This is a genomic window from Stenotrophomonas sp. STEN147, assembly GCF_056757995.1.
Genome location: NZ_JBRRCG010000014.1, coordinates 1 through 56,034 on the forward strand (window position 1 = coordinate 1; position 56,034 = coordinate 56,034).

At 66.4% G+C, this 56,034-nt stretch carries 51 protein-coding genes and 1 other RNA gene (1 of these 52 only partly in view); 33 read left to right on the forward strand and 19 right to left on the reverse strand.

Going from position 1 to position 56,034, the window contains the following annotated elements:
- Nucleotides 1-201: 201 nt before the first annotated feature.
- From rsmD to ACVOKU_RS13725, 6 genes are all read left to right on the forward strand, one after another.
- On the forward strand, nucleotides 202-780 hold the full coding sequence (rsmD, locus tag ACVOKU_RS13700) for a 16S rRNA (guanine(966)-N(2))-methyltransferase RsmD (RefSeq protein ID WP_053517311.1): 579 nt from the start codon (nucleotides 202-204) through the stop codon (nucleotides 778-780).
- Nucleotides 781-806: 26 nt separating this feature from the next.
- Nucleotides 807-1,316: a pantetheine-phosphate adenylyltransferase gene (coaD, locus tag ACVOKU_RS13705; RefSeq protein ID WP_053517312.1), complete on the forward strand. Its 510-nt coding sequence runs from the start codon at nucleotides 807-809 to the stop codon at nucleotides 1,314-1,316.
- A gap of 58 nt (nucleotides 1,317-1,374) precedes the next feature.
- The gene (locus ACVOKU_RS13710; RefSeq protein WP_053517314.1) at nucleotides 1,375-1,866 is read left to right on the forward strand and encodes a hypothetical protein; all 492 of its coding nucleotides are present in this window, start codon (nucleotides 1,375-1,377) and stop codon (nucleotides 1,864-1,866) included.
- A 132-nt stretch (nucleotides 1,867-1,998) separates the two neighbouring features.
- Nucleotides 1,999-2,280, forward strand: coding sequence for a YfhL family 4Fe-4S dicluster ferredoxin (locus ACVOKU_RS13715; protein ID WP_053517316.1), 282 nt, complete (start codon nucleotides 1,999-2,001; stop codon nucleotides 2,278-2,280).
- Complete coding sequence (ggt, locus tag ACVOKU_RS13720) at nucleotides 2,277-4,007, forward strand: gamma-glutamyltransferase (protein ID WP_481560195.1); 1,731 nt, start codon at nucleotides 2,277-2,279, stop codon at nucleotides 4,005-4,007. Before ACVOKU_RS13715 ends, ggt begins: the two co-directional genes overlap by 4 nt.
- 120 nt (nucleotides 4,008-4,127) lie before the next feature.
- On the forward strand, nucleotides 4,128-5,015 hold the full coding sequence (locus tag ACVOKU_RS13725) for an MBL fold metallo-hydrolase (RefSeq protein ID WP_074901296.1): 888 nt from the start codon (nucleotides 4,128-4,130) through the stop codon (nucleotides 5,013-5,015).
- 52 nt (nucleotides 5,016-5,067) lie between these two features.
- Here ACVOKU_RS13725 and upp read toward each other — a convergent pair whose 3' ends face one another.
- The gene (gene upp / locus ACVOKU_RS13730; RefSeq protein WP_053517320.1) at nucleotides 5,068-5,700 is read right to left on the reverse strand and encodes a uracil phosphoribosyltransferase; all 633 of its coding nucleotides are present in this window, start codon (nucleotides 5,698-5,700) and stop codon (nucleotides 5,068-5,070) included.
- Between the two features lie 211 nt (nucleotides 5,701-5,911).
- Here upp and ACVOKU_RS13735 point away from each other — a divergent pair, with 211 nt between their 5' ends.
- From ACVOKU_RS13735 to ACVOKU_RS13760, 6 genes are all read left to right on the forward strand, one after another.
- On the forward strand, nucleotides 5,912-8,425 hold the full coding sequence (locus tag ACVOKU_RS13735) for a TonB-dependent receptor (RefSeq protein WP_481560228.1): 2,514 nt from the start codon (nucleotides 5,912-5,914) through the stop codon (nucleotides 8,423-8,425).
- On the forward strand, nucleotides 8,425-9,537 hold the full coding sequence (locus ACVOKU_RS13740) for a phytase (protein ID WP_481560196.1): 1,113 nt from the start codon (nucleotides 8,425-8,427) through the stop codon (nucleotides 9,535-9,537). Before ACVOKU_RS13735 ends, ACVOKU_RS13740 begins: the two co-directional genes overlap by 1 nt.
- The gene (locus ACVOKU_RS13745; protein WP_481560197.1) at nucleotides 9,534-10,898 is read left to right on the forward strand and encodes a purple acid phosphatase family protein; all 1,365 of its coding nucleotides are present in this window, start codon (nucleotides 9,534-9,536) and stop codon (nucleotides 10,896-10,898) included. Before ACVOKU_RS13740 ends, ACVOKU_RS13745 begins: the two co-directional genes overlap by 4 nt.
- Before the next feature lie 10 nt (nucleotides 10,899-10,908).
- Nucleotides 10,909-11,529: an inorganic diphosphatase gene (locus ACVOKU_RS13750; RefSeq protein WP_481560198.1), complete on the forward strand. Its 621-nt coding sequence runs from the start codon at nucleotides 10,909-10,911 to the stop codon at nucleotides 11,527-11,529.
- 85 nt (nucleotides 11,530-11,614) lie between these two features.
- The gene (locus ACVOKU_RS13755; RefSeq protein ID WP_481560199.1) at nucleotides 11,615-13,030 is read left to right on the forward strand and encodes a cryptochrome/photolyase family protein; all 1,416 of its coding nucleotides are present in this window, start codon (nucleotides 11,615-11,617) and stop codon (nucleotides 13,028-13,030) included.
- A gap of 141 nt (nucleotides 13,031-13,171) precedes the next feature.
- Nucleotides 13,172-13,867 carry a YiaD family glycine zipper/OmpA-like lipoprotein gene (locus tag ACVOKU_RS13760; RefSeq protein WP_053517326.1) on the forward strand — a complete coding sequence of 232 codons (696 nt, stop codon included), beginning with the start codon at nucleotides 13,172-13,174 and terminating at the stop codon, nucleotides 13,865-13,867.
- A 102-nt stretch (nucleotides 13,868-13,969) separates the two neighbouring features.
- Here ACVOKU_RS13760 and ACVOKU_RS13765 read toward each other — a convergent pair whose 3' ends face one another.
- Entirely contained in the window at nucleotides 13,970-14,695 is a 726-nt protein-coding gene (locus tag ACVOKU_RS13765; protein WP_481560200.1) for an SDR family oxidoreductase, read from the reverse strand.
- 122 nt (nucleotides 14,696-14,817) lie between these two features.
- Between ACVOKU_RS13765 and ACVOKU_RS13770 the strand changes: the two genes are divergently transcribed.
- The gene (locus tag ACVOKU_RS13770; RefSeq protein ID WP_481560201.1) at nucleotides 14,818-15,714 is read left to right on the forward strand and encodes a LysR family transcriptional regulator; all 897 of its coding nucleotides are present in this window, start codon (nucleotides 14,818-14,820) and stop codon (nucleotides 15,712-15,714) included.
- Nucleotides 15,715-15,730: 16 nt separating this feature from the next.
- Here the strand turns inward: ACVOKU_RS13770 and ACVOKU_RS13775 are convergent, their stop codons facing one another.
- On the reverse strand, nucleotides 15,731-16,762 hold the full coding sequence (locus tag ACVOKU_RS13775; RefSeq protein ID WP_065174970.1) for a LysR family transcriptional regulator: 1,032 nt from the start codon (nucleotides 16,760-16,762) through the stop codon (nucleotides 15,731-15,733).
- A 147-nt stretch (nucleotides 16,763-16,909) separates the two neighbouring features.
- Here ACVOKU_RS13775 and ACVOKU_RS13780 point away from each other — a divergent pair, with 147 nt between their 5' ends.
- From ACVOKU_RS13780 to ACVOKU_RS13810, 7 genes are all read left to right on the forward strand, one after another.
- The gene (locus tag ACVOKU_RS13780; RefSeq protein WP_053517540.1) at nucleotides 16,910-17,137 is read left to right on the forward strand and encodes a hypothetical protein; all 228 of its coding nucleotides are present in this window, start codon (nucleotides 16,910-16,912) and stop codon (nucleotides 17,135-17,137) included.
- Entirely contained in the window at nucleotides 17,134-17,904 is a 771-nt protein-coding gene (locus ACVOKU_RS13785; protein WP_481560202.1) for an SDR family NAD(P)-dependent oxidoreductase, read from the forward strand. Before ACVOKU_RS13780 ends, ACVOKU_RS13785 begins: the two co-directional genes overlap by 4 nt.
- 89 nt (nucleotides 17,905-17,993) lie before the next feature.
- A complete protein-coding gene (locus ACVOKU_RS13790) occupies nucleotides 17,994-19,217 on the forward strand; it encodes an efflux RND transporter periplasmic adaptor subunit (protein ID WP_065181297.1) in 1,224 nt (407 codons plus the stop codon).
- Nucleotides 19,218-19,344: 127 nt separating this feature from the next.
- A complete protein-coding gene (locus ACVOKU_RS13795; RefSeq protein WP_053517457.1) occupies nucleotides 19,345-22,515 on the forward strand; it encodes an efflux RND transporter permease subunit in 3,171 nt (1,056 codons plus the stop codon).
- A 64-nt stretch (nucleotides 22,516-22,579) separates the two neighbouring features.
- Nucleotides 22,580-23,317, forward strand: a complete 738-nt coding sequence (locus ACVOKU_RS13800; RefSeq protein ID WP_053517458.1) for an SDR family oxidoreductase — start codon at nucleotides 22,580-22,582, stop codon at nucleotides 23,315-23,317.
- Complete coding sequence (locus ACVOKU_RS13805) at nucleotides 23,311-24,732, forward strand: efflux transporter outer membrane subunit (protein ID WP_481560203.1); 1,422 nt, start codon at nucleotides 23,311-23,313, stop codon at nucleotides 24,730-24,732. The genes ACVOKU_RS13800 and ACVOKU_RS13805 overlap by 7 nt, the downstream gene beginning before the upstream one ends.
- Nucleotides 24,733-24,952: 220 nt before the next feature.
- Complete coding sequence (locus tag ACVOKU_RS13810; RefSeq protein WP_053517461.1) at nucleotides 24,953-25,216, forward strand: hypothetical protein; 264 nt, start codon at nucleotides 24,953-24,955, stop codon at nucleotides 25,214-25,216.
- A gap of 18 nt (nucleotides 25,217-25,234) precedes the next feature.
- Here the strand turns inward: ACVOKU_RS13810 and ACVOKU_RS13815 are convergent, their stop codons facing one another.
- The 5 genes from ACVOKU_RS13815 to ACVOKU_RS13835 all read right to left on the reverse strand — a co-directional run bounded on the left by ACVOKU_RS13815 (nucleotide 25,235) and on the right by ACVOKU_RS13835 (nucleotide 31,702).
- Nucleotides 25,235-26,089: an endonuclease/exonuclease/phosphatase family protein gene (locus ACVOKU_RS13815; RefSeq protein ID WP_481560229.1), complete on the reverse strand. Its 855-nt coding sequence runs from the start codon at nucleotides 26,087-26,089 to the stop codon at nucleotides 25,235-25,237.
- A gap of 110 nt (nucleotides 26,090-26,199) precedes the next feature.
- The gene (locus ACVOKU_RS13820) at nucleotides 26,200-26,904 is read right to left on the reverse strand and encodes a PA1136 family autoinducer-binding transcriptional regulator (protein WP_481560204.1); all 705 of its coding nucleotides are present in this window, start codon (nucleotides 26,902-26,904) and stop codon (nucleotides 26,200-26,202) included.
- A 5-nt stretch (nucleotides 26,905-26,909) separates the two neighbouring features.
- On the reverse strand, nucleotides 26,910-27,782 hold the full coding sequence (gene hchA, locus ACVOKU_RS13825) for a glyoxalase III HchA (protein WP_065175070.1): 873 nt from the start codon (nucleotides 27,780-27,782) through the stop codon (nucleotides 26,910-26,912).
- 125 nt (nucleotides 27,783-27,907) lie between these two features.
- Nucleotides 27,908-29,917, reverse strand: a complete 2,010-nt coding sequence (locus tag ACVOKU_RS13830) for an esterase/lipase family protein (RefSeq protein WP_481560205.1) — start codon at nucleotides 29,915-29,917, stop codon at nucleotides 27,908-27,910.
- A gap of 285 nt (nucleotides 29,918-30,202) precedes the next feature.
- Nucleotides 30,203-31,702, reverse strand: a complete 1,500-nt coding sequence (locus ACVOKU_RS13835; RefSeq protein WP_481560206.1) for a S8 family serine peptidase — start codon at nucleotides 31,700-31,702, stop codon at nucleotides 30,203-30,205.
- A gap of 1,051 nt (nucleotides 31,703-32,753) precedes the next feature.
- Between ACVOKU_RS13835 and ACVOKU_RS13840 the strand changes: the two genes are divergently transcribed.
- Nucleotides 32,754-33,461: a hypothetical protein gene (locus ACVOKU_RS13840; RefSeq protein ID WP_481560207.1), complete on the forward strand. Its 708-nt coding sequence runs from the start codon at nucleotides 32,754-32,756 to the stop codon at nucleotides 33,459-33,461.
- Nucleotides 33,462-34,134: 673 nt separating this feature from the next.
- Here ACVOKU_RS13840 and ACVOKU_RS13845 read toward each other — a convergent pair.
- Together ACVOKU_RS13845 and ssrA are read right to left on the reverse strand one after the other, a co-directional pair.
- Nucleotides 34,135-34,974: a hypothetical protein gene (locus ACVOKU_RS13845; RefSeq protein ID WP_481560208.1), complete on the reverse strand. Its 840-nt coding sequence runs from the start codon at nucleotides 34,972-34,974 to the stop codon at nucleotides 34,135-34,137.
- A 691-nt stretch (nucleotides 34,975-35,665) separates the two neighbouring features.
- Nucleotides 35,666-36,019: a transfer-messenger RNA gene (gene ssrA / locus ACVOKU_RS13850) on the reverse strand.
- A gap of 229 nt (nucleotides 36,020-36,248) precedes the next feature.
- On the opposite strand from ssrA, the gene ACVOKU_RS13855 reads away from it, so the two are divergent.
- A complete protein-coding gene (locus ACVOKU_RS13855; RefSeq protein WP_481560209.1) occupies nucleotides 36,249-36,821 on the forward strand; it encodes a hypothetical protein in 573 nt (190 codons plus the stop codon).
- 51 nt (nucleotides 36,822-36,872) lie between these two features.
- On the opposite strand, the gene smpB is transcribed toward ACVOKU_RS13855, so the two are convergent.
- Entirely contained in the window at nucleotides 36,873-37,376 is a 504-nt protein-coding gene (gene smpB, locus ACVOKU_RS13860) for an SsrA-binding protein SmpB (RefSeq protein WP_019661238.1), read from the reverse strand.
- A 57-nt stretch (nucleotides 37,377-37,433) separates the two neighbouring features.
- On the opposite strand from smpB, the gene ACVOKU_RS13865 reads away from it, so the two are divergent.
- Nucleotides 37,434-37,859 carry a type II toxin-antitoxin system RatA family toxin gene (locus ACVOKU_RS13865; RefSeq protein ID WP_053519703.1) on the forward strand — a complete coding sequence of 142 codons (426 nt, stop codon included), beginning with the start codon at nucleotides 37,434-37,436 and terminating at the stop codon, nucleotides 37,857-37,859.
- Nucleotides 37,860-37,862: 3 nt separating this feature from the next.
- The gene (locus ACVOKU_RS13870) at nucleotides 37,863-38,120 is read left to right on the forward strand and encodes an RnfH family protein (RefSeq protein ID WP_053519704.1); all 258 of its coding nucleotides are present in this window, start codon (nucleotides 37,863-37,865) and stop codon (nucleotides 38,118-38,120) included.
- A 36-nt stretch (nucleotides 38,121-38,156) separates the two neighbouring features.
- Here ACVOKU_RS13870 and ACVOKU_RS13875 read toward each other — a convergent pair whose 3' ends face one another.
- Entirely contained in the window at nucleotides 38,157-38,549 is a 393-nt protein-coding gene (locus ACVOKU_RS13875) for an outer membrane protein assembly factor BamE (protein WP_053519705.1), read from the reverse strand.
- Nucleotides 38,550-38,652: 103 nt separating this feature from the next.
- On the opposite strand from ACVOKU_RS13875, the gene fur reads away from it, so the two are divergent.
- Entirely contained in the window at nucleotides 38,653-39,060 is a 408-nt protein-coding gene (gene fur / locus ACVOKU_RS13880; RefSeq protein ID WP_053519706.1) for a ferric iron uptake transcriptional regulator, read from the forward strand.
- Nucleotides 39,061-39,116: 56 nt separating this feature from the next.
- Here the strand turns inward: fur and ACVOKU_RS13885 are convergent, their stop codons facing one another.
- Nucleotides 39,117-40,370, reverse strand: coding sequence for an SGNH/GDSL hydrolase family protein (locus tag ACVOKU_RS13885; RefSeq protein WP_481560210.1), 1,254 nt, complete (start codon nucleotides 40,368-40,370; stop codon nucleotides 39,117-39,119).
- A 97-nt stretch (nucleotides 40,371-40,467) separates the two neighbouring features.
- Between ACVOKU_RS13885 and ACVOKU_RS13890 the strand changes: the two genes are divergently transcribed.
- Nucleotides 40,468-41,385 carry a LysR family transcriptional regulator gene (locus ACVOKU_RS13890; RefSeq protein WP_481560211.1) on the forward strand — a complete coding sequence of 306 codons (918 nt, stop codon included), beginning with the start codon at nucleotides 40,468-40,470 and terminating at the stop codon, nucleotides 41,383-41,385.
- Nucleotides 41,386-41,428: 43 nt separating this feature from the next.
- On the opposite strand, the gene recN is transcribed toward ACVOKU_RS13890, so the two are convergent.
- Nucleotides 41,429-43,090: a DNA repair protein RecN gene (gene recN, locus ACVOKU_RS13895; protein ID WP_053519709.1), complete on the reverse strand. Its 1,662-nt coding sequence runs from the start codon at nucleotides 43,088-43,090 to the stop codon at nucleotides 41,429-41,431.
- 114 nt (nucleotides 43,091-43,204) lie between these two features.
- On the opposite strand from recN, the gene hrcA reads away from it, so the two are divergent.
- The 4 genes from hrcA (at nucleotide 43,205) to dnaJ (ending at nucleotide 48,264) form a co-directional block, all read left to right on the forward strand.
- Complete coding sequence (hrcA, locus tag ACVOKU_RS13900) at nucleotides 43,205-44,269, forward strand: heat-inducible transcriptional repressor HrcA (protein ID WP_053519710.1); 1,065 nt, start codon at nucleotides 43,205-43,207, stop codon at nucleotides 44,267-44,269.
- Nucleotides 44,270-44,332: 63 nt separating this feature from the next.
- Complete coding sequence (gene grpE, locus ACVOKU_RS13905) at nucleotides 44,333-44,848, forward strand: nucleotide exchange factor GrpE (protein WP_053519711.1); 516 nt, start codon at nucleotides 44,333-44,335, stop codon at nucleotides 44,846-44,848.
- Nucleotides 44,849-45,063: 215 nt separating this feature from the next.
- Entirely contained in the window at nucleotides 45,064-46,986 is a 1,923-nt protein-coding gene (dnaK, locus tag ACVOKU_RS13910; RefSeq protein ID WP_053519712.1) for a molecular chaperone DnaK, read from the forward strand.
- Nucleotides 46,987-47,139: 153 nt separating this feature from the next.
- Nucleotides 47,140-48,264 carry a molecular chaperone DnaJ gene (gene dnaJ / locus ACVOKU_RS13915; protein WP_053519713.1) on the forward strand — a complete coding sequence of 375 codons (1,125 nt, stop codon included), beginning with the start codon at nucleotides 47,140-47,142 and terminating at the stop codon, nucleotides 48,262-48,264.
- A gap of 61 nt (nucleotides 48,265-48,325) precedes the next feature.
- Here dnaJ and ACVOKU_RS13920 read toward each other — a convergent pair whose 3' ends face one another.
- Entirely contained in the window at nucleotides 48,326-49,123 is a 798-nt protein-coding gene (locus tag ACVOKU_RS13920) for an AraC family transcriptional regulator (RefSeq protein WP_481560212.1), read from the reverse strand.
- 72 nt (nucleotides 49,124-49,195) lie between these two features.
- Between ACVOKU_RS13920 and ACVOKU_RS13925 the strand changes: the two genes are divergently transcribed.
- The 3 genes from ACVOKU_RS13925 (at nucleotide 49,196) to ACVOKU_RS13935 (ending at nucleotide 52,986) form a co-directional block, all read left to right on the forward strand.
- Entirely contained in the window at nucleotides 49,196-50,395 is a 1,200-nt protein-coding gene (locus ACVOKU_RS13925) for an MFS transporter (RefSeq protein ID WP_481560213.1), read from the forward strand.
- Between the two features lie 561 nt (nucleotides 50,396-50,956).
- Nucleotides 50,957-51,865 (forward strand): pyridoxal kinase, encoded by a 909-nt coding sequence (gene pdxY, locus ACVOKU_RS13930; RefSeq protein WP_279942826.1) that lies wholly within the window; start codon nucleotides 50,957-50,959, stop codon nucleotides 51,863-51,865.
- Nucleotides 51,862-52,986 (forward strand): prephenate dehydrogenase, encoded by a 1,125-nt coding sequence (locus ACVOKU_RS13935; RefSeq protein WP_481560214.1) that lies wholly within the window; start codon nucleotides 51,862-51,864, stop codon nucleotides 52,984-52,986. Before pdxY ends, ACVOKU_RS13935 begins: the two co-directional genes overlap by 4 nt.
- 265 nt (nucleotides 52,987-53,251) lie before the next feature.
- Here ACVOKU_RS13935 and ACVOKU_RS13940 read toward each other — a convergent pair whose 3' ends face one another.
- The 4 genes from ACVOKU_RS13940 to ACVOKU_RS13955 all read right to left on the reverse strand — a co-directional run.
- Nucleotides 53,252-53,446: a hypothetical protein gene (locus ACVOKU_RS13940; RefSeq protein WP_053519789.1), complete on the reverse strand. Its 195-nt coding sequence runs from the start codon at nucleotides 53,444-53,446 to the stop codon at nucleotides 53,252-53,254.
- Nucleotides 53,447-53,516: 70 nt separating this feature from the next.
- Nucleotides 53,517-55,289 (reverse strand): ABC transporter transmembrane domain-containing protein, encoded by a 1,773-nt coding sequence (locus tag ACVOKU_RS13945; RefSeq protein ID WP_459061899.1) that lies wholly within the window; start codon nucleotides 55,287-55,289, stop codon nucleotides 53,517-53,519.
- Complete coding sequence (locus ACVOKU_RS13950) at nucleotides 55,282-55,878, reverse strand: IMPACT family protein (RefSeq protein ID WP_053519787.1); 597 nt, start codon at nucleotides 55,876-55,878, stop codon at nucleotides 55,282-55,284. The genes ACVOKU_RS13945 and ACVOKU_RS13950 overlap by 8 nt, the downstream gene beginning before the upstream one ends.
- A gap of 34 nt (nucleotides 55,879-55,912) precedes the next feature.
- Nucleotides 55,913-56,034, reverse strand: partial view of a hypothetical protein gene (locus tag ACVOKU_RS13955; protein ID WP_481560215.1) — the final stretch only. 841 nt of this gene lie beyond the right edge of the window; the window shows 122 of its 963 coding nt (coding positions 842-963); its start codon lies off the right edge, out of view; the stop codon is at nucleotides 55,913-55,915.

A 56,034-nucleotide genomic window follows, 5' to 3' on the forward strand; every position in this document is an offset into this window, starting at 1 on the left:
GGCATGGATGCCGCGGCCAAGCCCCCAGGGATGGGTTCACGGCGTCCCCCACAACCTGACCCACCCCGCCAACCCACAGGAAACCAGCCTTTGCCGTTGCTCCAGCCGTTGCTCCGGCTTCTGCGGGTGCCGGGCGCCGCCCGGCCGAACTACAATCCCGCTCATGCTGAAATTCTTGAACACCCTCCGCCGGAGGCCCCGATGAGCGGCCGTGGGGGCAATGACGGCCAGGTCCGCATCATCGGCGGGCGCTGGCGCAATACCCGCCTGCCGGTGCCGAACCTGCCGGGCCTGCGGCCCAGCAGTGACCGTGTGCGCGAGACCCTGTTCAACTGGCTGATGCCCCGACTGGCCGGGGCCCGCGTGCTGGACCTGTTTGCCGGCAGCGGCGCGCTGGGCCTGGAAGCCGTCTCGCGCGGTGCCGCTCACGCCACCCTGGTCGAGCGCGATGCCCAGCTCGGCCGCAATCTGTCGGCCGCCGTCGCCAAGCTGCAGGCCAGCGCGCAGATCACCGTGGTCCAGGCCGATGCCCTGCGCTGGTTGCAGGGCGCTCCCGCCCAGCAGGCGGATCTGGTGTTCATCGACCCGCCGTTCGCCGATGGCCTCTGGCAGGACGTGCTGGCCCAGCTGCCGCGGCATCTGGCAGCCGACGCCTGGCTCTACCTGGAGTCGCCGGCCGGTCACGTCCCGGTGCTGCCGCCGGACTGGCTGCTGCACCGCGAGGGCGGCACCCGTGAGGTGCGCTTTGCCCTGTACCGCCGCGCCGCTGCTACACTTTGACTTCATCTGAACATCTGCAACCGCCCATGACCGTGGCCAACCGCCGCATTGCCGTCTACCCCGGCACGTTCGATCCGATCACCAACGGTCATATCGACCTGGTGAACCGGGCCGCGCCGCTGTTTGAAAAGGTCGTGGTCGGCGTGGCGCAGAGCCCGTCCAAGGGGCCGACCCTGCCGCTGGAACTGCGCGTGCAGCTGGCCCGGGATGCCCTGGGCCATCATGGCAACGTCGAGGTCTGCGGGTTCGATACCCTGCTGGCCCATTTCGTACGCTCCGTCCAGGGCGGGGTCCTGCTGCGCGGCCTGCGCGCGGTGTCGGACTTTGAATACGAGTTCCAGATGGCGAGCATGAACCGCCACCTGATCCCGGAAGTCGAGACCCTGTTCCTGACGCCGGCCGAGCAGCACAGCTTCATTTCGTCTTCGCTGGTCCGCGAGATCGCGCGCCTGGGCGGCGACGTGTCCGGCTTCGTGCCGGCCGCGGTGCTTGAAGCCCTGCGCAGGGTCCGCGAGGCGAAATCGACCCAGTCGTAAGCCCCGCCGTACCCGCACCCCTTACGTACAACACCACGCACCATTCCGGGAGGAAACCATGAACACCACCATGCGCGCGATGCTGATCGCCTCGTTGGCCCTGGCCTTCACCGCCTGCAAGAAGGAAGAGGCCGCTCCGGTCGACGAAGCCAAGCAGGCGCTGGTCGCCCCGTCCAAGGACGACGACGCAGGCTGGAAGAAGTACCTGCAGGAAGTCGCCATCCAGAACATGGGCAACATCTCCAACAGCCCGTTCCTGTACTACCTCTCGCCGGAATCGGACCCGGACTTCCAGGCCAAGTACGAGCGCCAGACCGAGAGCGCGACCCAGGCCGTGGCCCGTGGCGTGCAGCCGGGCAACATGCTGGCCTTCGGTTCGTCGGCCTCGGGCAAGATGGCGGACATGATCCAGGCCGTGTTCAAGGACGTGTCGCCGGATTCGATGAAGGGCGTGCGCGTCGTCTTCATCGGCCAGTCGGCCGACAACGCCCGCGTACAGGCGGCCGTGCAGCCGACCGGTGCCGAGTACATTTTCGTCGAAGCCAAGTAAGACCGAGCCGTGGCGGCCACGTGGCAACGTGGCCCGGGTGGCGCCTGTAGCGGGCGCCACCGATGACCTGACCGGCCCGCGCGCCCGCGCTGGCCGGTCCTTTGTCCCAAGGCGCGGGCGAGGAGTATCGCCATGTCGCTGAAAATCAATGAGCTCTGCGTCAACTGCGACGTCTGCGAGCCGGCCTGCCCGAACCAGGCCATTGCGATGGGTGAAACCATCTACGTGATCGACCCCGCCCGTTGTACCGAGTGCGTGGGCCATTTCGACGAGCCACAGTGCGTGGTCGTCTGCCCGGTCGAATGCATCGATCCGGACCCGGAGATCGTGGAAACGGAAGACCAGCTGCTGGCCAAACTGCGCCGGCTGCAGCACGATCATCCCGAACTCTACGCGGAGCCCCCATCCGAATGAAGACGCTGCTCGTCCGTCCCGTATTGCTGCTCGCCCTGTTGCTGAGCCCGCTTGCCTGGGCCGATGCGCCCGCCCGTGCCGAACGTCCCGATGGCGCTGCGATTGCCAGCGGCCACGCGCTGGCCACCCAGGCCGGCGTGGACATCCTTGCGCAGGGAGGCAACGCGTTCGACGCCGCAGTGGCGGTGTCCTCGACGCTGGCGGTGGTCGAGCCGATCAGTTCCGGCCTGGGCGGTGGCGGCTTCTTCCTGCTGCATGACGCGGCCACCGGCAAGGACGTGATGCTGGATGCGCGCGAGACCGCGCCGGCCGCCGCCACGCCGCAGGCCTTCCTCGACGGGAAGGGCAACCTGGACCGCGACCGCTCGGTCAACGGCGCCTGGTCGGCCGGTATCCCCGGCCTGCCTGCGGCGCTGGTGGAGCTTTCGGCCCGGCACGGCAGGCTGCCCCTGGCGGTTTCGCTGCAACCGGCCATCCGCATCGCCCGTGACGGCTTCCCGGTGTACGAGCGGATGGCCAAGGGCTATGCCTCGCGCCGCGAGGTGATGGAGCGTTACCCCGGGACCCGCGAGGTGTACCTGCGCAATGGCAGGCCGATCGCCACCGGTGATGTGTTCCGGCAGCCGGAACTGGCGCAGACGCTGGAGCGGCTGGCGGCAGGTGGCTTCGATGGCTTCTACAAGGGCCAGACCGGCAAGCTGCTGCTGGCCGGGGTGAAGCAGGCCGGTGGTCGCTGGACCGCCGAGGAGCTGGCCGGCTACCGGGTGAAGCAGCGCGAGCCGATCGTCTTTGACTACAACGGCTGGAAGATCACCACGGCGCCGCCGCCGTCGTCCGGTGGCATCGCCCTGGCCAGCATGCTGCAGATCCTTGAAGGCTGGGACATCAAGCAGATGGATCCGGCGCACCGCGCCCATCTGGTAGTCGAATCGATGCGGCGCGCCTACCGCGACCGCACGTTCTTCCTGGGCGATCCGGACTTCGTGCAGATCCCGCAGAAAGTGCTGACCAGCAAGGATTACGCGCAGGGCCTGCGTGCCACCATCCATCCGGAGAAGGCCACGCCCAGCGACCTGCTGTCGGGCAATCCGACGCCGCTGGAGGACGACGAGACCACCCATTTCTCGATCATCGACCGTGATGGCAACCGCGTCGGCGCCACCCAGACCGTCAACCTGCTGTACGGCTCGGGCCTGATACCCAAGGGCACCGGTGTGCTGCTGAACAACGAGATGGACGATTTCGCGCTGAAGCCGGGCACGCCCAATGCGTTCGGCGTGATGGGCTACGAGGCCAACGCACCGAAGCCGGGCAAGCGCATGCTCAGCTCGATGACGCCGACCTTCATGGAGAACGACGACAAGGTCGTGGTGCTGGGCACCCCCGGCGGCAGCCGCATCATCACCATGGTGCTGCTGGGCATCCTCGGTTACGACGCCGGCCTGGACGCACAGCAGGTCGCGGCGCTGCCGCGCTACCACCACCAGTGGCTGCCGGACCTGATCGAGGCCGAAGACAACGCGTTCGACGCGGCCACCGTGAAGCAGCTGCAGGCGATGGGCCACAAGATCGATCTGCCGGGGGATGTCGCCACCGGTGGCCGCGGCTCCAGCCACGTCTGGGGCAATCTGCAGACGGTGGAATGGGATCGCAGGAGCAACCGGTTGTTCGGCGGCAGCGATCCGCGCAACCCGGTCGGCAGCGCCCAGGTGGTGCCCGGCAGGTAACGGCCGGGCTCGCCGGGTCCCATCCGGCCGACGATGAGCCGCAGCGCCCTGCCCGCAACGGCAGGGCGCTGCAGTTTCGTTCTAGCGATTATTTAACGGCCTGCCGACGATAATCGGCGCATGAAACTCTGGTCGATTCGTGGTAACTCGCAGCGCCTCGACGGCGGTGCGATGTTCGGCAACGCACCCCGTGCGTTGTGGGAAAAATGGGCGGCACCGGATGAGCTGAACCGTATCGAGCTGGCATGCCGCGCGCTGTTGGCCAGCCCGCTGGAAGGCAAGACGGTCCTGTTTGAAACCGGCATCGGCGCGTTCTTCGATCCGCGCATGCGCGAGCGCTATGGCGTGCAGGAAAGCCAGCACGTGCTGATCGATTCGCTGCGCGAGGCGGGCTTCGAACATGAGGACATCGACGTGGTGGTCCTCAGCCACCTGCACTTCGACCACGCCGGTGGCCTGCTGGCAGCCTGGAGCGAGGGGCGCGAGCCCGAACTGCTGTTTCCCAATGCCACCTATGTGGTCGGTGCACAGCACTGGCAGCGCGCACTTCAGCCGCACCCGCGCGACCGCGCCAGTTTCATCCCGGAGCTGCCCGGGCTGCTGCAGGCCAGTGGGCGCCTGGAAGTGGTCGACGGCGAGTTCTCCCGGGCGCTGGGCCGCAGCGTGCGTTTCAGCTACAGCGATGGCCATACGCCGGGGCTGATGCTGGCCGAGATCGTCGGCCATGGGCATGCAGGCGAGGTCGCGCGCGGTGGCGTGGTGTTCTGCGCTGATCTGATTCCGGGGCGCTCGTGGGTGCATGTGCCGATCACCATGGGATATGACCGCAATGCGGAACTGCTGATCGACGAGAAGCGGCAGTTCCTGGAGGACAAGCTGGCGCGCAACGTGCATCTGTTCTTTACCCACGACCCGCAGGTCGCACTGGCCCAGCTGGGGCGCGACGACAAGGGGCGTTTCGTGACCCTGCACGAGCAGGGTGAACTGAAGGCGCGCGCGCTGGGGTGAGTGCCGGGGTCGGAGCCCTTCCTGCGGAAGGGGCCTGACCCCGTCGACCCGGTCAGCCGACGCGGGTGCCGAAGATGCGGTCGCCCGCGTCGCCGAGGCCCGGCAGGATGTAGCCCTTTTCGTTGAGCTGGGCGTCGATTGCCGCCGTGTAGATCTCCACATCCGGATGCGCTGCCTTGACCGCGTCGATGCCCTCCGGAGCGGCGACCAGGAAAATGCCCTTGATGCGTCGCGCACCGGCCCGCTTGAGCATGTCGATGGTGGCGATCAGGGTGCCGCCCGTGGCCAGCATCGGGTCCAGGATCAGCGCATCGCGCTCTTCCAGGCGCCCGGTGAGGCGCTCGAAGTACGGCACCGGCTGCAGGGTTTCCTCATCGCGCTGTAGGCCGACCACACTCACGCGGGCGGCAGGGATCAGCGACAGTACGCCGCTGAGCATGCCCAGGCCGGCGCGCAGGATCGGCACCACGGTGATCTTGGCGCCAGCGATGCGCTGCACGGTCACCGGACCGGCCCAGCCGGGCAGCGTGTGCGGCTCGGTGTCCAGGTCAGCGGTGGCCTCATAGGCCAGCAGCGTGCCCAGCTCGTTGGCCAGTTCGCGGAAATCCTTGGTGCTGAGCGCAGCGTTGCGCATCAGGCCGATCTTGTGCTGCACCAGCGGGTGGCGCACTTCGACGATCTTCATGGTCGGAAAAGGGGGAAGGGAGAGGCGATCATTCTGCCGGATCGGGGTGCGGAACCCCAAACGGAGCGCAGCCAGCGGGCGCGGATCGAGGGCGTCTGTCATGGCCATGCAACCTTGCGGACATACCGTCCAGACCCATTCTTAACAGGAATGGGGATTCCCAGTGCATATCAAGACGCCGTTGGCCGTTGCCATCACGCTGACCCTGGCGATGGGGGCCAGCGCTCCGCTGCAGGCCGCCGCGCAGCAGACGGTCGCCGCCACGGGGGCAGCGGCGGTCGATGCGATCGACCTGGACCGCGTCGAGGTGCGTGCGCAGCTCGAATCGCAGATCCGCGCGGTCGATCTGAAGCGCAGCAGCGACGCGATCGAAGACGCCGTGTCTTCCGACGCCCTTGGCCAGTATCCGGACAAGAACGTGGCCGAATCGCTGCAGCGTCTGCCCGGCATCAGCGTCACCCGCGACCAGGGCGAAGGCCGTTTCGTGGTCATCCGGGGCCTGGACGCCAACCTCAACAGCGTCAGCGTCGATGGAATCGCCGTGGGCACGCCGGAGGACTCCAGCCGCGCTGCGCCGCTGGATGTCATTCCCTCCGACTCCACCGAGCGCCTGCGCGTAGTCAAGTCGCCAACGCCGGACATGCCCGGCGACGCGATCGGCGGTGCGGTCCTGGTCGAATCGGCCTCGGCATTCGATCGCGACGGTCGCAGCCTGCGCGCCAAGATCGAAGGCAGCCACCAGCAGCTCTCGGGCGAAACCAGCCCGAAGGCCGCCTTCAACTACAGCGAAGTGTTCGCCGATACGTTCGGCATCGCGCTGGGTGTGAACTACCAGAAGCGCAGGTTTGAATCGGACAACACCGAAGTGGAGTACGACGGCGAGGATGATGCTGCACCGGGGGATGTCACCGCGATCAACCTGCAGCACCGCAAGTACGAGATCGAGCGCAAGCGCATCGGCGCCAACCTCAACCTGGACTGGCGCCCGGATGAAGACAGCAAGTACTACCTGCGCACGTTGTACAGCCAGTTCGACGATGCCGAGACCCGCCAGCGGGTGATCTTCAATTTCGACGATGCCGACATGGTGCGCACCGGCACCGACCAGTACCGGCTGGATGACATGCCGGGCGATGCGATCGACAAGCGCATGCGTTACCGCACCAAGAAGGAGAACACCTTCGCAGCCAGCCTCGGTGGTGAGAACCGGCTGACCAGCGCGGTGGTCGATTACCGGATCGGCTACACCCGCACCGAGGAGCGGGTGAACGACGAGATGGAGGCGCGGTTCACACTGGATGGTGATGACTTCAACGGCACCCTGGACCAGCGCAGCCGGCTGCCGACCTACAGTTTCGACAACCCGCAGTGGCTGGACAACGGCAACTACGCCTTCGACCGCATCGTGCTTTCGCCCAAGCAGGTCAACGACAAGGAGCACAGCGCGCAGGTCAACGTACGCTTCGACGGCGACAGCAGCAGCCTGAAGTTCGGCCTGCTGGGCCGCTGGCGCGACCGCGATGTCAATACGGACGAGCGTGAGCTGCGGGTGGGCCCGAAGGTGGCACTGTCGAGCTGGACCACGTCGGCCCCCGAGCATCGCCATGGCAACCTGGGCGATGGCATGGATTCGGCGGCGATGCGGGCCTACTGGGCGGCCAATGGCAGCCAGTACAGCGCCCGGCCGCAGGATGCCGGCGCCAATGCGCTGGCATCGCTGGAAGAGGACTATGTGGCCAGCGAAGACATCTTCGCCAGCTATGCGATGGGAACCTGGGATATCGGCGCGCTGCGCATCATCGGCGGCGCACGCGTGGAGAACACCCGTTTCAAGGCGGTGGGCAACCAGGTCGAGGTGGCGGCCAACGGGCGCAGCTTCACCGTCACCCCGCGCGTGGCCAACAACAGCTACACCAATGTGCTGCCGGGCCTGCATCTGCGCTACGACGCAGCCGATGACTGGGTGCTGCGCGCCTCGGCCAATAAGACCGTCTCGCGCCCGTCCTTCGGCGACGTTTCGCCCCGTGTGGGCTACAGCCGCGGCGACGAGGAAGTGCGGCTGGGCAATCCCGAGCTGGATCCGTACGAGTCGAAGAACATCGACCTGTCGGTGGAGAAGTACATCGGCAGCACCGGCATCATTTCGCTTGGCCTGTTCCACAAGTCCATCGACGGCTATATCGTGGAAACCGTGCGCACCAACGATCCGGACTACGACGGCTTCGACGTGACCCAGCCAATCAACGGCCGCAAGGCCACGGTACGCGGCGCCGAGTTCAACTGGCAGCAGCAGCTGGCCTTCCTGCCGGCAGGCTTTGACGGTCTTCTGGTCGGGGCCAGCGGCACCTGGCTGGATACCGAATTCGATGCCGGCATCGCGGACCGTGCCGGCGAGGACTTCACGCTGCCGCGTGCCTCCAAGCACGTGTACAGCGCGCACGTCGGCTACGAGAAATATGGCCTGAGCACCCGCCTGGCTGCGGTGTACCGCAGCGAATATCTGGACAGCATCGGCAAGGGCCGTGCATTCGACATCTACGTGGCACCCAACACGCAGCTCGACTTCTCGCTGGATTATCGCTTCAGCCCACGCGTCAGCCTGTACTTCGAGGCGCAGAACCTGCTGGACAAGCCGTTGGAGCTGTACCAGGGCACGCGCTCGCGCACGCTGCAGATGGAAGAATATGGTCGCACCTACGCGTTGGGCCTGAAGGTGGCGCTGTGATGGGGCGGCACGTTACGGTGCTCGTGGCAGCGATCGCAACCGCGCTGGTGGTGGGCTGCACGCCAGCGGCCGACCGCGCGCCGGCAGCACATGCGGCGTCGCCGACGCCTCCGGCGCGCACGGTGGCCACCGTTGCCGAGGCGTTCGTCTCGCCACTCACGCCCGCCGACAACATCGATTCGCCTGCAAGCTGGCGCACGCCGGACGGGCAGATCTGGCTGATCGCCACCGCCAAGGCCACCGACAAACTGGTGGTGTACGACGGCAGCACCGGTCAGCACCTGCGCGACGTCGGTGCCACCGGTACCGGGCTGGGACAGTTCGATCGCCCCAATGGCATCGCCGTGACCGACGACCTGCTGTGGATCGTGGAGCGCGACAATCACCGGGTCCAGGTCCTGTCCCTGCCGGACTTCACACCGCTGGCGACGTTCGCTGCCGAAGATCTGCGCAAGCCCTATGGGCTGTGGGTCGATCGAAGGGCGGACGGCTACAGCGTCTACGTCACGGACTCTTGGGACAACGGCGAGGATGCACAGGGCCGCGACATCCTGCCGCCGCTGGCGGAACTGGACAAGCGCGTGCGCCAATACCATGTTTTCCGCGATGGGGCGAAGATCGACGCGAAGCGCATCGCCGACATCGGCGACACCCGTGAGGCCGGTGCGCTGCGCGTGGTCGAATCGATCTGGGGCGATCCGGACAACGACCGTCTGCTGATTGCCGAAGAGGATGAGAGCTACGCCAGCGAGTTCAAGGTCTATACGCTGGCAGGCCGCTTCACCGGCACCACCTTCGGCCGTGACGTGTTCAAGGCGCAGGCCGAAGGGGTGACCCTGCGGACCTGCGGCAAGGACGGCTGGTGGATCACCACCGAGCAGGGCAAGCAGCGCAGCGTGTTCCATCTGTTTGATCGGCACACGCTGAAGCCGGTCGGTGCCTTCCAGGGCAATACCGTGGCCAACACCGATGGCATCTGGCTGATGCAGCAGCCCAGCACGCGTTTCCCGCACGGTGCGCTGTATGCGGTGCATGACGATCAGGGCGTGGTCGCCTTCGACTGGGAAAGCATTGCCAGGCAGCTGGCGCTGCCGCTGGAGTGTGGCGCATGAGGCGGCACACCACGCGCGCGTTCGTCGCCAGCCTGCTGCTGGCCCTGCCTCTGCTGGCCACCGCGGCGGTCGAACCCAACACGCAGGTGCCTGCAGGCAGCCGCCACTATGCGGCATCGCCACTGCCGGATCGCATCGTTGCCTCGCCCTCGGCCGACCCCAGCCACGGATTCGCCGTGGCCTGGCGTACGGATGGCAGCGTACAGGCGCCACTGCTGGAGATCGCGCGTGCCGGCGATTCGCCAGCCATCGAAGGCATTCGCGCGCTGCGCGCGACCACGCAGGCGCTGCAGACCGAGAACGGCCTGTCGCACCATCACCGCGTTGACATCGATGGCCTGCAGCCGGATACCGCCTATATCTACCGCGTGCAGGGCAAGGCGGGCTGGAGTGCATGGAACCAGCTGCGCACGCTGGCCACCGCCGGGCAGCCGCTGACGCTGCTGTACTTCGGCGATACCCAGAACAAGAATCTCAGCCACGTCAGCCGCGTGGTCCGGGCCGCGCAGAAGGCGGCACCGGACGCTCGCCTGAGCCTGTTCGCGGGTGACCTGGTCAGCGGCGGCGACGGTGTGGACGACAGTGAATGGGGCGAATGGTTCGCCGCCACCGGCTGGCTGGCGCAGGAAACACTGGTGGCGCCTGCCATCGGCAATCACGAGTATTTCGAGGAGTTCGAGGACACCCCGCAGGAACGCCGCGTGCTGGGCCGGCACTGGCCGGTGACCTTCGCACTGCCGGGCAATGGCGCCGCTGCCGCGCAGCAGACCAGCTACTGGTTCGATGCGCAGGGCGTGCGCGTGGCCGTGCTTGATGGAACCTCGGCACTCGATCTCGGCACCGCCCAGGCCCAGGCACACTGGCTGGACAAGGTGCTGTCCGGCAATCCGCAGCCGTGGACCATCGTACTGCTGCACCAGCCCTTCTACTCGCCGCGCGAAGGCCGCCAGAACGCCGCATTGCGTGACGTGCTGCTGCCGGTGGTGCGTCGTCACCAGGTGGATCTGGTGCTGCAGGGGCACGACCATACCTATGGCCGCCGTGGCGAAGGACAGGCCGCCACACCACAGTACGTGGTGACCGTGGCGGGACCGAAGCAGTACCGTCTTTCCGATGAAGCCCGAAGGACGATGGCCCCGGTGGCCGAGGACACCCAGCTGTTCCAGGTGCTGCGCATCGATCCGCAGCGCCTGCGCTATGAGGCGCGCACGGTGACCGGGCAGCTGTACGATGCTTTCGAGCTGCACCGCGACGCCAGCGGGGGCAAGCAGCGCACGGAGCTGACCGAAGGCCGCATCACGCCACGCGACTGCCCGCGCGCGCAGACTGCCAAGGGTCGCGCCGACCGCTGCTGGGAATAAGGAGACGCCGATGACCCTGCCCCGACGCATCGTTCCTCTTGCTGCCATCGGTGCCGCCCTGCTGTTGCTGGCCGGTGCGGTGACCGCCGCCGATGCGGTGCTGCATCCGTTCCTGGTGGCCCAGCCGCAGCAGGCACCGCAGGAGGTGAACCTGGCCGTGGAGATTCCCGCTGGCAGCTTCACCAAGTATGAGATCAAGGACGACGGGCTGGTCCACGTCGACCGCTTCCAGTCGATGCCGGTGGCCTATCCGGCCAACTATGGTTCGATGCCGCGCACGTTGGCGGGTGACAACGATCCGCTGGACGCGCTGGTACTGACCCGTGAGCCCCTGCATCCCGGCGTGATCATCCGCTTCCGCCCGATCGGCTATCTGAAGATGATCGATGGCGGCGAACATGACGAGAAGGTCATCGGCGTGCCGACCGACAAGGTCGATCCGAGCTATGCAGGCGTCCGCGATCTGGCCGATCTGCCGGAGATCGAGCGGCAGCGCATCGAGGCGTTCTTCCGCGTGTACAAGGATCTGCCAGCCGGACGCAACCCGGTGCAACTGCAGGGCTGGGGCAACGCGGCCGAGGCGCGTACGCTGATCCGCGAAGCCATGCAGCGTTTCGACGCCGGGAAGTAGTCCGGCTGCGGATGGCGTTGCACCCCTGCGCGGTCTTCACCTGCGCTGGCTATCATGGCCGCCTTCCACAGCAAAGGCGGTGCACGTGTCGGTAGCGTTGGTCTGGTTCCGTCGCGACCTGCGGCTGCAGGACAACCCGGCCCTGCAGGCCGCACTGGATGCGGGGCACGATGTGGTCCCGGTGTACATCCACGCGCCGCACGAAGAAGGCGAGTGGGCCCCGGGAGCGGCATCCAACGCGTGGCGTCATCGCTCGCTTGCCGCGCTGGATGCGGATCTGCGTGGCCGCGGTTCTTCCCTGGTGCTGCAGATCGGCGACAGCCTGCCGGTGCTGCAGGCACTGATCGCACGGACCGGTGCCACGGCGGTGTACTGGAACCGCAAGTACGAGCCCGCCACCCAGCCACGTGATGCCTCCATCAAGCGCACGCTGCGCGAGCAGGGCGTCGATGCGCAGAGCTGCAACGGCAGTCTGCTGTTCGAGCCGTGGGACATCGCCACCCAGCAGGGGCAGCCGTACAAGGTGTTCACCCCTTACTGGCGCAACGTGCTCAGTCACTGGCGCCTGCCCGGGCTGCAGGCGGCGCCCGCGGCACTGGCAGCGCATGCCGTCGAAGGCGAGTCGCTGCAGGCGCTCGGGCTGGCACCGGCGCTCGGCTGGGACGAGGGCTTCTGGGAGCACTGGCAGCCGGGAGAGGCCGGCGCGCTGGAGGCGCTTTCGGTGTTCGAGGACGGCGCGCTGCGAGGCTATCGCGCGCAGCGCGACCTGCCGGACCGGGTCGGCACCTCGCGGCTGTCACCGCACCTGCACTTCGGCGAGATCGCGCCCTGGCGCATCGCCCATGCGCTGGAAGGGCTGCGCAGCGCCGGTACCGACGCCGACATCGACGGCTACCTGCGGCAACTGGGCTGGCGTGACTTCGCCTACCACCTGCTGCATCACTTTCCTCAGACCCCCACCGGCAACCTCAACCCGCGCTTCGACCGCTTTCCGTGGGCCACGCCCAGCGCCGGCCAGCTGCAGGACTGGCAGCGCGGCAACACCGGCGTACCGATCGTGGATGCCGGCCTGCGCGAGCTGTGGCATACCGGCTACATGCACAACCGGGTGCGGATGATCGTCGCCAGCTACCTGTGCAAGCACCTGCGCGCGCACTGGCTGCATGGCGCACGCTGGTTCTGGGACACACTGGTCGATGCCGACCTGGCCAACAACACGATGGGCTGGCAGTGGGTGGCCGGTACCGGTGCGGATGCAGCGCCTTACTTCCGCGTGTTCAATCCGGTCACCCAGGCCGAAAAGTTCGATCCTCAGGCGCGCTACATCACCCGCTGGGTACCGGAACTGGCGGCGTTGCCGGTGAAGGCGCGGTTCGCGCCGTGGCAGCATCCGCAGTGGCTGGCCGAGCACGCACCGGAGTATCCGCGCAGCCCCCTGGTGGATCTGGCCGCCGGCCGGGATGCAGCGCTCGCCGCCTACCGCCAGTCGGGAGCGGGGTAAAGCACCGCTGCGGGGTTCCAGACAGCTAGCTGAACAAGGGCCTGTCGAGCGGCGTGTTCATCATCCCGGCATCGCGTCCTGCTGTTTATCCTCTGGGCGGCCCGCAAGCCGCCGGCCCGACCGGAAACCAAGGAGACCATCATGATCCGCAACACCACCCGCAATGTCGCACTGGCCCTGATGAGCGCGGCCGTCCTGTCGGCCTGCGCCACCGGCGGTTCCTACGTGCAGAGCGATCAGTACGGCAACCCGACCGAGCAGCAGAACCGGACCGGTCGCAACGCGCTGATCGGTACCGCCATTGGCGTGGCCGCCGGCCTGCTCAGCGGCGACAGTGCGACCGAGCGCCGCCAGCACGCGCTGATCGGTGCAGGCATCGGCGCGCTCAGTGGCGCGGCCGTGGGCCAGTACCAGGATCGCCAGGAACGCGCGCTGCGCGAGCGCACCGCCAACACCGGCATCGATGTGCAGCGCCAGGGCGACAACATCATGCTGAACCTGCCCGACGGCATCACCTTCGATTTCGGCAAGTCGGCACTGAAGCCGCAGTTCTACGGCGCGCTCAACGGCGTGGCCGGCACCCTGCGTGATTACAACCAGACCATGATCGAAGTGGTCGGCCATACCGACAGCATCGGCAGCGATGCGGTCAACAACCGCCTGTCCAAGGAGCGCGCCGATTCGGTCGCCCAGTACCTGATCGGGCAGGGCGTGCAGAGCGTGCGTATTGAAACGCTGGGCGCCGGCAAGGCGTACCCGATTGCCGACAACAGCACCGATGCCGGCCGTGCCAAGAACCGCCGTGTTGAAATCCGCGTGATTCCGCTGCAGCAGTAACGCGCGCGGCGCGTGCGTGCAGGTCCGGCGCAGCCGGAACGGGAATGCCGCCCTTGCAGGCGGCATTTTTGTGGGTGCCGAGCTTGCTCGGCCACGCCTTCGTTACACCGTTGCGGTAGGCCGCACTACGATCTCGTTCACGTCCACGTCGTCGGGCTGCTCGATGGCGAACCGCACCGCGCGCCCGATCGCATCCGGCTGCAGGGCGATGGCGCGATAGCCGACCATCATTTCGGCGGCGACCGGGTCGGTGATGCTGTCCGCCAGCTCGCTTTCCACCACGCCGGGGTGGATGCAGGTGACCCGCAGCTCGCGGTGTTCCTGGCGCAGGCCCTCCGAGATGGCGCGTACCGCGTGCTTGGTGGCGCAGTAGACCGCAGCGGTCGGGACGACCGACAGCGCGCCGATGGACGCGATGTTGATGATCTGTCCGCGGCCGCGTGCGCACATATGGGGCAACACGGCTGCGATCCCGTGCAGTACACCGCGGATGTTGACGTCGATCATCCGGTCCCATTCGTCCACCTTCAGTGATGCCATCGGCGACAGTGGCATCACACCGGCATTGTTGACGATCACATCAATGGCGCCGAATTCCTCCAGGGCTGAAGTGGCGAACGCCTCGACCTGCGCGCGCTGGGTCACGTCCAGCGCATGCACGCGTACGTCGGCGCCGTGCTGGCGCAGTTCATCCGCCAGCGCCTGCAACCGTTCGAGGCGGCGCGCGCCCAGCACCAGGCGGGCACCCGGCTGCGCCAGCGAGCGGGCGATGCCGGCGCCGATGCCGCTGGAGGCACCGGTGATCAGGATGGTTCGGGAATGGCTCATGGCAGGTCTCCGGAAGGGCTAGGGGGAAATGCCGGGTCGTGCCCGGTGCAGCCACGGTAGACGGCCTGCCTCGTCGCGATAAGATGGCGACTGCTGACTGCCTTGTATAGATCTACTAACCAATGTCCGTCGATCTCAATGCCCTCGCGGTGTTCCAGCGGGTAGCCGACTGCAGCAGCTTCACCGGAGCGGCCCAGCAACTGGGCGTGACCCGGTCGGCCGTCAGCCAGACCATCGCCCGGCTGGAACAATCGCTCGGTGTCGCTCTGGTGCTGCGCACGACCCGCAGCGTCAACCTCACCGATGCCGGGCAGGCGCTGCTTGCGGCGGTCAGGCCCGCCCTGGCTGAGCTGGGCAGTGCCGTGGAGTCCACGCTGCGTCGCGGCAGCACCCTCAAGGGCCAGCTGCGCCTGGCCGTGTCCTCCATTGCCGAGCATTTCCTGGCCGGTCCCCTGCTGGCCAGCTTCGCCGCCCGGCACCCGGAGCTGCAGCTGGACATCACGGTGACCGACGAGGAGTTCGACATCGTCGAGGCGGGCTTCGACGCGGGTGTGCGGCTGGGCGAGGTGATCGCACAGGACATGGTGGCGATTCCGGTGTCCGGCCGGCAGCGGCAGGTGGTGGTGTGCACTCCGCGGTATGGGCAGCAGCACGGCGTGCCCAGGCACCCGCGCGAGCTGCCCGGGCACCGTTGCATCGGCTGGCGCGCCGCACCACGCAAGGCGCCCTATCGCTGGGAATTCGAAGAGCGCGGACGCGAGTTCAGCGTCGATGTACAGCCGCAGATCACCAGCAATGACATGGCCACGATGACCCGCCTGGCATTGGCGGGCGCCGGGTTGGCCTTCGGCATGGAGGACACATGGCGCCCGTGGCTGCAGCGTGGCGAACTGGTCAGCGTGCTGGAGCCGTACTGCCCGTGGTTCGCAGGGTTCTTCCTGTATTACCCCAGCCGGCGCCAGGCCGAGCCGAAGCTGCGGGCACTGATCGAGCATCTGCTGGAACAGCGCACCGCATGACGCCGGGCAGGCCGCTTCACGCCGCCGGCGCGGCCACCTTCTCCAGGATCCGCTTGCCGCTGATCTCAAGCGCGGCATCTTCCTGCTCCTGCTGCTGCCGCGCCAGCTTCGCGCCAGGGCACTGCGCCAGCATGTAATTGGCGTCGAAGTTGAGCTTCTCCACCAGGAAGTCGACGAATGCGCGCACCTTCGGCGAGACCAGGCGGCCGCCGGCAAAGACCGCGTTGAAATCCACCTCCGGACCTGTCCACCCGGCAAGCACGCGACGGACCATGCCTGACTCGACGAACGGCTTGGCCATCACATCGCCGGTCAGCAGCAGGCCTTCACCGCACACCAGCGCGCCGTTGAGCGCGGACATGTCGTTGGCCGTCATCAGCGGCGTCACCGGGAAGTCACGCAGTTCCCCTCCGTTCTCGCCCAGCTGCCAGGTAAAGCGCGGTGAATTGCCAGTGTGGTAGGGCTTGCGCATGGCCAGGATGCGATGGAACTGAAGCTCTTCCGGGTGCAGTGGTTCGCCGTAGCGCTCGATGTAGGCCGGGCTGGCGAACACCTGCGTGCGCAGGCTGCCGAGCTTGCGTGCGACCAGGTTGGAATCGGGCAGGGCGCCGACGCGCAGGGCCAGATCGGCTTCACCGGCGATCAGGTCGAGCTTCTCGTTGCCCATGTGCATGTCCAGGCGGATTTCCGGGTACTGCGCATGGAACTGGCCCAGCAACGGCGCGATCCAGGTGATGCCGATGGAGTAGGGCACAGTGAAACGCAGCCAGCCGCGTGGGCCGGACTGCAGCTGGCTGACCGCGCTCTCTGCTTCTTCCAGCTCGCGCGCGATGCGCTGGCAGTGCTCGTGGTAGATCGAGCCGGCCTCGGTCAGGCCAAGGCGGCGCGTGGTCCGGTGCAGCAGGCGCGCGCCCAGCCGCGTCTCCAGCTCCTGCACCTTGCGGCTGACAGTGGTCTTGGGCAGGCCGAGCGCTTTGGCAGCTGCGATGAAGCTGCCCTGCTCGACCACTTTGACGAAGATCAGCGTTTCATTGAGATCGTGGGACATGGTCGGGAGTCCTGGACGTCGGGGGTGGGGCAATCGTGACAGATCGATTGGACCGGGAACGGGATGATTATTCCCCTTAATCAGGACTAATCAAGTAAAGGTTTGAGGTCTATCGTGGCGCCATTCGTGAAATGGAGTCCCCCCGCCATGAGCCTGCGCAACATTCTTGCCCGTTTCCGGCATGCCGGCCAGAACGCCCTGGATCTGGCGATGACCGTTGAGATCCGCCCGAGTTCCTTGGTGCACAAGGATTTCCGTGAGTTTACCGCGCCCATGCGGCAGCAGCGTGGCGGTGCCATCCGCTTGGCGCCGCAGAAGAGCGATCGACTGCGCCGAATCGGGACTATCCCGGATTTGGGAGGAAATGTCCCGTGAATGGGATTCTGATGCCCGAAGTCCTGGTCCTCGGCGGCACCGGTGCGGTCGGCCAGGGTGTCGTCGGTGCGCTGCTGGAAGCCGGCAGCCCGGTGCTGGTGGTCGGCCGCGATCCAGGTCGGCTGGCGTCGCTGGAAGCGCAGTTCGCCGATGAACCCGGCCTGCAGACCATGCTCGGTTCACTGGCAGACGACGGTTCGGCGCAGGTCCTGGCCGAGCGCGTCGCGCAGCGCCCGCGGCCGTTGGCGGCGGTGATCGCGGCCATGGGCGGTCCTTACAACCGTGGCCGGGTGATGGACCGCAACGGCGACGAACTGCTCGGCGCACTGCAGGCCGACCTGATGCCCCATGTGCATGCGGTACGCCATCTGCTGCCGCTGCTGCGCGACAACGTGCATGCGCGGCGCTACGTGATGATCGGCAGTCCTGCCGGTCTCAAGCCCTGGGCCGGCTACGGCGAGACCTCGATCACCACCGCCGCCCTGCGCATGTACGCGCAGGTGGTGCACCAGGAAGCACAGGCGGTCGGTGTCCGTGCGCAGATGCTGGAGGTGTGCAGCCCGGTGTGTACGCCGGCCAACGCCGCCAACGCCTGCATCGAGTGGCCGAGTTCGCTGCTGGTCGGCCGGCGCGTGGTGTCGCTGCTTGATGGCTGCCGCGACAACCGCGCCATCGTTCGCTGCGACAGCAGCGATGCGGAACTGCCGCGGGGCCTGCTGCGACTGGAAGTTCCACCGCCGTGGCGCGACACCGTCGGTGTCGCTTGACCTTGACCTTGGTTGAGGTTGCAGCATACGCCGCACTTTCTGATAGCCATTCTCATTAGCTGTACCACCCCTCCGTACGGATGCATGCCATGACTTCCCCCAAAACCACCCCACATCGTTTCGGCCATCGCATTGCGATGGTCGGCGTGTCGATCCTCGCCGCGGCGGTGCTCGCTGCCTGCAGTGGCGGCCATGCCGAAGAAGCCGGTGCACCGCCCCCGCCGCAGGTCAGCGCAGCCCCGGTGCTGGTCAAGCAGATCAGCCAATGGGACGAGTTCAGCGGTCGCATCGAGGCGGTGCAGAGCGTTGAACTGCGTCCGCGCGTGTCCGGCTACATCGACAAGGTCAACTACGTCGAAGGCCAGGAAGTGAAGAAGGGCGATGTGCTCTTCACCATCGACGCGCGCAGCTACCAGGCCGAGTACGATCGCGCCGCCGCTGAACTGGCCCGCGCCCGCACCCAGGCAACCCTGGCCCGCAGTGAATCGGAGCGGGCCAAGCGCCTGGCCGAGCAGCAGGCGATCTCCACCGAGACTGCCGAGCAGCGTCGCGCTGCGGCAGACCAGTCCGGCGCAGCCGTGCAGGCCGCGCAGGCGGCACTGGATGCTGCCCGGCTCAACCTGGAGTTCACCAAGGTGCGTGCGCCGATCGACGGCCGTGCCGGCCGCGCGATGGTCACCGCGGGCAACCTGGTCACCGCCGGCGACAGCGCCAGCGTGCTGACCACGCTGGTCTCGCTGGACACCGTGTTCGTCTACTTCGATGCCGACGAAAGCACTTTCCTGCGTTACGCGCAGATGGCACGCAAGGGCGAGCGCCCGAGCGAGCGCGACAGCGACCTGCCGGTGAAGGTTGGCCTGTCGGGTGAAGAAGGCTACCCGCACGCGGGCAAGGTCGACTTCCTCGACAACCAGGTCGCACGCAGCACCGGCACCATCCGCGTGCGTGCGCTGCTGGACAATGCCGACCGGCAGTTCACCCCGGGGCTGTTCGCCCGTGTGCAGCTGCTGGGCAGTGGCCAGTTCCAGGCGATGCTGATTGACGACAAGGCTGTGCTGACCGACCAGGACCGCAAGTACGTGTACGTGGTCGACAAGGATGGCAAGGCCCAGCGCCGCGACATCCGCCTGGGCCGCACGGCGGAAGGCCTGCGCATCGTCGAGCAGGGCCTGTCCGCAGGCGACAAGGTCATCATCGATGGCGTGCAGAAGGTCTTCATGCCGGGCATGCCGGTGCAGGCCAAGGCGGTGGCGATGCAGCCGGCTGCGGCCGCCGCACCAGGCCGTGATGCCACTGCTGCGCTGAACCGCTGATCCGCCGTCTCCTGATCCGAGTTTCCGCTTAGCTGCCGGCGCCAGCGGCGGCCTTCCCTGCCTTCGTCATATCGGCGAGGGGCAGGGTGGCTGTTGCCCGCCGGCGGCATTTCCCAGGAATTCCTCCATGGACTTTTCCCGTTTCTTCATCGACAGGCCGATCTTCGCGGCGGTACTGTCGATCGTGATCTTCGCCGCAGGCCTGATCACGATTCCGATCCTGCCGATCAGCGAGTACCCGGAAGTGGTGCCGCCGTCGGTGGTCGTGCGCACGGTCTATCCGGGCGCCAATCCCAAGGTCATCGCCGAAACCGTCGCCACGCCGCTTGAAGAGGCGATCAACGGCGTCGAGGGCATGATGTACCTCAAGTCGGTCGCCGGTTCCGACGGCGTGCTGCAGATGACCGTCACCTTCCGCCCGGGCACTGATCCGGACGCGGCGGCGGTGAAGGTGCAGAACCGCGTGGCGCAGGCGCAGGCCCGCCTGCCCGAGGACGTACGCCGGCAGGGCGTGACCACGCAGAAGCAGTCGCCGACCTTCCTGATGGTCGTGCATCTGACGTCGCCCAATGGCAAGTACGACACCCTGTACCTGCGCAACTACGCCCGCCTGCACGTCAAGGACGCGCTGGCACGCATTCCCGGCGTGGGCGACGCGCAGATCTTCGGTGGTGGTGACTACGCCATGCGCGCATGGCTGGACCCGGACAAGGTTGCTTCGCGCGGCCTGACGGCCAGCGACGTGGTACGTGCCATGCGTGAGCAGAACGTGCAGGTCTCTGCGGGCCAGCTCGGCGCCGAGCCGCTGCCGAACAGCCAGTTCCTGACCCTGATCAATGCCCAGGGCCGCCTGCGCAGCGAGCAGGAGTTCGGCGACATCGTGCTCAAGAGCGGTGTCGACGGCGAGATCGTGCGCCTGTCCGACGTTGCCCGCCTGGAACTGGGCGCTGGCGACTACACCCTGCGCTCGCAGCTCGACGGCAAGAACGCGGTGGGTATCGGCATCTTCCAGTCGCCCGGTGCGAATGCACTGGAGATCCGCGACAAGGTCATCGCCACGATGGACGAGATGCAGAAGACCATGCCCGCCGACGTGAAGTACGAAGCGGTGTACGACACCACGATCTTCGTGCGTGATTCGATCAAGGCGGTGGTCTCGACCCTGCTTGAAGCGATCGCCCTGGTGGTGCTGGTGGTGATCCTGTTCCTGCAGACCTGGCGCGCGTCGATCATTCCGCTGATCGCGGTTCCGGTGTCGGTGGTGGGTACCTTCGCAGCGCTGTACGTACTGGGCTTCTCGATCAACACGCTGAGCCTGTTCGGCCTGGTGCTGGCGATCGGCATCGTGGTCGACGACGCGATCGTGGTGGTGGAGAACGTTGAACGCAACATCGAAGAAGGTCTGTCGCCGACCGCAGCGGCCCACCAGGCCATGCGCGAGGTGTCCGGCCCGATCGTTGCGATCGCACTGGTGCTGTGCGCGGTGTTCGTGCCGATGGCGTTCCTGTCGGGCGTCACCGGTCAGTTCTACAAGCAGTTCGCCGTCACCATCGCCATTTCCACCGTGATCTCGGCGATCAACTCGCTGACCCTGTCGCCGGCCCTGGCCGCCCGTTTGCTGAAGGCCCATGGCGCTCCGAAGGATGGCCCGAGCCGTCTGATCGATCGCCTGTTCGGCTGGGTGTTCCGCCCGTTCAACCGCTTCTTCAAGTCCAGCTCGGAGAAGTACGAGCGGGGCGTGGCGCGCATCCTCGGCCGTCGCGGCGCCGTGTTCGTGGTCTACGCGATCCTGCTGGTCGGTACCGGTGTGATCTTCAAGCTGGTGCCGCCGGGCTTCATCCCGACCCAGGACAAGCTGTATCTGATCGCGGGCGTGAAGCTGCCGGAAGGTTCGTCGATTGCACGTACCGATGAAATGCTGCGCAAGGTCGCCAAGATCGCCCAGGAAACCGACGGCGTGGCGCATACCATTTCGTTCCCGGGCCTGAACGCGCTGCAGTTCACCAACACCCCGAACACCGGTGTGGCGTTCATTCCGCTCAAGCCGTTCAACGAGCGTCATGGCCGGACGGCGGCGGAGATCAACGCCGAGATCAACCAGAAGATCGCAGGCCTGCAGGAGGGCTTCGCATTCGCGATGATGCCGCCGCCGATCCTGGGCCTGGGCAACGGCAATGGCTACCAGATGTTCATCGAGGACCGCGGCAACCTGGGCTACGGCGCGCTGCAGAATGCCGTACAGGCGATGCAGGGGACCGTTGCACAGACCCCGGGCATGGCCTTCCCGATCAGCAGCTACCAGGCCAACGTGCCGCAGCTGGATGCGGAAGTGGACCGTGTGAAAGCGAAGGCGCAGGGCGTGCAGCTGACCGAGCTGTTCGACACGCTGCAGACCTACCTGGGTTCGGCGTACGTCAACGACTTCAACCAGTTCGGCCGCACCTGGCAGGTGATCGCCCAGGCGGACGGCCCGTTCCGTGAGAGCGTCGAGGACATCGCCAAGCTGCGCACCCGCAACGACCGCGGCGAGATGGTGCCGATCGGTTCGATGGTGACCATCAAGCAGACGTTCGGCCCGGACCCGGTGCTGCGTTTCAACGGCTACCCTGCAGCGGACCTGGCCGGCGAAGCCGACCCGCGCCTGCTGTCCTCGGCGGAAGCGATGAACAAGCTGACCGAGATCGCCGGGCAGGTGCTGCCGGTCGGCATGGCCACCGAATGGACCGACCTGAGCTACCAGCAGGCCACCCAGGGCAAGGCCGCGTTCATCGTGTTCCCGGTGGCGATCATGCTGGCCTTCCTCGTGCTGGCCGCGCTGTACGAGAGCTGGTCGCTGCCGCTGGCGGTGATCCTGATCGTGCCGATGACCCTGCTGTCGGCTCTGTTCGGCGTATGGCTGACCGGCGGCGACAACAACGTGTTCGTGCAGGTGGGACTGGTGGTGCTGATGGGCCTGGCATGCAAGAACGCGATCCTGATCGTCGAGTTCGCCCGTGAGCTGGAGATGGGCGGCAAGGGCATCGTCGAGGCCGCGCTGGAAGCCTGCCGCCTGCGCCTGCGCCCGATCGTGATGACCTCCATCGCGTTCATCGCCGGCACCGTGCCGCTGGTGCTTTCGCACGGTGCGGGTGCCGAGGTGCGCTCGGTGACCGGTATCACGGTGTTCGCCGGCATGCTGGGCGTCACCCTGTTCGGCCTGTTCCTGACCCCGGTGTTCTACGTCGCCCTGCGCAAGTTCGTCACCCGCAACGGCGGTGGCCAGCTGGTGCAGCACGGCGAGCCCACCATCCATCACTGATACGGAACCCCGTCGCCGCCGGTCGATGACCGGCGGCGGCTTCTCCCTCCAAAGGCATGAATCCATGAACACCCATCAGAACAAGATCGCGCTGGTTACCGGCGCTACCCGTGGCATCGGTGCCGAGACCGTGCGCCAGCTGGCGAAGGAAGGCGTGCACACGCTGCTGGCCGGCCGCAAGCGTGAGACGGCGGTGGAGCAGGCACTGAAGCTGCAGGCGGAAGGCCTGCCGGTGGAAGCGCTGCAGCTGGACGTTACCGACGCTGCGAGCATCGCCGACGCGGTCGAGCAGGTGCGCCAGCGTCACGGCCGGCTGGACATCCTGGTCAACAACGCCGGCATCATGATCGAGAACCCGGCACAGGCACCGTCGGAGCAGTCGCTGGATACGTGGCGTCGCACCTTCGATACCAATGTGTATGCACTGGTGGCGGTGACCCAGGCGTTCCTGCCGCTGCTGAAGCAGGCCAAGGCCGGGCGCATCGTCAACGTGTCCAGCATCCTCGGTTCGCAGACCCTGCACGCCGACCCGGGTTCGGGCATCTATGACTTCAAGATTCCGGCCTACAACGCCTCCAAGGCGGCGGTGAACAGCTGGACGCTGGCCCTGGCGTACGAGCTCCGCAGCTCGCCGATCAAGGTGAACACCGTGCACCCGGGCTACGTCAAGACCGACATGAATGGTGGCCACGGCGAGATCGAGATCGCCGAAGGTGCGCGTTCCAGCGTGCAGATGGCGCTGATCGGCCCTGAAGGCCCGAGCGGCAGCTTCACCTATCTGGGCGAGGTGCTGCCATGGTGATCCGCACCCTGGCGGTGGCCGTTTCCAGCCTCGTGCTGGCCGGCTGTGTCACCGTCGGTCCCAATTACAAGGCACCCCAGCAGGAGCCTGTCGTCCTGCAGGGCGCGGAGCAGCCGGTGTTCAGCACCACGGCGCCGGTTGCCAGCTGGTGGGCGCAGTTCGATGACCCGGTGCTGGAAGAGCTGGTGCACGGCGCACTGTCGAGCAATCTCGACCTGCGCGTGGCCGTGGCGCGTGTCAGCCAGGCCCGGGCGGTGTTCGTCGAAAGCCGCTTCGACCAGGCACCGCACGTGACCGCAGGCGGCAGTTACGACCGCCGCAAGCAACCCGATCCGCAGCTGGGTGGGCAGCGGGTGTTCAGTGAAAGCTACCAGCTCGGCTTCGACGCGGGCTGGGAGCTGGATCTGTTCGGCCGCAAGCGCCGTGCTGCCGAAGCGGCACGCGCCGATCTGGGGGCCGAGCAGGCCAACCTGGCCGATGCGCAGGTGCTGGTCGCCGCCGAAGTGGCACGCAACTACTTCGAACTGCGCGGCACGCAGAAGCGCATCGCCGTGGCCCAGCACACACTGGTCAATCTGCGTGATACGCAGAAGCTGACCGAGGCGCGCTGGGAGCTGGGTGCCGGCAGCGAGCTGGATGTGCAGAGCAGCCGCGCCCGGCTGAAGGCGATCGAGGCCGATATTCCCCTGCTGGAAGTGGCCGAGACGCAGTCCCGCAATCGCCTGGCGGTGCTGCTGGGCCAGCGCCCGGAAGTACTGGCTGACATGCTCGCGCCGCATGAGGTGCCGGCGTTCGCCAAGCCGTTGCCGCTGGGCGATACCCGCGAGCTGCTGCGCCAGCGTGCTGACGTGCGTGCGGCCGAGCGGCGGCTGGCAGCCGCCACGGCACGGGTGGGGGTGGCAACGGCCGATCTGTTCCCGCGGTTGTCGCTTTCCGGTTTCGTCGGCTTCCTCGGCGGCGACGCCAATGGCCTGGTCAACGGCAACAACAAGGCCTGGTCGCTGACGCCGTCGTTGAGCTGGGCGGCCTTCGATTTCGGAACCGTGCGCGCACGTCTGCGTGCCAGCAAGGCCGAGGCCGAGGGCGTTGCCGCGCAGTACGAGCAGACGGTGCTGCTGGCACTGGAAGACACCGAGAACGCGCTGACACGCTACTCCAAGCAGCAGGCACGGCTGGCGATCGTGGTGGAGCAGGCGCAGGCCGCACGACGCGCCGAGTCGCTGGCGCAGATCCGCTATCGCGAGGGCTCGGAAGACTTCCTGACCCTGCTCGACGCGCAGCGCACCCAGCTGGCCGCCGATGATGCACTGGCGGCCGCCGAGGCGGAGGTCAACGTCAGCGTAGTCGGCGTATACAAGGCGCTGGGGGGGTGGGGCCAGTCCCCGCAGGCGCCGAGCGTGGCACAGGTGAATTGACCGGACGGGGACGGAGGCAGTGGCCTCCGTCCTCGTTTCCGGTCAGGGCCCCCGATGAGCGGGCGCCTGCCGCCCTGCCATGCCGTCCTCCACACTTTGCAAACTCAGCCAGGGCAGCGCGGCGTGAGCCGTGGACACCGTCACATTCATGACGCTTCTGACTCTCCCGGAAGCACCTTCTGCCGTGTAACAAGTGGGGCGGGCCACCAGAGGACAGGCGATGACGGACGGCAAGCGGGATACCCAACGAATGTTGTTCGGCGATCCGGGACCACCCGGTGCAGGACTGTCCGTCGCAGTGGTCGTCCTGCTGGTGCTGGCGATGCTGGCCGCGGCCATCGGCTTCGTGCGGCTGCCGGACTCGATGCTGGGCCTGGGCCTGATCGGCGTGGCCGTGCTGCTGGCCATCGGCGCCCGCATCTGCCAGGCGCGCGATCAGCATCAGGCGCTGTATCGCCTGTTGGCGCGGCAGCCGCCGCGGTGAACGCGGCGGCAACCCGACTCAGGGCCGGGGCCAGTCCAGCTCGACCACTAGCGGGAAGTGATCCGAAGGCAGCACGCCGTCGATGCGACGGTCATCGGTCAGGAAGCTGCGCGCGCGGAAGCCTCTTACCAGTATCCAGTCCAGCTGCGTGGTGGCCTTGCCGGTGAAATCATGGAAGGTCAGGCGCGGCCCCTGGGGAGACGCCACCTGGGTGCGTGCGTCCTGCAGAACGCGGGTGAGTGCCGCGTAGGTTCCGCCCCCGGGTTCACTGTTGAAGTCGCCCGTCAGCACCACCGGCAGATCCGGCGGCAGCGTCGCCACCCGCCTGCCGATCAGCTCGGCACCCTTGACCCGGCGCGGCTCGTCTTCGTCGCGATAGGGCAGGTGGGTGTCCATGAAGTAGAAGCGGCGGCCATCGTCAAGGCGACGGAACAGGGCCCAGGTCACCATGCGCGGGTACAGGTTGCCCCAGGTGATGCTGCCGGCGACCTCCGGTGTATCGGACAGCCAGAAGTTGCCGGATTCCTCCACGGCCAGCACCTGCGTGTCGTAGAACACGCCCATGTGCTCATCGCCGCTGCCACCGCGCCGTCCTTCACCGAACCACGCGTAGCCGGGCAGGTGGCCGGCGAGATAGTCGGCCTGTTCCTGCACCAGCTCCTGGGTGCCGATCACGGCCGGGCGGGCATCCAGGATGACCTTGACCATCGCATCGCGGCGATCCGGCCAGCGCTTGCCTGGCGCGGTGTCGGCCGGGGTGCGGACATTGAAGGACATCACCTTCAGCGGCGCAGGGGCCGCCGCCCAGGCGATGGCGGGAAGAGCGAAGGCCAGCAGCGCACACAGCGCAGGGCGACGGAAACGCGACAGCATCGTGGAATCCCTCCATTCCATGTAAACGATTCCATGAAGGATGGCACGGATTGGCAGGGGAGGGTATGCCGGGATGGGTCATTGGCGTGGCGACTGCGCGGGCGACTCGCTCAGTCTTCGATCTCGCCGCGTCGCGCGGCCGCGCGCACGGCCTGCGCCGTCGTCGCAACGCCCAGGCGCTGGCGCGCGCGGCGCAGGTGGTTCTCCACGGTGCGCGCGGACAACCCCAGCGTGGCGGCGATCTCCGCCTGGCGCCGACCGGCTGCGACCCAGCGCAGAACCTCGCGTTCCCGTGTGCTCAGTTCGCCCAGGGGGCGTTCAGCCGGTGCTTCGGCCAGCCGGCGGGCGGCGCGGAATGCTGCCGTGCCGGCAGACTCCAGCAGCAGCCGGGCAGGCGCGGAAGCGTCGATGATCGTTCCGGCGAAACTGATCGCCCCTTCCAGCCCCGTGGTTCCGAACACGGGTACCTGCAGCCCATGCAGGCCGTCGCCGCGGGGCTGCCTGACCACCTGGTAGCGGGCCCCCTTTACGCCGTCGCGCTTGCTCCAGAAGAACGGGGCATCGCTGTCGAGCACGTGGCGGTTGACCGGGCAGGCATGCAGGTAGCGGGCAAGGTCGGTCTCACGCCCTTCGCCCAGCCAGTCGCCCTCGATCCAGTACACGCGGTGTGCGCCGCGTTCCAGCCCGGTGCCGGCCGCAAACACCAGCACGCGATCGTAGCCGAGGGGCGCGGCGATCGCGCGAAGCAGCGCGCCGATCTCGGTGATCGAACGCGCCTGCTCCAGTTCCAGCAGCATCGGCACCAGCGCGGTCACGACGTTCAGCGACCTGCCAGCGCGTCCAGCAGGGTGCGTGCGGCCAACTGGCCGAGTGCATTGCCGGCCAACGGACTATCGCCTGTCAGCAGCAGGCGATCCTGCAGCACGCTGCCGTCAATACCCTCGTTGACGATCTGCACGCCCTGCTGCGCGAGCTTTTCACCGAAGAACCACGGCAGTTGCCCGGGCATGTAGCCGATGTCCGGCGTCTGCCGGTCCATCGCATCGGGGAAGGCGCAGATGCGGTAGCCACGGAACAGCGAGTCACCGCCCGCTTCATCGATCCCGGCAGCCAACAGCGCTGCCGGGCCGTGGCAGAGCGTGATGATGTAGCGCTGCTGTGCCATCGCCCAGTGCAGCGCCTTGCTGACCGCGCGGCTCTCCGGCAGACCGATCAGTGCACCATGCCCGCCCGGAATGAAGATGGCTGCATAGTCCGAGGCCGCGTCCAGCGAGGCCACGATGTCGTCCAGCACCTTCGGCTGGCGGAACCGCGCCTGGTAACGTTCGTACAGACCGCCGATGTCGCGGTCCTCGCCGGGGAACGCCCACCATTCGAACTTCACCGCGTTGCCGGACAGGGTTGCCACATCGAAGTCGAAGCCGGCCTTGTCCAGGTGATACATCGGCAGCAGCGTTTCGACCGGGTGATTGCCGGTGGAGAACAGGTGGCCGTTGGCGGTCGGAAGGTAGCGCTCATCGGCGCCGATCATCAGTATCTTCCAGCGACCATCCCGGCGTGCGTCGGCATAGTCCGCGCCGGACAGATTGCTGGTGGGTGACGTGAACTGCGAGAGCGACCAGGGCGAGGGAAAGAAGGCATCGCGCTCGGCCGGATCGGGACGGGGTTGGCGGCTGAGGTCCTGGGTGTTCATGTGGCTGGCCTGCTGTCGGGGAGGTGCGGCCAGCATAGGAGGCACTGTGCGTACGTGCGATGAGGGATTTCCCGCAACGGCTGACCCGCCGTCTCCGCCGGTGGCGGAACGGCGATCAGCCTGCGCTATTCATCGCGCCGGCCGTGTGCCTGCATGTCTTCATGCAGGATGCGCCTGAGCTCGACGATGGCGGGCGTGGCTTCCTGCACGCTGTGACCGGACACGATCACCTTTTCCGATTCGGCGCCCGGCAGGTGCGAACTCCAGTAGGGCACCAGTCCGTCGCTGGTCTGCTCCAGCGGTCCATCGGCTTTGGCGCGCGCGATGATGGAGTGGTAGCGCACGCTTGGAGACATCGGCAGATCGGCGACGGCCTTGACGAAGGGGTCATCCTTGTCGAGATTCTGGATGCTGTTCATCTGGTAGCCGTGCTTGCCGTCGTCGCGATCGACCTGGCCGTCGTTGGCGATCGTCGCCACGTCCTCCAGCACGGTCAGTGGCAGCCGTACCAGACGGCCGATCCAGCGCCCGAGGCGGGTACCGGCAACGTCGGTGCCGCGATGCGGTGTGGCAATGAATACCACCCGTGAAATCTCCGGCTCCGGCTTGAACGTGAGCACCGGCGCCCCGCGGGTGCGCAGCAGCTCGCGCTGCGCCGGCGTCATCTGCGCGGTTGCCAGCAGGGTCTCGACCAGATGGTCGCCGGACGAAGACACCATCAGCCGCGAGATCACTCCGCCCATGCTGTGCCCGACCAGCACCATGTCATGCGAGGCCGCGGCCTTTCCGGTGGGATCGAAGTGCTGCAGCACGTCGGCCAGCATGTGGCGGATCGCATCGTGGCTCATCGCGATGGGCATGTTGGTCGGGTAGTAGAACTGCCACACCTGGAAGTCCCGGCGGATCTCGTCGTCGCGCATCAGCTCGTTGGCGACGTTGACCCACGCCTCCGGGCTGCTTGCCAGGCCGTGGATCATCAACAGCACGCGGCGCTTCGGGTCGTAGGGCTGCATCATGTACAGATGCGGCGTATCGATGCCGCCCTTGCTGCCGAACAGCGAGCGCAGCGATTGCCGGCTGAAGTTGGAGCGTGCGAGCCACAGCGCGTAGCCTGCCGTGAAGTTGGCCGCCAGTGGCACCTGCTGGCCATGCAGGGTGACTTCCGAAACCTGGTAGGGATCGTGGATCTCCACCTCCGGCTCGTCGTCGTGCAGCACTTCCCACAGGTTGTTGCCGGAGAACCGCAGCAGCACCGACATCGAGGGCGAAGGCATTTCGCTCCAGCTGCGTTGTACGGGCGCGGCGGCGCTGGCGTCGGCAGCAGGCGTGTCCACGTCGCTGCCGGGATCATCCATCACCGCCACCAGCTCGGCGCCGAAGCCATCCCGGCGATGCACGCTGCGCAGGGTGCCGGTGAACGAGAGCGCTGCGGCGGGAACCAGCTCCCTCGGCGTACGCTCGTCCAAGGGCGAGCCGTCGTCTGATGGCGCCAGCACAAAGGTCCATCGACCCAGCTGGAAGCGGCTGGTGTCGCTGTGCACCCGGCCGGTGGCGTAGGCCTCGAACAGTTGCACGGAGGCTTCCTGCACGGCCAGGTTGTAGTAGTCCCGCACCTGCGTCTGGCGATCCTCGAACCCCCGCTGGTTGGAGGTGCGCTCGGTGAAGAACAGATAGGCGTAGGCCTGCCGCGCAACCTGCATCCACGCATCCAGACGCGGCTGGAACCCGGCATCCAGTTCGGTGACCACGGCCTTGGCGCGGCCTTCGGCGGAGTACTCGCGCTTGGGGGCGGGCAGGGTCAATGCGTATTGCAGCCAGAGTTCGGCCAGGGCCGAGCGCTTGTCTTCCTCGCGCACGACGATGCTGGCCTCCATTGCATCGATGCAGGGCGGACCGGGCTTGGCGCAGACGCCCTCGTCCAGGCCGGCCACGCGCAGGGTTTCCAGGGTGGCCGAGCTGAGCTTGCCGGTGGTGAGGATGTCACCGCGCTTGAGCGCGATGTACTGGCCGGGGGTAACCGAGGCGACCTGCACCGAGGGCCCGAACTGGCGCAGGGTGGCGCAGCCGCTCAGCGCCAGCAGCAGGGTGAAGACGAGAGCCGTGCGGCCGACGATGCCCATTTCCGTGGTTGCCATACGATCCTCCTGCGCGGTCGCGCCACTCTAGCGGGAGGCATGTCAAGGCGGAAGCGGCGTGCGCCGGTTCCTTCAGCGGCCGGTCGTCAATCGTCCAGATCGCTGTTGCGGATTGCCAGGACCACCGCAGCAGTACATGCCAGGACACCGAGCAGGAAGCCGATGGCCATGCCGTCGAACCAGTTCATGGGTTTCGTGCCGGGAATGTGGGAGAAGGTGGCCTGTGGATCTGACCGGCGGGCAACGCATGGCGCAGCGGCTGTGGCGGGCCGCTGCGCCCGGGCCTCAGTTGCTGGCCTCCCTGACAGCTTCTGCGGCGTCGATGATGCCCGGACCGCAACCCCCCGGGCAGTTGGCCGCCGCGATCGGATGGGCGGTGCGGCGCAGGATGTCCTTGACCTGGGCGGTGGTCTTCGGCACCGGTGCCACCGCCTGCATCAGCGCGACGACGCCGGCCACGTGCGGTGCCGCCATCGAGGTGCCGGACATGAAGTCAAAGGCATTGTTGCCCACCGTCGACAGAACGCCCTGCGCCGGATGCTGGCGGGTCGGTGCGCAGTTGGTCGAGTTCGGGGGTGTAGCCAAGGGCAGGAACTCGCCCACCGAGGCGCGGCACGACCACGTCTCGCCACCGGGCGCGGTGATATGGATGCCTGCACCGTAGTTGGAGTAGAACGCGCGGCGCCCGCCCTGGTCGTTCGCGGCTACCGCGATCACGCCGTTGCAGTTCGCCGGTGCGAACTCGGACACATCGAGGTTGCTGTTGCCCGCCGCGACCACCACGAGGGTGCCGGTGGCCGTGATGTCGTCGATCGCATCCTGCTCGGCCGGCGAGCAGGGCCGACGGCCGCCCAGGCTGAGATTGATGACCTCGGCCGGGTTGGCATTGGCGGGAACACCCGGCACAGCGATGCCAGCGCTCCAGAGCATGCCGTCGATGATGTCATCCGAGCCGCCATTGCCCTGGTTGCCCAGCACGCGTACCGGTACGACCTTCGCGTTGTAGGCCACGCCTGCCACGCCGATCTGGTTGTTGGTTACCGCCGCGACGGTTCCCGCAACGTGGGTGCCGTGCGCGATGCCCGAGGCATCGAAGGCATCCGCATCGCGGCCATCGCCATCGTCGGAACCGCCACAACCGGGATTCAGCCCGCCCAGGATGCACTGCAGATTGCTGAACGGCCGGGTGGAGGAAATCATGTCGTAGCCCGGCAGCAGGTTCGGCTGCAGGTCGTTGTTGTCGAGATAGCCCGAATCGATCACCGCCACCACGACCCCTTGGCCGGTGGAGCGATCCCATGCCGCCGGCACGCGTGCGCCACTGACGGGATTGCTGTAGTGCCACTGTTCGGCGTAACGCGGATCGTTGGGCGTGGCGAACGCGCTCATCATGAAGTTCGGCTGCACGTATTCGACGTCCGGGTCGTCGGCGATGCGCTGCATCAGGATCTCGGCCTCCGGACGATCCAGTGCCTTGTCCGTCCTGATCACATCGGCGCCGCCACCCATGCGGCGCTGATGCGCCACCGCCGCAGCCTGCGCCGCACCCACCGAGCGCTTGCTGCGCTGCTGCGCGCCCAAGCGCTGTTTCAGCGCATCCTGGGCGGTGTCGGCAGAGACGCGTTTGCGGCTGCCATCGCGGTACTTGACGATGAAACTGCTGTACTGCTGGTTGTTGTCCATGCCCCGTGTCCATACCCGTTCGGTGGGTTGGGCGAAGGCAGGGGCACTGGCCAGGACCAGGGTGATTGCACTGGCCAGGGAAACCCGAAGCGACGTACGCATGAATACAGTTCCTTTGTGAAAGGTGCGATGAGCCGGTCGTGCCCTGGGGGCTCGACTCGAGATGAAGGGGGTATGTCCGCGCGGTCTCCTTTCTGATGGCGACCTTGAACGAACGGCTTCGCGGTCCGTTCTCCCCCAGTGCGGGGGTAGGAAATTTCTGAACTGATTTACCGATGTCGAGATCGGCACGCGCGGCGAGCGGTGTATACCGCAGGCAATAAAAAAGCCCGGAGATCCCCTTCTGGCGGGAATTTCCGGGCTTCTCCGGTCCTTGAAGGACCGCTCGTTGGTGGAGGTGGGCTCTACAGCAATATGAACGCAAGTTGCTTATAGAAAAGGTGATCGGTGCTGGCAGCCGGAGTAGCTGTCCCTCAGCAATACCCACATCCTATGCAGCATGGCGGGTTCAATTCCGTCCCGCTACTCAGGCGGCCTACTAGGTATCCACCTCGGCCTCAATCCAGCCTACTTCGTTGTCGGTAGGCGGCACAGGTGCCGGGAAGGTGCTGGCGCCGATCCGGTTGTAGGTGGTGGTCTAACTCATGCCCGCGGCGCCTGAGCTCGGGCATCTTGATGAAAACGGGTGGCTCGGTAGTCATCGTGTTCTCCTTCAGTCCGTGGAGCACGCAGCGCGCAGCTGCTCGATGGCGGTGGTCATGCTATTAGGTCTAGTTGGGATAGTAATGATGGCGGTGAGGGCGGGCCAGTAGTGACTATGCGTGCACGCTGCACGGCGTTGGAGGAGAACCAGTAACCAAGGCCATGCCGGCGGTCGCCGCACTCGTCCAGGAACGCCTGCGCTGCGTGCTTCATCCGTTCGTATGCGTCGATCAGACCGCCTTCTGCCAGCAGAAGTGCAGTCCAGCGCGCGCGGCGCATAGCGTTGAAGGGCGATCCAGAGTGGCTAGCAAGTGGGCCATCGCAGCGGTGAGCAATTGGTGAGGCGGCGGTTGGCGCCAATGCTGCGGCCGCATGGCAGAATGCGGCGGTTCAATCAGGGGACCAAGGGATGAGCAATTGGAGTCAGGTGTGGGATGGAATCAGCCCGTGCATGGAGCTTGGTGTCGGTGACTGTGTAGTGTGGTGGGACGCTTGGGTTACCGTTATAGCTGCAAGCGCATTGTTCGTCGCTGGGGTCTCCGCCGTCGTGGCGTTTTGGGGTGTCTTGGCTACAACTGTTTCCGGCGTTGCTGTATGGAAGTTGGGGCAACAGGCAAACCGCCTCGCTGAGAGCGGAGCCGAGCAAGTCAGGCTGGAGCGAATAGCGCTGGAGCAAGCGCAGGAAGCCGAGCGCAGCAGACAGTCCGTGATTGTGCTGTCCTATATATCCGCGGAGTTGGCAGAGATTTATCCATCGATCGCCGCTTTCGCCGGTAACCTCAGAAAGGAAAATGCTGAAGAGAAGTTCGTTAGGGACCAGATTTGGAGAACGGTCTGGGCCGAGGATATTGGCAGTCTAAAGGTGGCTAGGATGGAGAATGCTCTGCAGCAATTGCATCGCCTTCCATCGGATCTGGGTGGCCGCATTGCTCGGATACTCGGTGACCTCGACTCGCTTCAGCAGACCATGAAATACGCTGCTTCCGCCGTTACTGACGGCGTCGATCCAGAGCTTCGACAGATCAGGGAGTCTGGATTGGGCATGGCCTTTAGAAAATCCGCTGCTGCTTCGGCCAGAGCCGCCGCCGACATTGCACATTGCTCGCTCGAGGCTAGCGCAGTGGCGTCGACCATTGCCGATCCACCGAGGAGACCCTGACGCTTTAGCTGTATCAGCCATTGCCTCGTGAGTAGCTATAGATCTGATCGTCTTTCAACCGGATCGATGTAGTACCAGTGGCCTCGCAGCCTGAGTAGCAGGCTTTCTTTATTTGACGCCTGACGATCCCCAAGAACCAAGCGAGCGTAATGTGGAGACTTCGCCTCCATGGTGCCGTGGAACACGAGGAATCAGGCGATGAAGAAATCTCGCTCTACCGTGGAGCAGATTGCCTACGCGCTTAACCTGGTCTGCAGCGGATGTCGGTTGGTGAGTGTGTCGCAGATGGGCATCGCGGAGGTGACCTTCTACGTTTGGGGCAATACGAGGGGTGGGTCCCTTCGAGCTGAGGCGTTTACGATTGCTGAAGGAGGCAACTCGCAAGCTCAAGCAGTCGGTGGCCGAGCAGGGCTTGGACAAAGCGATACTCGAGGAGGGGCACAAAAGTGCTTTCATGCCTGCCCAAGAAGCGTGCTTGGATGGGTTGCTTGCAGGAGCGATTTGGTTGCAGTGAGCGGCCGCGCAGTGAATCGTGTCGATGTTCCACTCGGCGTTTCTCCCGGTGAGCAACGCCGACGGACAACGCGATGCTTGAAAGCCTCAATGGCTGGCTCAGGGAGGAGCGCCTGAAATCCTTCGCACCTATGACTAGGTGGGCCAGCCTTTGCGGCGGCTAGTGCTTCTGGCCAGCCTTCGTCAACAGCGATATGGCCCTTGAAACCTCTCTGTCGTCGCTCATGGCCGATGCCAGTCGGTCCGAAGTCTCAAAAAGTATGGTCCGAATGGCGGATGCATATTCTAGACACTCTTCGTCCGCGAGTGCATGAATACCTTCGCTTAGAGCGGTGTGGAGTAGTGATATTGGATTCTGGCCATTGATCAGCAATGACGTTGGGATTGCATGTTTTATAGCGTGAAATGATTTCGAAAACTGCGTCTCCCCTTTTGCTCGTTCAAGGTCGTCAATTACCGGGTCTCCTGGCAGCGTCGCGCGCAGAACGCGAATGAATTCGTCAAATATTCGCCCCTTCTGATTCTCGATTACTCTTCGATAGTAGGCAAACGCGCCGACTCCAAGACCCATAGACTCTGCTCTACGTCCCTTCAAAAAAGCTTCGCGGTCAGGACCGACAAGCGTCATGGCTTTGGCAGGTATTGGAGGGCCAAAGCTTGGTTGTTCGCCGAATTTAATTACCTCAAACGTTATCCCGACTTCGGCGTAAGCACTTCTTTTGATCTCTAGTGCAAACACCTTGGATGATAATCCGCAATCGCAACAAAGGTATTGGTAGTAGGATCTCGAGGTGCTCGGTTCATCAATGCGACCGAAAATTGAATAAGTTGTTGTTGTTTTGAAGAATCGCTCACCACCACAGTGTATGGAAGAGCAGTGCAGGCGAATTCTCGGTGGATAGACTTGTAGGCCCGACTGAATTGGGTTGGAAAACCACTTCTCAACTGTGGTTGGCACCCCGGGAGGAACATTGGCGAGAAAATCTGCAAAACTATTCATGAGTATTTGGCGAAGGCTGACCTCATTCTAGAATAGCTGCTTTGAGTTGGTGATCGCCAGTGTAGCGAGCGGTCGTCATTTGGCGCGCCGCGGCGATTCATTCTTCTGGTGTGGACAGATTCCTTGCTGGTCTCGGGATCTGCGACTGCCAGTCGTATCCTTCGGCCGTGATCTCGTCACACGGCGACTAGGATTTCCGCACCGCTTCGGTCTCGTTGCCTGGGTGCAGTTGGGGGATAGCTGGGTGCTATGGTGGAGCGGCCGCCAGATCGCCAACGTGCTCCAGTCAAGGAAGTGGTGTGCGCATGGACATCGATGCATGGAAAATGTGGCAGGTTAGGATGTGCGCACAGGCACCATTGCCCTGTTGCGCCGAACGCTACTGTGCGGCTAGGTCTGCCCGGAGATGCGGCTGCACGCGGCAGTCGCGCGCATGGCAGACGGCATCGTGATCGACTAAGGCGAGGGTAACCGCACAGCTTGCCGGCAGGGCTTAGGCAGAGGCGGCAGAGTCGGTGGAGGGATCGGTGAGTGGGGCATCTGGAGGAGCGGTTTGGGAAGGTGGCCCAAAACATGTTCCGTCTCATAGGCTGCAACGGTACGGCATGGGCAACGGTGGAAAACGAAAAAGCCGGAACCCCTTATTTGACGAGGGATTCCGGCTTTTCGTGGACCCTTACGGACCCGGTATTGGTGGAGGTGGGCGGAATTGAACCGCCGTCCGAAGGCACTCCATCCCCAGCACTACATGCTTAGCTCGCCGTTGAATCTCGTCCCCGAACAGCACGGCGTGCAAAGCGCATCCGGGAACCAGCCTGTTGTGTTCTAGTGCCGGACTGACAGGCAGCCGTCCAGCGCGATTCCATGATAGTGACTCTACACCGCGAGCATGGACACAAGCGGTTTCGAGGCTTAGGCCTTAAGCGGCCAGAGCGTAGTTGTCGTCGTTGGCAACTAGAGTTTTGCAGCTGGATTTACGAGGAAAGCTACCCCCTCGGCATGCGCCAGGCGACTTCACAACCCCCGTCGAAACCAATGCACCCCCGGTTTCTACAGTGCTGCAAGGTACAGGGCCGATTCCGTGTCACCACGAGCAGGGCCTGCCCAACGGTTGTCATGCTACGGCAAAACAGCTGAACAGTCACCTCGCGCGGCCGGACAATCCGCAACACGTTGTACTGCCTGTGTCATAGCGGATTGCTAACGTCTCCGGCACGGATTTGCGACACACTGGTCGTGACCATCCAGGGCAGGACAGAGACGGGAGACTGTGGGTGACCGACGCGATGCAACAGCGCAGCCTGCGCCAGCTGGTGGGCCCGGTCGGGGCCGACTATCAGCGACGGGCGTTGCCTCCCGGTTGGGTCTGGGCGCTGCTGGCGGTGCTGCTGGCGGCGACCTGGCTGACCGAACTGCCGGCCACCGCAGCGGTGGCGCTGGTCGCCAGCGCAGTGGTGGTGCATTGGCCGCAGCGTGGGCGCACCCATTGGCTGGGCTGGCGGCTGCCGGCGCTGGCGGTACTGGCGGCGTTGCTGTGGGGGCCGGACGTGCTGGCGCAGTGGTTCGAGCACGGCCTGGCGCTGACCTTGATGACATTGGCCAGCCTGAGCATCGGCGTTCACGTGTGGCAGTCGCGGCAGCTGGCGCGCCAGCTGCAGGGTGCAGCCGATGCCCTCGACGATACGCAGCTGCTGGCCCTGCTGCCGGCCGATGCTGCCCAGCTCGCCCAGCAGTGGCGGGCGGGCGATGACCGCCATGCGCCGGAACTGGCGGTGGTGATGCACCTGGCCGTGATGCACGCGGCCCTGGCGCCGCGCGCGCGCGGGCAGGGCTTGCTGGCCGGTTGACGGCCCGGGCCGCCGGGCATCGCCCGGCGCCACAAGGCGACGGGGCCTGCCTCAGGCGTCGCGGTTGCCGCGCCGCATCACCCGCTGCTTCTCGATCGCCCAGTCGCGATCCTTGGCCGCATCGCGCTTGTCGTGGTTCTGCTTGCCCTTGGCCAGCGCGATCTCGAGCTTGATCTTGTTCTTGCTCCAGTACATCGCGGTCGGCACGATCGTATAGCCATCACGCTCGACCTTGCCGATCAGCTTGTCGATCTCGTTCCGGTGCAGCAGCAGCTTGCGCTCGCGTCGATCCTCGGCCACCACGTGGGTGGAGGCCTGGATCAATGGAGTGATCTGTGCGCCGATCAGGTAGATCTCGCCACGCTTCACGTAAGCGTAGGCGTCGATGATGTTGCCGCGCCCCGCCCGGATCGACTTGACCTCCCAGCCCTGCAGGGCCAGCCCGGCCTCGAAGCGCTCTTCGATGTGGTACTCGTGGCGGGCACGCTTGTTCAGCGCGATGGTTTTGTTGGCCGTCGCGCTCTTTGCTTTATCCTTGCCGCTGTTCTTGCTCATTTCCGTATTGTCTCCGATTCGGGCCCGCCCGGTCGATTGCCGAAACGTCCCGTATACATGCCTACTATCCGCCGCAGCGCCCTGGTCGAACATTCGGCCGCGCGCATGTTCGACCTGGTCAACGACGTCCAGGCTTATCCGCGCCGCTTCCGCTGGTGCTCCGATGCCCGCATCCTGGAGCAGGGCGAGGACCGGCTGGTGGCGCGTCTGGACCTGGGCCTGGGTTCGTTCAGTACCTGGTTCCAGACCGAGAACACCCTGCAGCGCCCGCACAGCATCGACATGCAGCTGCGCGACGGTCCCTTCAAGCAGCTTCATGGCCGTTGGGAATTCCACGCGCTGGCCGAAGACGCCTGCAAGGTGACGCTGACCCTGGAATTCGAACCCAGCTCACGGCTGCTGGGCCCGGCGCTGGCGATCGGCTTCCAGGGTCTGGCCGATCGCATGGTCAACGATTTCGTCCGGGTCGCCGACGAGGACTGAGCGATGATCGAGGTCGAGGTGGTGCTTGCCTGGCCGCAGCGGGTGCTGTCACGCCGGTTGCAGCTGGAAGAGGGCGCCACGGTTGCCGATGCGATCGCCGCTGCCGCTCTTGAGGGCAGTGCCGGCTGCCCGGCTGCCGCCGTGCATGGTGTGCTGGCCCGCCCGCAGCAGGCACTGCTGGATGGGGACCGGGTCGAACTGCTGCGCCCGCTGCAGGCCGATCCCAAGGACAACCGCCGGCGTCGCGCGCTCGGCGGTTGAGGGCCAGGGCCCGCCCGTTGGAACGGGCCGGCGGCCTCAGCGGCCCTTCTTCTTCTTGTCCTTCGGCAGGTTGCGGCCGAACTGGCGGACGGTCTGCTGGGCCAGCGCCTTGTCGTTGGCCGGGAAATAGTCACCCTCCCAGCGCGTCACGGCGTCGTTCTCGAAATACACGGTGAAGTTCTTCACTTCCGTGCGGCCGAGACGGTCGACCCGCTGGCTGGAGGTGTAGTCCCAGCGCTGGGCATGGAACGGGTCCGGCACGGAGGGCGTGCCCAGCAGCGCGTTCACCTGCTGCTTGCTTTGCCCGACCTGCAGCTTGGCCACGGCATCTTCCCGGATCAGGTTGCCCTGATAGATGGGTTGCTTGTAGATGATGCCGCACCCGGTGGTGGACAGGGCGACGGCGGCGACCAACAGGAGATTGCGCATCGGGACTGGCGGTTGGGGAAATCGAACCGATGATACACTCCCGGCGTGCCACCGCGACCCAATCCGAGGCAGCTGGCGCTAAATCGCCAATGAACGGAGACCTATGGAAACCCACGACCTGCGTAAAGTCGGCCTGAAGGTAACCCATCCACGGATGCGGATCCTGGCGCTGCTCGAGCAGCGCACTGCCCAGCACCACATGACCGCCGAAGACATCTACCGCCAGCTGCTGGAGCATGGTGACGAGATCGGCCTGGCCACGGTGTACCGGGTGCTGACCCAGTTCGAGGCTGCCGGCCTCGTGCTCAAGCACAATTTCGAAGGCGGCCAGGCCGTCTATGAACTGGACCGCGGCGGCCATCACGATCACATGGTCGATGTGGACAGCGGCAAGATCATCGAGTTCGAAAGTACCGAGATCGAGGAACTGCAGCGCAAGATCGCGGCCGATCACGGCTATGAGCTGGAAGAACACTCGCTGGTGCTGTACGTGCGCAAGAAGCGCAGATAGGCACCCCCTGCGTGCCGGTTGCGACGAGACCCCGGGTTGGCCCCGGGGTTTTTTCGTCAGCGCGGCGGAGTGACCGCCGGGTGCGATGGCGGCATCAGCATCCGCAGATCCACGGCTTCGGCCATGGCCCGGTTGCCGGCATCGCCCGGGTGCAGATGGTCGCCTGAATCGTAGGCGGCGGCCATCCGTGAGGGATCGGCGGGGTCGCGCAGCACTGCATCCAGGTCGATCACCGCATCGAATGGGCTGTCCTGCCGCAGCCAGGCATTGAGCTGCTGGCGCAGTGCGTCCTTGTCCGGCTGGTAGTAGTCGTCCAGCGGGGTGCCGGGCAGGGCACCGGCGAACGGCGGCAGGGTTGCGCCGACAATGCGCAGTCCATGGCGATGGGCCTGTCCGGCCAGGCTGCGATAGCCGGCCTGCAGTTCGGCGAGCCCGGGCCGGGCCTGGCCGCGCGCGAACGCTGTGCCCGGCCAGCTGATGTCGTTGATGCCGATCAGCACGATCACACTGGCGACACCGGGCTGGTCGAGGACATCGCGCGGGAAGCGGGCCAGCGCGGATTCTCCCATGCCGTCGCGCAGCAGGCGTCCGCCGGAGATGCCAGCGTTGACCACTGCGATTCCCTGCGGTGCCAGCCGTGCGGCGAGATGGTCGGTCCAGCGCTGGTCCTGGTCGAGGCTGGCCGTTGCGCCATCGGTGATCGAGTCGCCGATCACCACCACGCTGCGCGCGCGGGCTGCGGTTTCGACGTCGATGCCGGACAGCAGCAGGCGGGCCGTGGTGCCGCGGGCACCGTCCAGGTCCGCGGCCAGGCTCTGGTCACCCGGTGCGATCCAACTGGTCTGCCGGCCCTCCCAGTGGAACGTCCGCAGCGGCGTGGGCTGTGGCAGATGGATGCTGACCTGCAGCGACTGCAGGTCGCGCGTGGGCAGCGGCAGCGCGTCGCTGAGCCGGTCCTGGCCAGGCGCGATCAGCACGCCGGGCTGGCCATCGAAGGTCAGCGCCTGCGGCACCTCGCCCGGATGTGCCGCCAGGGTGGCCCGGCCCACCTGCAGTGGCTGTGTCCCGTAGGCGTTGCTCAAGCGGACACGCAGGCGCGAGCCGCCCAGGCTGATGCGGACGGTCTGGCGGAAGGTCTGGTCGGCCAGCTCTGCGGGGATCAGCGTCGGAAACAGGAAGTCTGCCTGCCAAACCGGTTGTGGACTGGCTTGCCAGCTGGCCACCCAGTGCCGGGGAGGGGCGGCCGTGGCGCTGGCTGCTGCGGACAGGGTGAGCAGGGCAGCGGTGGTCAACGTGCTCAGGCGGTTCATCGGAAGGGTCCGTCGGAAGGAGGGGCCATGGTGTCCCTGCCGCTTTCTGTGAACTAGACTGCGCCTGGATAATCATCTGTGAACTGGATTCATCGCCATGCCGCGACCCGACATCAATCGCTCCGGCGAGCTGGAAGTGTTCGTGAGGGTGATCGAAACCGGCGGATTCTCTGCGGCGGCCCGCAGCCTGGACATGACGCCCTCGGCGGTCAGCAAGCTGGTGGCGCGGCTGGAGCAGCGGCTGGGCACGCGCCTGCTGCAGCGATCCACCCGCCAGCTGCAGCTGACCCCGGAGGGCTGCGCCTTCTATGAGCGCGGGCTGCGCGTGCTTGCTGACCTGGAAGAGGCCGAGCGCTGTGCGAGCGCGCATGCCGAACCGCGCGGGCGGCTGCGGGTGAATGCCAACGTGCCCTTCGGACAGCATTTCCTGCTGCCATTGCTGCCCATGTTCCTGCAGCAGCACCCGCAGGTGGGGGTGGACCTGACCCTGACCGATGAAGTGATCGATCTGCTCGAGCAGCGCACCGATGTGGCCGTGCGGGCCGGTCCGCTGAAGAGTTCCCGCCTGGTGGCACGACGGTTGGGGGCGACGCGGATGATGATCGTGGCCTCACCCGGCTATGCGCAGCGACACGGTCTTCCTGGCAACGTCGACGACCTGCAGACGCACAACCGGCTGGACATCGGCCATGCGCGGGCGATGCAGGGGTGGCCGCTGCTGCAGGGCGGCCAGGTGCTGCGCGTGCCCACCAGCGGCAATGCGCGCGCCAGCAACGGCGATGCCCTGCGGCAGCTGGTGCTGGGAGGGCTCGGGCTGGCCCGGCTGGCCGCGTTCCAGGTCAGGGACGACATAGCGGCCGGGCGGCTGCTGCCGGTGCTGGAAGAGGCCAATCCCGGCGATCTGGAAGAGGTGCACGCGGTATTCCTGGGGCAGGGTGGCTATCTGCCGCTGCGGGTGCGTGCGTTCCTGGATTTCCTGGTGGAAAAGGTGGATCTGGCGCGGCCGCTGGGGTGAACCTGCGGTGGGACGGACCGGGCGTCGCTCGACGCCGCCGGCGTCAGACCTGCAGCAGCTTGCGGGCGGCGGCGCGCGCTTCCTTGCTCACTTCGACGCCACCGAGCATGCGTGCCAGTTCTTCCTCGCGTGCCTTGAGGTCCAGCTTCTCCACCGCACTCTGGGTCATGCCTTCCACCGGTGCCTTGCTGACCCGGTAGTGGGCATGGCCCTTGGACGCGACCTGCGGCAGGTGGGTCACGCACAGCACCTGGCGCTTCTCGCCAAGGGCGCGCAGTTTCTGGCCGACGATGTCGGCCACCGCGCCACCGATGCCCGAGTCGACTTCGTCGAACACCATGGTCGGCACGGCGTCCAGGTCGAGCGCGGCCACTTCGATTGCCAGCGAGATGCGCGACAGTTCGCCACCCGAGGCCACCTTGCGCAGGGCGCGTGGTGGTTGACCGGCATTGGCCGCGACCAGGAACTCCACGCGTTCGGCGCCCTGCGGGTCGGGCTTGCCGCCGTCCTGGGGTTCCAGCTCGATCAGGAACTGGCCACCGCCCATGCCCAGCTCGGCGATGATGCCGGTGGTGGTGGTCGACAGCGCGGCCGCCGCACTGCGCCGGCTTGCGGTCAGTGCTTCGGCCTGCACCCGCCAGGCGGCCGCGGCCTTGTCGATCTCGCCGGCCAGGCGCTGCAGCCGTTCGTCGGCGCCGCGCAGCTGCTCCACTTCGGCATGCATGCGCTCGCGCTGCGCGCCCAGTTCGTCCATCGGCACGCGATGCTTGCGCGCAAGGTCGTGCAGGCGGCCGAGACGGCGCTCGTTCTCCTCGAACTGCTCGGGGTCGGCATCCAGGTCGTCGTGCACGCGGTCGAGCAGGGACAGGGCTTCGTGCAGCTGGATCGACGCGTTTTCGATCAGGCTGTCCACCTCGCCCAGGCGCGGGTCGTGTTCGATCAGCCGGGCCAGTTCGTGCCGCACCTGCTGCAGCTGATCCAGCGCCGAGCTGCCCTCGTCGCCGTTGAGCTGGTTGCTGGCGGCCTGGCAGGCGGTCAGCAGCGCGCTGGCATGGGCCTGGCGCCGATGGCTGGCGCCCAGCGCGAGGATCGATTCGGGCTCCAGATCCTCACGGTCCAGTTCGCGCAGCTGATGCTCGAGGAAACCGATACGGTCACTGACGTCGCCCTGTTGCGACAGCGCCAGGGATTCATCGACCAGTGCCTGCCAGGCGGCTGCGGCGCGGCGGACCTGACGGCGCTCTTCCTCGTTGCCGGCATAGGCATCAAGCAGGGCCAGCTGGGAAGGACGCGCCAGCAGGGCCTGCTGTTCATGCTGGCCGTGGATTTCCACCAGCAGCGCGGCCAGTTCGCCCAGCTGGGCGAGGGTGACCGGGCGGCCGTTGATCCAGGCCCGCGAACCGCCGTCAGCGCGGATCACGCGGCGCAGCTGGCACTGGTCCTCATCGTCCAGCTCGTTGTCGGCCAGCCACTGGCGTGCGGCCTGCAGATGCTCCAGCGCGAACTCGGCCGACAGCTCGGCGCGGGCGGCACCGTGGCGGACCACGCCGCTGTCGGCGCGCAGGCCGGACAGGAAGCCCAGCGCGTCGACCATCAGCGACTTGCCGGCGCCGGTCTCGCCTGAAACCACGGTCATGCCAGGCCCGAATTCAAGTTCGGTAGCGCGGACGACGGCGAAATCCTTGATCGATAGGTGTCTGAGCATGGGTCTGGGGGTATCTGAGCCGCGCAACGCTAGCACGCGCACGCGGGCGGTCCAATGGCTTGCCAAGGTGATCCGGCGCCATTATCTAGTCTCCGTGTCTCACAGGTTGATTCCATGCACGGTTCCGCCGACCAACTCGCCCCGCGCGCGCGCCATCTGCTGCGCACGCTGATCGCGCGCCACATCCAGGATGGTGAGCCCGTGGGCTCGCAGACGCTGGCGCGCGTGGCCGGGCTGGAAGTCAGCCCGGCCACCATCCGCAACATCCTCGGCGACCTGGAGGACCTGGGCCTGCTGGCGTCGCCGCATACCTCCGCCGGGCGGATCCCGACCGCGCATGGCTACCGGGTGTTTGTCGACAGCCTGCTGCAGATGCAGCCGCCGGGCGAGGGCGAGCTGGCCCGCTTGCGCCAGGAACTGGCCGGTGGCGGCAGCACCCAGGCCCTGCTCGGCAGTGCCTCCGAGCTGCTGTCGGCGATGAGCCACTTCGTCGGCGTGGTCAGCGCGCCGCGGCGCGAGCAGTTCGCCTTCCGCCAGATCGATTTCGTGGCGCTGGACGGCCGCCGGGTGCTGGCGATCCTGGTGTTCGCCGACAACGAGGTCCAGAACCGGGTGATCGAAACCCGCCAGGACTTCGCGCCGGGCCAGCTGGAGCAGGTCGCCAATTACCTCAACGCCCATTTCGCCGGGCTGCCGCTGGCGGAGATCCGGGCGCGCCTGCTGCTGGAGCTGCGCGATGCCCGTTCCGAGCTGGAGCAGCTGCTGGCGCACAGCATCGAACTGGCCGAGCAGGCCCTGCAGCCCGCGGCCGACGACATGCTGGTGGCGGGCCAGACCCGCCTGATGGGGGTCCAGGACCTGTCCGACCTGGAGCGCCTGCGCGAACTGTTCGAGCTGTTTTCCAGCAAGCGCGAGATCCTGCAGCTGCTGGAGCGGACCATCCAGGCCCCGGGCGTGCGCATCTTCATCGGCGAAGAGACCGGGATGATGCCGCTGCAGGGCGTTTCGCTGGTGACCGCCCCGTATGCGGCCAATGGGCAGGTGCTGGGCGTGCTGGGGGTGATCGGGCCGAAGCGGATGGCCTACGACCGCATGATCCCGCTGGTACAGGCCACCGCCGACGTCCTGGGCGCGGCCTTTTCACCGACCGGGCGCGGATCCGGTGCCGCGGACGCTTGAAACGCAGCATCCCGCCCACACTAGGGTGGGTGGAGGCGGGGAGTGACCGCCAGGGACCCAGACATGAACCACGAACATCCAGATTTCGAATCCCAGCAGAGCGCCGCCGACGCGGCCGCCGCAGCAGGCGTCAATGACGAAGTGGAGCGCCTGCGCGCGGAAGTCGAGCAGGTCAGGGCCGATGCGCTGCGTGAGCGCGCCGACCTGGAGAACCAGCGCAAGCGCGTGGCCCGCGACATCGAGCAGGCCCGCAAGTTCGCCAACGAGAAGCTGCTGGGCGAACTGCTGCCCGTGTTCGACAGCCTGGATGCCGGCCTGAAGGCCGCCGGCGACGACCCGCACCCGCTGCGCGAGGGCCTGGAGCTGACCTACAAGCAGCTGCTGAAGGTCGCCGCCGACAACGGCCTGGTCCTGATTGACCCGACCGGCCAGCCGTTCAACCCGGAGCACCACCAGGCGATCAGCCAGGTGCCGGCCCCGGACGCCGCCCCGGGCAGCGTGGTGACCGTGTTCCAGAAGGGCTATCTGCTCAACGAGCGCCTGCTGCGGCCGGCGCTGGTGGTGGTGGCCGCCGACTGACCCCTGTGCTCCGGGCGGACGGCCGCCGGGCATGGCCCGGCGCTACCCGCCTCGCCGGATGGGTAGCGCTGGGCCATGCCCGGCGAACCTTGAACGGCTGAACACAGCGTTCGGGAGATGGCTTGAATGTTCCACGAGCCTCCCCCACATCCCATTCATCCACCGGCCGAGCGGCCGGACTGACATCCACACAGCATTTCTCAGGAGTCTCCCCCATGGGCAAGATCATTGGTATCGACCTCGGCACCACCAACTCGTGCGTGGCGATCATGGACGGCGGCAAGGCCCGCGTCATCGAGAATTCGGAAGGCGATCGCACCACCCCGTCGATCGTCGCCTACACCAAGGACGGCGAAGTCCTGGTCGGTGCCTCGGCCAAGCGCCAGGCGGTGACCAACCCGAAGAACACCTTCTACGCGGTGAAGCGCCTGATCGGCCGCAAGTTCACCGACGCCGAGGTGCAGAAGGACATCGCCCACGTCCCGTACAGCATCCTCGCCCATGACAATGGTGATGCGTGGGTGGCCACCAGCGACGCCAAGAAGATGGCGCCGCAGGAAATCTCGGCCAAGGTACTGGAGAAGATGAAGAAGACCGCCGAGGACTTCCTCGGTGAGAAGGTCACCGAAGCGGTCATCACCGTGCCGGCCTACTTCAACGACAGCCAGCGCCAGGCCACCAAGGATGCTGGCCGCATCGCGGGCCTGGACGTCAAGCGCATCATCAACGAGCCGACCGCGGCCGCGCTGGCCTATGGCCTGGACAAGGGCGACAACAAGGATCGCAAGATCGTGGTGTACGACCTGGGCGGCGGTACCTTCGACGTCTCGGTGATCGAGATCGCCAACGTCGACGGCGAGAAGCAGTTCGAAGTGCTGGCCACCAACGGCGACACCTTCCTGGGCGGCGAAGACTTCGACAACCGCGTCATCGAGTACCTGGTGGAAGAGTTCAACAAGGACCAGGGCATCGACCTGCGCAAGGATCCGCTGGCTCTGCAGCGCCTGAAGGACGCTGCCGAGCGTGCCAAGATCGAGCTGTCCAGCGCCCAGCAGACCGAAGTGAACCTGCCGTACGTCACCGCTGACGCGTCGGGTCCGAAGCACCTGAACATCAAGCTGACCCGCGCCAAGCTGGAAGCGCTGGTGGAAGACCTGATCAAGAAGTCGATCGAGCCGTGCCGCGTCGCCCTGAACGATGCCGGCCTGCGTTCGAGCGACATCAGCGAAGTGATCCTGGTCGGCGGCCAGACCCGCATGCCGAAGGTGCAGCAGGCGGTGACCGAGTTCTTCGGCAAGGAGCCGCGCAAGGACGTCAACCCGGACGAAGCCGTGGCACTGGGTGCGGCGATCCAGGGTGGCGTGCTGGGCGGCGACGTCAAGGACGTGCTGCTGCTGGACGTGACCCCGCTGTCGCTGGGCATCGAAACCATGGGCGGCGTGTTCACCAAGATCATCGAGAAGAACACCACCATCCCGACCAAGGCCTCGCAGGTGTTCTCCACCGCCGAGGACAACCAGTCGGCCGTGACCGTGCACGTGCTGCAGGGTGAGCGCGAACAGGCCCGCTTCAACAAGTCGCTGGCCAAGTTCGACCTGTCCGGCATCGAGCCGGCGCCGCGTGGCCTGCCGCAGGTGGAAGTGTCCTTCGACATCGACGCCAACGGCATCCTGCATGTGTCGGCCAAGGACAAGAAGACGAACAAGGAACAGAAGGTCGAGATCAAGGCCGGCTCTGGCCTGTCCGAGGAAGAGATCGCGCGCATGGTCGCCGACGCGGAAGCCAACCGCGAAGAAGACAAGAAGTTCCAGGAGCTGGTGCAGGCCCGCAACCAGGCCGATGCCCTGATCCACGGCACCCGCAGCGCCATCACCGAGCACGGCAGCAAGGTCGGCGGCGATGTCATCGGCAAGGTTGAAGCGGCTCTGGCCGATCTTGAAACCGCGATGAAGGGCGACGACAAGGCACAGATCGAAGCCAAGTCGAAGGTGCTGGAGGAAGCCGGCCAGTCGCTGTTCGCCGCAGCGTCGGCAGAGCAGGGCGGTGCCCCGGGCGCCGATGCCGGCAATGCCGGCAAGGGCAACGACGACGTGGTGGACGCCGAGTTCACCGAAGTCAAGGACGACAAGAAGTCCTGATCCGGACCGACGCGGGACGCTGCCTGGCAGCGTCCCGTTGTCGCATCAGGGTCCTGACCGCCTCCGGCGCGTCGGGGCGCCCGACGCAAGAGCGGACCTGGTTCCGCTCTTCCGCTTTGACGAATCCCGACATTCCGGAAGCCGATTCACGATATGAGCAAGCGCGATTACTACGAAGTGCTGGGCGTGGCCCGCACCGCCAACGAAGAAGAGCTGAAGAAGGCTTACCGCCGTTGCGCGATGAAGTTCCATCCGGACCGAAATCCGGGTGATGCGGCTGCCGAAGCCTCCTTCAAGGAGTGCAAGGAAGCCTACGAGGTCCTGTCCGACGGCAACAAGCGCCGGATGTATGACAGCCACGGCCATGCCGCCTTCGAGCACGGCATGGGCGGGGGCGGTCCGGGCGGCCCGGACATGAACGACATCTTCGGCGACATCTTCGGCAACATCTTCGGTGGTGCCGGCGGCGGTCCGCGCCAGGCACGCCGCGGTGCCGACATCGGTTACGTGATGGAGCTGGACCTGGAAGAAGCGGTGCGTGGCGTCGAGCGCCGCATCGAGATCCCGACGCTGGCCGAATGCGGCGATTGCGATGGCAGTGGCTCGGAAGACGGCAAGGTGGAGACCTGCAACGTCTGCCACGGCCGCGGCCAGGTGCGCATCCAGCGCGGCATCTTCGCCATGCAGCAGGCCTGCCACAACTGCGGCGGCCGCGGCCAGATCATCGCCAAGCCCTGCAAGACCTGCCACGGCAATGGCCGTGTCGAGGAAGACAAGGTGCTGTCGGTGAAGGTGCCGGCGGGCGTCGACACCGGCGATCGCATCCGCCTGGCTGGCGAGGGCGAAGCGGGGCCGGCCGGCACGCCGCCGGGCGACCTGTACGTGGAAGTGCGCGTGCGCGAGCACCCCATCTTCCAGCGCGATGGCGACGATCTGCATTGTGAAGTGCCGATCCGCATCTCGCAGGCGGCGCTCGGCGATACCGTGCGCGTGGCGACGCTGGGCGGCGAAGCGGAGATCCGCATTCCGGCAGAGACCCAGACCGGCAAACTGTTCCGCCTGCGCGGCAAGGGCGTGCGTTCGGTGCGCAGCCGCAGCGAGGGCGATCTGTATTGCCGCGTGGTGGTCGAGACGCCGGTCAACCTGACCAACGACCAGCGCAGGCTGCTGGAGCAGTTCGAGGCCACCTTCGTCGGTGAGGAAGCGCGCAAGCACTCGCCGAAGTCCGCCACCTTCATGGACGGCGTGAAGGGCTTCTGGGACCGGATGACGTCCTGAATTTTCAACGCAAGCGTTGAACGGTAGCGCCGGGCCATGCCCGGCGTTTCTGTGCATGGGGTCAGCGGAAGAACGCCGCCGGGGTCTGCCCCAGCTGGCGCTTGAACATGCTGGTAAACGCGCTGGGGCTGTCGTAGCCCATCGCCAGTGCGACATCGATGACCTTCTCGCCGGTCGCCAGCCGTTCCATTGCCGCCAGCAGCCGCGCCTGCTGCCGCCACTGGCCGAAGGTCATGCCCAGTTCGTTGGCGAAGTGGCGCTGGATGGTTTTCACATCCACTTCCAGTGACTGCGCCCAGTCCTGCAGCGTGGCGTCATCGCCGGGGTGCTTCTGCAGGTGCTGGCAGATCCGCTGCAGGCGCGGATCGGTAGGCGCGGGCAGGTGCAGCGGCAATACGTCCATGCGATGCAGCTCGTCCAGCAGAAGGCGCACCACGCGGCCATCGCGGCTGTCTTCGATGTGCTCGCCCTTGATCAGGGTGGCTGCCTGCAGCAGTTCGCGCAGCAGCGGTGCCACCTGTACCGCGAACGGTTCGGCCGGCAGTTGCGGGGCGAATGATGGGTCGATGTACAGGCTGCGCATGTGCACGGCGGCAATGCAGTCCACCGCGTGCACCATGCCGGCCGGCATCCAGATCGCACGGGTGGAGGGCACGACCCAGCGACCGACTTCCGAGCGCACCACCATCAGCCCGGAGATGGCATAGACCAGCTGGTGGCGCTGGTGCTTGTGGCCTGCGATACGGGTGCCGGCCGGGTACTGGGTAACCCGGTAGGTGACCGGGCGATGCAGCGGCACATCGCGCCACGGCGCAGCCGGGTCGACATCGCCGCCGATGTCCTTTTTGCGATAGGCCATGACCCGAACGCGGCAGAAGGGAAGGGAAGTCAACCGTAGCATGCGGGGCTCGCCCCCAATCTGACTGCGTCCATGTCGACTCTGGCTTCCCCTGCAACGACCTCCGGCCCGGTGGCGCCCGGCGTACTGGCCGCCATCTCAACCTCGCATGTCGTCAACGACATGATGCAGTCGTTGATCCTGGCGATCTATCCGGTCATCAAGGGTGGCTTCAATCTCAGCTTCACCCAGATCGGCCTGATCACGCTGACTTACCAGCTCACCGCGTCGATCTTCCAACCGCTGGTGGGGATGCATACCGACCGCCATCCAGCGCCGTACTCGTTGCCGATCGGCATGGCCTCGACGCTGTGCGGGATGCTGCTGCTCGGCTTCGCGCCGAACTATGCGGTGGTCCTGATGGCCGCCGCGCTGGTCGGCATCGGATCGGCGATCTTCCACCCGGAAGCGTCGCGCATCGCACGGCTGGCGTCCGGCGGCCGCCATGGCTTCGCACAGTCGGTGTTCCAGGTCGGCGGCAACTTCGGCACCGCGCTGGGGCCGCTGATTGCCGCCGCCGTGATCGTGCCGTACGGCCAGCATGCGGCCTCATGGTTTGCCGGTGCTGCGCTGGTCGGCATCGCCCTGCTGACCTATGTGAGCCGCTGGTATGCGCTGCACCTGGGCGCACCCCGCCCGGCGGGCGTGGCGGCGGTGGCGTCGCGGCATCCTCCGCGCACCGTGGCCAAGGTGCTGGCGATCCTGCTGGTGCTGATCTTCAGCAAGTACTTCTACATGGCGAGCATCGGCAGCTACTTCACCTTCTACCTGATCCACCATTTCGGCATTCCGGTGGCGCAGGCGCAGCTGCACCTGTTCGCGTTCCTGGTGGCTTCGGCGGCGGGTGGCTTCCTGGGCGGACCGCTGGGCGATCGCATCGGCCGCAAGCCGATCATCTGGACCTCGATCCTGGGTGTGGCGCCGTTCGCACTGGCGTTGCCGCATGCGAATCTGCTGTGGACCACGGTGCTGGCAGTGCTGATCGGTTTCGTGTTGTCGTCTGCCTTCTCTGCCATCGTGGTCTATGCGCAGGAGATGATGCCGCACCGCATCGGCATGGTGTCCGGCCTGTTCTTCGGCTTCGCCTTCGGCATGGGTGGACTGGGTGCTGCCGTGCTCGGCCTGCTGGCGGACAGGACCAGCATTGAGTACGTCTACCAGCTGACCGCGTTCCTGCCGTTGCTCGGCATCGTGGCGGCGTGGCTACCGCCGTCGCGGCCTGCTGCTCACTGAGGGAGGGTGGGTTTGCAGGGCTTGCAGCCCTGCACCTGCAGAGGCAACGGCAACAACCGAAGCGCGCTATCCGTGGATTGGCGGGGTGGGTCCGGTTGCGGGGGACGCTGCAAGTACGTCCATGTAAGCTCGGTCGCCGCATCCATGCGGCTCACGCCCCCGCAACCGGACCCACCCCGCCTTCGACGGTTTTCCGCGATCTGTCGGAACAGCACTCTGCTCTGGTAGGTGTCGACCTTGGTCGACACGGTAGATCCACGCCATGCGTGGATGAATTCATTCGATATCTGACAGATGTGTCGACCAAGGTCGACACCTACCAACAGCCGCGTGAACCTGTCGAAGGTGGGGCGGTGTGGGTGGTCAGGACCGTTGGCGCCATGGATGGCGCCATCGAGCCCCCATGGATGGGTTTACGGCGTGTCCTGACCAGCCACACCGCCCCGCCACCCCACGGAATGCCGCTTTGGCTTTGGCTTTGGCTTCGGCCGTTGCCGTTGCATTGAGCAGGTGCAGGGCTGCAAGCCCTGCCGAAAACCCCCTTGGGCGTAGAATGCGGCCATGAGCGAATCCCTTGACAACCACCTGGTCCACGGTCGCCGCCAGCGGCCCGACGGCCCGTCGCCGATCGATGTCATCTCGGTCCAGTCGCAACTGGTCTACGGCCATGCCGGCAACAGCGCCGCCGTACCGCCGATGCGCGCGCTCGGCGTGCGCGTAGCTGAAATTCCGACCGTGCTGCTCAGCAACGCGCCGTTCTACGAAACCACCCGCGGTCGCGTGCTGCCCGCCGACTGGTTCGCCGATCTGTTGCTGGGCACCCACGAGCGCGGCCTGCCGCAGCGGGCGAAGATGCTCGTCTCCGGCTACTTTGGCAGCACGGCCAACGGTGCCACCTTCGCCGATTGGCTGGACGACATCCTGCCGGCCTGCCCGCAGCTGCGTTACTGCCTGGATCCGGTGATCGGTGACACACACACTGGCCCCTACGTGGAACCGGGACTGGAAGCGATCTTCGCCGAACGGCTGCTGCCGCATGCCTGGCTGGTCACCCCGAATGCATTCGAGCTGGCCCGTCTGACCGGCATGCCGGCACTGGCCGAGGCCGACGCCATCGCCGCCGCGCGTACGCTGCTGGCGCGTGGTCCGCACTGGGTGATCGCGCACAGCGTGGGTGGCACGCCGGGCGAGCTGGTGACGCTGGCGGTGGGACGCGACGAGACCTGGCGTTGGACCTCGCCGCTGCTGCCGGTGGACGTGGCCGGGACCGGCGACGTACTGATGTCGCTGGTGGTGTCGTTCCTGCTGCGGGGAGAGTCGATGCAGCAGGCGATCTCGCGTGCCATCGCGGGTACCCATGCCGCCCTGGAGGCCACGCTGGCCAATGGCTTCGAGGAGTTCGACGTGATTGCCGCGGCGCCCGCCGCGCTGGCCGAAGGCACGCGCTTCCGCGCTGAACGCGTGGCATGACGGCAGTGCAGCACTTTGCGCCGCGCACGATCGGCATCGTCGGCAGTGCCGGCGCCTACGGGCGCTGGCTGGGCCGCTTCTTCGAGCAGCAGATGCGACTGCAGGTGATCGGCCACGATCCGGCCGATGCTGCTTCGCATACACCGGAGCAGTTGCTGGCCGAGGCCGATGTACTGGTGTTCTCCGCACCCATCCGGCATACGCCGGAACTGATCGCCGAATACGTACGCCGCTCGGCGGGTCGTGAACGGGGGCGCCTGTGGCTCGATGTCACCTCGGTCAAGGACGCGCCGGTACAGGCGATGCTTGCCTCACAGGCCGAAGTGGTCGGCCTGCACCCGATGACCGCGCCGCCGAAGGCCCCCACGTTGAAGGGCAGGGTGATGGTGGTCTGCGAAGCGCGACTGCAGCGCTGGCAGCCCTGGCTGGATGCGCTGTGCGTGGCGCTGCAGGCCGAGTGCGTGCGCGCCACGCCACAGCACCATGACCAGATGATGGCGCTGGTGCAGGCGATGGTGCATGCCACGCATCTGGCCCAGGCCGGCGTGCTGCGGGAATATCAGCCGCAACTGGGGACACTGGAAGCGATGCTTCCCTATCGCTCGGCGTCGTTCGAACTGGATACCGCGATCATCTCGCGCATCCTCTCGCTGAATCCGGCAATCTATGAGGACATCCAGTTCGGCAATCCGCATGTCGCGCCGATGCTGGAACGCCTGGTCGGCCAGCTGCGCGTGCTGCAGGCCCAGGTGGACCAAGGCGACGACATGGCGCGCGGTGCGTTCCGCGAGCAGATGCTGGCGGCGAACCAGGCCGCCTTCGGCGCGCCTGCACTGGCCTCGGGAAACTATACCTTCGAGCGGGTGGGCTACCTGCTGGCCGATCTGACCGAGCGCAACGCCGTGTCGGTCCACCTGCCGGAAGATCGCCCGGGCTCACTGCGTGAACTGCTGAACATCTTCGAGCAGCACGGCATCAGCCTGGCTTCCATCCATTCCTCGCGCACGCCGGGCGGGGAAGTGCATTTCCGCATCGGCTTCGTCGCCGGCAGTGATCCGGCGGCGATCACCCGGGCGGCGGCCGAGGTGGACGCCAGCGGCATCGGACGGGTGCTGGGCTGAATTCATCCACAGGCAGTGTGGATGGTTTCTGAGCAAAGGTGTGGATAACCGCGCGCAACCCTTGGCAGCCAAGGCTGTCAAGATGCTTGGTGAAAAATTGACCACGCTTTTTCGTAGGGTCGAGCCATGTTCGACCGCCTTTGGCAAAAAGCGTGTCGACCAAGGTCGACACCTACCAGAGGCAAAAGGCATGTCGACCAAGGTCGACACCCACCAGAGCAGGGCGGAATGAAATCCGGTAGCGCCGGGCCATGCCCGGCGAACTTCAGATCGTCAGCCTTAACTCACCGCCACTGGTGCTGAACTCGCGGCCATTGCGCACCAGATGACGCCCGTCGTCGAGCTCGTAACGCGGGGTGGCTTCGGAATGATGCCCGCTGCCATTGGCCTCGGGCTTGAACTCGATGATGATATGGCTCTCGCCATTGCTGTCGACTGCGGGAAACTGACGGAACGACATCGTCCACCTCCTTCAGCGGATGCTGCTTCTGCGCGGCCAGCTTGGCGCCAGAGGTGTTAGCCGACCGTCATCAATCGATGAACTGAAGTCGCGCCAGCTCCGCGTACAGACCCCCTTCAGCCAACAACTGTGCGTGCGTGCCTTCGGCGACGATGCGCCCCTGGTCCATGACCACGATGCGGTCTGCCTTGAGCACGGTTGCCAGACGGTGTGCGATGACCAGCGTGGTGCGGCCCGCCATCAGGCGCTCCAGCGCCTGCTGCACACCGTACTCGCTCTGCGCGTCGAGCGCGCTGGTGGCTTCGTCCAGCAGCAGGATCGGCGCATCCTTCAGCAGCGCGCGGGCGATCGCCACGCGCTGCTGCTGCCCGCCGGACAGGCGCGCGCCGCGTTCGCCCAGCTCACTGTCATAGCCCTGCGGCAACGCACGCAGGAAGCCATCGGCCTCAGCGGCACGCGCCGCTTCCTCGACTTCGGCATCGCTGGCCTGCAGGCGGCCGTAGCGGATGTTGTCGCGGGCGCTGGCGGCGAACAGCGTCGGTTGCTGCGGCACCAGGGCCAGCTGGGCGCGCAGGTCGGCGGGATCGACCTCGCGCACATCGATGCCGTCCACGCAGATGCGGCCGGTGGCCGGGTCATGGAAGCGCAGCAGCATCGACAGCACCGTGCTCTTGCCGGCACCCGAGGGGCCGACCAGGGCCACGGTCTCGCCGGGGCGCACATGCAGGCTGAAGTGGTCGAGCGCGGCCTGGTCCGGTCGCTGCGGGTAGTGGAACACCACGTCATCGAACTGGATCTCGCCTTGCAGCGGCTGCGGCAGCGCGCGTGGATGCGCGGGCGCGCGGATCTCGACATCCTCTTGCAGCAGTTCGCCGATCCGGCCCATGCCACCGGCAGCGCGCTGGAGCTCGTTCCAGACTTCGGCCAGAGCGCCCACCGAACCACCGCCGATCAGCGCATACAGCACGAACTGGCCCAGGGTGCCGGCACTGAGGCGGCCCTCGATGACATCGTGGGCGCCCAGCCACAGCACGCCGACAATGGCACCGAAGATCAGCAGGATGGCACTGGCGGTGACCAGCGACTGTGCGCCGATGCGCCGGCGTGCGGCCCGGATCGCATCGCCCAGCGCCAGGTCGAAGCGGCCGCGCTCGTAAGGCTCGCGCGCATGTGCCTGCACGGTGCGGACGGCCCCGAGGGTCTCGCTGGCCAGGCTGTTGGCGTCGGCGATGCGGTCCTGGCTGCTGCGCGCGACGGTGCGCAGCTTGCGTGCGCCGATGATGATGGGCAGCACCGCCAGCGGGATGCCGAGCAGCGACCACGCCGCCAGGCGTGGACTGGTCACGAACAGCATGGCCAGGCTGCCGACCACCGTCACGCTGCTGCGCAATGCGACTGACATGGTCGAGCCCACCACGCTGCGCAGCAGCTCGCTGTCGGCGGTCAGGCGCGAGACCAGTTCGCCGCTGCGGCTGCGGTCATGGAAACCGGCACCCAACTGGATCAGGTGCCCGTACAGACGGCTGCGCAGGTCGGCCACTACCTTCTCGCCGAGCAGCGACACGAAGTAGAAGCGTGCGGAGGTGGCGATCGCCAGCACTACCGCCACCAGCATCAGCAGGGCAAACGCCCGGTTGATCTGGCCGCCGCTGCTGAAGCCGTGGTCGATCATCTGCTTGACGGCCGGAGGCAGGCTGAGGGTGGCGGCCGAGGAGACGGCCAGCGCCAGCAGCCAGGCGGCGAACAGGCCACTGTGCCGGCGCACGAACGGCCACAGCGTTCGCAGGCTGCCGAGGCGGCGCAATGGCGGGGTCGCGGCGGCCGCGTCGTCCTTGTCAGTCATCCTGGTCGTCGTCTCGGATACGGATACGGTCACGGGTGGCGTCTCGCAGGCGGATTTTCAATGCGTCGGCCTGGTCGGCGGGTAATTCGATCCGCAGGCGCACGCCTTCAGCGTCGAACTGTTCATCCTGCTTCTCGGCGGAGAACGCGGGCAGGGCCGCATGCAGGGTACCCAGGTCCTCGAAGCCGGCCAGCAGCTGCAGCCGTGCCATCGCCACCAGCGGCAGCCGCGGTGCCGTGCGCAGACACTCGGCGGCGGTACCGCCGTAGGCGCGGACCAGACCGCCGGCGCCGAGCTTGATACCCCCGTACCAGCGGATCACCACCACCATGACCCGGTCGAAGCCCTGGCCATCGATGGCGGCCAGGATCGGCCGGCCGGCAGTCCCCGCCGGCTCGCCATCATCGCTGGAGCGATACTCCTGTCCATGCCGGTAGGCCCAGCAGTTGTGCGTGGCGTCGGCCACCATCACCCGCTGCAGGAACGACATCGCCGCCGCCGCGCCATCGATGGGCGCGGCATGGGCGATGAAGCGGCTGTGCTTGACTTCCAGCGTGTGGCTGACGGGCTGGGCGAGGGTATCGGGCATTCCCTTCATTCTACGGGGTTGCCGCCCCCATGCTTCAGTCGTCCAGCAGAGGACGCAGGTCGCGTGGCAGCCGCGACTCCGGATACTGCTGCACGTAGCGCTCGAGGCTGGCACGGGCGATGTCGCGCTGGCCTTCGTCGCGACGTTCGCGGATCT

Coding starts and splice junctions, on each gene's coding strand:
- fur (WP_053519706.1), top strand. CDS start 38,653: ATGGAAACCCACGACCTGCGTAAAGTCGGCCTGAAGGTAACCCATCCA.
- grpE (WP_053519711.1), top strand. CDS start 44,333: ATGAACCACGAACATCCAGATTTCGAATCCCAGCAGAGCGCCGCCGAC.
- ACVOKU_RS13800 (WP_053517458.1), top strand. CDS start 22,580: ATGAACACCCATCAGAACAAGATCGCGCTGGTTACCGGCGCTACCCGT.
- ACVOKU_RS13795 (WP_053517457.1), top strand. CDS start 19,345: ATGGACTTTTCCCGTTTCTTCATCGACAGGCCGATCTTCGCGGCGGTA.
- coaD (WP_053517312.1), top strand. CDS start 807: ATGACCGTGGCCAACCGCCGCATTGCCGTCTACCCCGGCACGTTCGAT.
- ACVOKU_RS13840 (WP_481560207.1), top strand. CDS start 32,754: ATGGAGCTTGGTGTCGGTGACTGTGTAGTGTGGTGGGACGCTTGGGTT.
- ggt (WP_481560195.1), top strand. CDS start 2,277: ATGAAGACGCTGCTCGTCCGTCCCGTATTGCTGCTCGCCCTGTTGCTG.
- ACVOKU_RS13790 (WP_065181297.1), top strand. CDS start 17,994: ATGACTTCCCCCAAAACCACCCCACATCGTTTCGGCCATCGCATTGCG.
- ACVOKU_RS13870 (WP_053519704.1), top strand. CDS start 37,863: ATGATCGAGGTCGAGGTGGTGCTTGCCTGGCCGCAGCGGGTGCTGTCA.
- ACVOKU_RS13810 (WP_053517461.1), top strand. CDS start 24,953: ATGACGGACGGCAAGCGGGATACCCAACGAATGTTGTTCGGCGATCCG.
- ACVOKU_RS13835 (WP_481560206.1), bottom strand. CDS start 31,702: ATGCGTACGTCGCTTCGGGTTTCCCTGGCCAGTGCAATCACCCTGGTC.
- ACVOKU_RS13775 (WP_065174970.1), bottom strand. CDS start 16,762: ATGTCCCACGATCTCAATGAAACGCTGATCTTCGTCAAAGTGGTCGAG.
- pdxY (WP_279942826.1), top strand. CDS start 50,957: ATGAGCGAATCCCTTGACAACCACCTGGTCCACGGTCGCCGCCAGCGG.
- dnaK (WP_053519712.1), top strand. CDS start 45,064: ATGGGCAAGATCATTGGTATCGACCTCGGCACCACCAACTCGTGCGTG.
- ACVOKU_RS13735 (WP_481560228.1), top strand. CDS start 5,912: ATGGGGGCCAGCGCTCCGCTGCAGGCCGCCGCGCAGCAGACGGTCGCC.
- ACVOKU_RS13765 (WP_481560200.1), bottom strand. CDS start 14,695: ATGAGCCATTCCCGAACCATCCTGATCACCGGTGCCTCCAGCGGCATC.
- ACVOKU_RS13890 (WP_481560211.1), top strand. CDS start 40,468: ATGCCGCGACCCGACATCAATCGCTCCGGCGAGCTGGAAGTGTTCGTG.
- ACVOKU_RS13935 (WP_481560214.1), top strand. CDS start 51,862: ATGACGGCAGTGCAGCACTTTGCGCCGCGCACGATCGGCATCGTCGGC.
- ACVOKU_RS13760 (WP_053517326.1), top strand. CDS start 13,172: ATGATCCGCAACACCACCCGCAATGTCGCACTGGCCCTGATGAGCGCG.
- ACVOKU_RS13725 (WP_074901296.1), top strand. CDS start 4,128: ATGAAACTCTGGTCGATTCGTGGTAACTCGCAGCGCCTCGACGGCGGT.
- ACVOKU_RS13740 (WP_481560196.1), top strand. CDS start 8,425: ATGGGGCGGCACGTTACGGTGCTCGTGGCAGCGATCGCAACCGCGCTG.
- ACVOKU_RS13815 (WP_481560229.1), bottom strand. CDS start 26,089: ATGCTGTCGCGTTTCCGTCGCCCTGCGCTGTGTGCGCTGCTGGCCTTC.
- rsmD (WP_053517311.1), top strand. CDS start 202: ATGAGCGGCCGTGGGGGCAATGACGGCCAGGTCCGCATCATCGGCGGG.
- ACVOKU_RS13710 (WP_053517314.1), top strand. CDS start 1,375: ATGAACACCACCATGCGCGCGATGCTGATCGCCTCGTTGGCCCTGGCC.
- recN (WP_053519709.1), bottom strand. CDS start 43,090: ATGCTCAGACACCTATCGATCAAGGATTTCGCCGTCGTCCGCGCTACC.
- ACVOKU_RS13745 (WP_481560197.1), top strand. CDS start 9,534: ATGAGGCGGCACACCACGCGCGCGTTCGTCGCCAGCCTGCTGCTGGCC.
- ACVOKU_RS13920 (WP_481560212.1), bottom strand. CDS start 49,123: ATGGCCTATCGCAAAAAGGACATCGGCGGCGATGTCGACCCGGCTGCG.
- ACVOKU_RS13805 (WP_481560203.1), top strand. CDS start 23,311: ATGGTGATCCGCACCCTGGCGGTGGCCGTTTCCAGCCTCGTGCTGGCC.
- ACVOKU_RS13750 (WP_481560198.1), top strand. CDS start 10,909: ATGACCCTGCCCCGACGCATCGTTCCTCTTGCTGCCATCGGTGCCGCC.
- dnaJ (WP_053519713.1), top strand. CDS start 47,140: ATGAGCAAGCGCGATTACTACGAAGTGCTGGGCGTGGCCCGCACCGCC.
- ACVOKU_RS13780 (WP_053517540.1), top strand. CDS start 16,910: ATGAGCCTGCGCAACATTCTTGCCCGTTTCCGGCATGCCGGCCAGAAC.
- ACVOKU_RS13925 (WP_481560213.1), top strand. CDS start 49,196: ATGTCGACTCTGGCTTCCCCTGCAACGACCTCCGGCCCGGTGGCGCCC.
- hchA (WP_065175070.1), bottom strand. CDS start 27,782: ATGAACACCCAGGACCTCAGCCGCCAACCCCGTCCCGATCCGGCCGAG.
- smpB (WP_019661238.1), bottom strand. CDS start 37,376: ATGAGCAAGAACAGCGGCAAGGATAAAGCAAAGAGCGCGACGGCCAAC.
- ACVOKU_RS13865 (WP_053519703.1), top strand. CDS start 37,434: ATGCCTACTATCCGCCGCAGCGCCCTGGTCGAACATTCGGCCGCGCGC.
- hrcA (WP_053519710.1), top strand. CDS start 43,205: ATGCACGGTTCCGCCGACCAACTCGCCCCGCGCGCGCGCCATCTGCTG.
- upp (WP_053517320.1), bottom strand. CDS start 5,700: ATGAAGATCGTCGAAGTGCGCCACCCGCTGGTGCAGCACAAGATCGGC.
- ACVOKU_RS13945 (WP_459061899.1), bottom strand. CDS start 55,289: ATGACTGACAAGGACGACGCGGCCGCCGCGACCCCGCCATTGCGCCGC.
- ACVOKU_RS13950 (WP_053519787.1), bottom strand. CDS start 55,878: ATGCCCGATACCCTCGCCCAGCCCGTCAGCCACACGCTGGAAGTCAAG.
- ACVOKU_RS13940 (WP_053519789.1), bottom strand. CDS start 53,446: ATGTCGTTCCGTCAGTTTCCCGCAGTCGACAGCAATGGCGAGAGCCAT.
- ACVOKU_RS13770 (WP_481560201.1), top strand. CDS start 14,818: ATGTCCGTCGATCTCAATGCCCTCGCGGTGTTCCAGCGGGTAGCCGAC.
- ACVOKU_RS13885 (WP_481560210.1), bottom strand. CDS start 40,370: ATGAACCGCCTGAGCACGTTGACCACCGCTGCCCTGCTCACCCTGTCC.
- ACVOKU_RS13830 (WP_481560205.1), bottom strand. CDS start 29,917: ATGGCAACCACGGAAATGGGCATCGTCGGCCGCACGGCTCTCGTCTTC.
- ACVOKU_RS13845 (WP_481560208.1), bottom strand. CDS start 34,974: ATGAATAGTTTTGCAGATTTTCTCGCCAATGTTCCTCCCGGGGTGCCA.
- ACVOKU_RS13715 (WP_053517316.1), top strand. CDS start 1,999: ATGTCGCTGAAAATCAATGAGCTCTGCGTCAACTGCGACGTCTGCGAG.
- ACVOKU_RS13875 (WP_053519705.1), bottom strand. CDS start 38,549: ATGCGCAATCTCCTGTTGGTCGCCGCCGTCGCCCTGTCCACCACCGGG.